The sequence below is a fragment of the Mesorhizobium sp. CA6 genome (genome assembly GCF_020165035.1).
In the GTDB taxonomy this organism is placed as follows: Bacteria; Pseudomonadota; Alphaproteobacteria; order Rhizobiales; family Rhizobiaceae; genus Mesorhizobium.
This window is the reverse complement of the sequence record NZ_JAIUHI010000013.1, coordinates 166,117-215,276: the sequence shown is the minus strand read 5'-3', so window position 1 is coordinate 215,276 and position 49,160 is coordinate 166,117. Positions and strand designations below refer to the sequence as shown.

43 protein-coding genes and 1 tRNA gene (1 of these 44 running past the window's edge) are annotated in these 49,160 nt (G+C 63.7%); 23 read left to right on the top strand and 21 right to left on the bottom strand.

The features are described from left to right. Positions 1–43: 43 nt before the first annotated feature. From LB526_RS20790 to LB526_RS20780, 3 genes are all read right to left on the bottom strand, one after another. Positions 44–1,480 carry a glutamine synthetase family protein gene (locus LB526_RS20790; RefSeq protein ID WP_411965913.1) on the bottom strand — a complete coding sequence of 479 codons (1,437 nt, stop codon included), beginning with the start codon at positions 1,478–1,480 and terminating at the stop codon, positions 44–46. A gap of 77 nt (positions 1,481–1,557) precedes the next feature. Continuing rightward, complete coding sequence (locus tag LB526_RS20785) at positions 1,558–2,544, bottom strand: ATP-grasp fold amidoligase family protein (RefSeq protein ID WP_224629559.1); 987 nt, start codon at positions 2,542–2,544, stop codon at positions 1,558–1,560. Then, positions 2,544–3,320, bottom strand: a complete 777-nt coding sequence (locus LB526_RS20780) for a class I SAM-dependent methyltransferase (RefSeq protein WP_224629558.1) — start codon at positions 3,318–3,320, stop codon at positions 2,544–2,546. The genes LB526_RS20785 and LB526_RS20780 overlap by 1 nt, the downstream gene beginning before the upstream one ends. Before the next feature lie 123 nt (positions 3,321–3,443). Here LB526_RS20780 and LB526_RS20775 point away from each other — a divergent pair, with 123 nt between their 5' ends. After that, a complete protein-coding gene (locus LB526_RS20775; RefSeq protein WP_224629568.1) occupies positions 3,444–4,151 on the top strand; it encodes an HAD family hydrolase in 708 nt (235 codons plus the stop codon). A gap of 10 nt (positions 4,152–4,161) precedes the next feature. Here LB526_RS20775 and LB526_RS20770 read toward each other — a convergent pair whose 3' ends face one another. The 3 genes from LB526_RS20770 to aceA form a co-directional block, all read right to left on the bottom strand. Next, entirely contained in the window at positions 4,162–4,608 is a 447-nt protein-coding gene (locus LB526_RS20770; RefSeq protein WP_224629567.1) for a response regulator, read from the bottom strand. A 225-nt stretch (positions 4,609–4,833) separates the two neighbouring features. Then, positions 4,834–5,076: a hypothetical protein gene (locus LB526_RS20765; protein WP_027168360.1), complete on the bottom strand. Its 243-nt coding sequence runs from the start codon at positions 5,074–5,076 to the stop codon at positions 4,834–4,836. Positions 5,077–5,130: 54 nt separating this feature from the next. Beyond that, a complete protein-coding gene (gene aceA / locus LB526_RS20760) occupies positions 5,131–6,420 on the bottom strand; it encodes an isocitrate lyase (protein WP_224629556.1) in 1,290 nt (429 codons plus the stop codon). A 253-nt stretch (positions 6,421–6,673) separates the two neighbouring features. On the opposite strand from aceA, the gene LB526_RS20755 reads away from it, so the two are divergent. The 6 genes from LB526_RS20755 to LB526_RS20730 all read left to right on the top strand — a co-directional run bounded on the left by LB526_RS20755 (position 6,674) and on the right by LB526_RS20730 (position 13,794). Further along, positions 6,674–8,116, top strand: a complete 1,443-nt coding sequence (locus tag LB526_RS20755) for a short-chain fatty acyl-CoA regulator family protein (protein ID WP_224629552.1) — start codon at positions 6,674–6,676, stop codon at positions 8,114–8,116. A 167-nt stretch (positions 8,117–8,283) separates the two neighbouring features. Continuing rightward, complete coding sequence (locus tag LB526_RS20750) at positions 8,284–9,246, top strand: DMT family transporter (protein ID WP_224629551.1); 963 nt, start codon at positions 8,284–8,286, stop codon at positions 9,244–9,246. A gap of 441 nt (positions 9,247–9,687) precedes the next feature. Then, positions 9,688–10,785 (top strand): polyamine ABC transporter substrate-binding protein, encoded by a 1,098-nt coding sequence (locus tag LB526_RS20745; protein WP_140839470.1) that lies wholly within the window; start codon positions 9,688–9,690, stop codon positions 10,783–10,785. Between the two features lie 82 nt (positions 10,786–10,867). Next, a complete protein-coding gene (locus LB526_RS20740) occupies positions 10,868–12,007 on the top strand; it encodes an ABC transporter ATP-binding protein (protein WP_224629550.1) in 1,140 nt (379 codons plus the stop codon). A 9-nt stretch (positions 12,008–12,016) separates the two neighbouring features. Continuing rightward, complete coding sequence (locus LB526_RS20735) at positions 12,017–12,979, top strand: ABC transporter permease subunit (protein WP_224629549.1); 963 nt, start codon at positions 12,017–12,019, stop codon at positions 12,977–12,979. After that, complete coding sequence (locus LB526_RS20730; RefSeq protein WP_140543466.1) at positions 12,976–13,794, top strand: ABC transporter permease; 819 nt, start codon at positions 12,976–12,978, stop codon at positions 13,792–13,794. The genes LB526_RS20735 and LB526_RS20730 overlap by 4 nt, the downstream gene beginning before the upstream one ends. A gap of 37 nt (positions 13,795–13,831) precedes the next feature. On the opposite strand, the gene LB526_RS20725 is transcribed toward LB526_RS20730, so the two are convergent. Then, a complete protein-coding gene (locus LB526_RS20725) occupies positions 13,832–15,712 on the bottom strand; it encodes an AsmA-like C-terminal region-containing protein (RefSeq protein WP_224629548.1) in 1,881 nt (626 codons plus the stop codon). A gap of 264 nt (positions 15,713–15,976) precedes the next feature. Between LB526_RS20725 and LB526_RS20720 the strand changes: the two genes are divergently transcribed. Beyond that, on the top strand, positions 15,977–17,935 hold the full coding sequence (locus LB526_RS20720; RefSeq protein WP_224629547.1) for an acetoacetate--CoA ligase: 1,959 nt from the start codon (positions 15,977–15,979) through the stop codon (positions 17,933–17,935). Positions 17,936–18,184: 249 nt separating this feature from the next. On the opposite strand, the gene LB526_RS20715 is transcribed toward LB526_RS20720, so the two are convergent. Further along, entirely contained in the window at positions 18,185–22,207 is a 4,023-nt protein-coding gene (locus tag LB526_RS20715; protein WP_224629546.1) for a PAS domain S-box protein, read from the bottom strand. 262 nt (positions 22,208–22,469) lie between these two features. Between LB526_RS20715 and LB526_RS20710 the strand changes: the two genes are divergently transcribed. The 3 genes from LB526_RS20710 (at position 22,470) to LB526_RS20700 (ending at position 23,824) form a co-directional block, all read left to right on the top strand. Beyond that, a complete protein-coding gene (locus LB526_RS20710) occupies positions 22,470–22,934 on the top strand; it encodes a phasin (protein WP_224532455.1) in 465 nt (154 codons plus the stop codon). A 342-nt stretch (positions 22,935–23,276) separates the two neighbouring features. Continuing rightward, positions 23,277–23,353 (top strand) — tRNA-His (locus tag LB526_RS20705). Positions 23,354–23,572: 219 nt separating this feature from the next. Beyond that, on the top strand, positions 23,573–23,824 hold the full coding sequence (locus LB526_RS20700; RefSeq protein ID WP_095769952.1) for a DUF768 domain-containing protein: 252 nt from the start codon (positions 23,573–23,575) through the stop codon (positions 23,822–23,824). A gap of 34 nt (positions 23,825–23,858) precedes the next feature. Here LB526_RS20700 and LB526_RS20695 read toward each other — a convergent pair whose 3' ends face one another. Then, positions 23,859–24,977 (bottom strand): P1 family peptidase, encoded by a 1,119-nt coding sequence (locus LB526_RS20695; protein ID WP_224629545.1) that lies wholly within the window; start codon positions 24,975–24,977, stop codon positions 23,859–23,861. Positions 24,978–24,984: 7 nt separating this feature from the next. Beyond that, on the bottom strand, positions 24,985–26,550 hold the full coding sequence (gene xseA / locus LB526_RS20690) for an exodeoxyribonuclease VII large subunit (protein WP_224629544.1): 1,566 nt from the start codon (positions 26,548–26,550) through the stop codon (positions 24,985–24,987). Between the two features lie 119 nt (positions 26,551–26,669). On the opposite strand from xseA, the gene LB526_RS20685 reads away from it, so the two are divergent. After that, entirely contained in the window at positions 26,670–28,880 is a 2,211-nt protein-coding gene (locus tag LB526_RS20685) for an EAL domain-containing protein (protein WP_224629542.1), read from the top strand. 2 nt (positions 28,881–28,882) lie between these two features. On the opposite strand, the gene LB526_RS20680 is transcribed toward LB526_RS20685, so the two are convergent. Beyond that, complete coding sequence (locus tag LB526_RS20680) at positions 28,883–29,839, bottom strand: LysR substrate-binding domain-containing protein (protein WP_224605857.1); 957 nt, start codon at positions 29,837–29,839, stop codon at positions 28,883–28,885. 182 nt (positions 29,840–30,021) lie between these two features. Between LB526_RS20680 and LB526_RS20675 the strand changes: the two genes are divergently transcribed. Further along, positions 30,022–30,312, top strand: coding sequence for a DUF1127 domain-containing protein (locus LB526_RS20675; protein ID WP_224629540.1), 291 nt, complete (start codon positions 30,022–30,024; stop codon positions 30,310–30,312). A gap of 185 nt (positions 30,313–30,497) precedes the next feature. Here the strand turns inward: LB526_RS20675 and LB526_RS20670 are convergent, their stop codons facing one another. The 5 genes from LB526_RS20670 to LB526_RS20650 form a co-directional block, all read right to left on the bottom strand. Further along, positions 30,498–30,722, bottom strand: coding sequence for a type II toxin-antitoxin system HicB family antitoxin (locus tag LB526_RS20670; RefSeq protein WP_224629539.1), 225 nt, complete (start codon positions 30,720–30,722; stop codon positions 30,498–30,500). A gap of 261 nt (positions 30,723–30,983) precedes the next feature. Continuing rightward, entirely contained in the window at positions 30,984–32,000 is a 1,017-nt protein-coding gene (locus LB526_RS20665) for a DUF937 domain-containing protein (RefSeq protein ID WP_224629538.1), read from the bottom strand. A gap of 102 nt (positions 32,001–32,102) precedes the next feature. Beyond that, entirely contained in the window at positions 32,103–33,476 is a 1,374-nt protein-coding gene (locus tag LB526_RS20660) for a glutamate--cysteine ligase (protein ID WP_224629536.1), read from the bottom strand. A 240-nt stretch (positions 33,477–33,716) separates the two neighbouring features. Then, positions 33,717–34,451: a 16S rRNA (uracil(1498)-N(3))-methyltransferase gene (locus LB526_RS20655; RefSeq protein ID WP_224629535.1), complete on the bottom strand. Its 735-nt coding sequence runs from the start codon at positions 34,449–34,451 to the stop codon at positions 33,717–33,719. A 133-nt stretch (positions 34,452–34,584) separates the two neighbouring features. Further along, positions 34,585–35,232: a hypothetical protein gene (locus tag LB526_RS20650; protein ID WP_224629533.1), complete on the bottom strand. Its 648-nt coding sequence runs from the start codon at positions 35,230–35,232 to the stop codon at positions 34,585–34,587. A gap of 85 nt (positions 35,233–35,317) precedes the next feature. Between LB526_RS20650 and LB526_RS20645 the strand changes: the two genes are divergently transcribed. Further along, complete coding sequence (locus LB526_RS20645) at positions 35,318–36,016, top strand: type 1 glutamine amidotransferase (RefSeq protein WP_140839440.1); 699 nt, start codon at positions 35,318–35,320, stop codon at positions 36,014–36,016. Positions 36,017–36,308: 292 nt separating this feature from the next. Then, on the top strand, positions 36,309–36,440 hold the full coding sequence (locus LB526_RS29650; protein ID WP_263481599.1) for a hypothetical protein: 132 nt from the start codon (positions 36,309–36,311) through the stop codon (positions 36,438–36,440). A 42-nt stretch (positions 36,441–36,482) separates the two neighbouring features. On the opposite strand, the gene LB526_RS20640 is transcribed toward LB526_RS29650, so the two are convergent. From LB526_RS20640 to LB526_RS20630, 3 genes are read right to left on the bottom strand one after another with little or no spacing between them, the layout of a single operon-like run. Further along, a complete protein-coding gene (locus LB526_RS20640) occupies positions 36,483–37,250 on the bottom strand; it encodes a metallophosphoesterase (protein ID WP_224629532.1) in 768 nt (255 codons plus the stop codon). Positions 37,251–37,310: 60 nt separating this feature from the next. Further along, positions 37,311–38,447 carry an alpha-hydroxy acid oxidase gene (locus LB526_RS20635; RefSeq protein WP_224629530.1) on the bottom strand — a complete coding sequence of 379 codons (1,137 nt, stop codon included), beginning with the start codon at positions 38,445–38,447 and terminating at the stop codon, positions 37,311–37,313. 15 nt (positions 38,448–38,462) lie between these two features. Next, positions 38,463–39,266: an FCD domain-containing protein gene (locus LB526_RS20630; protein WP_095769968.1), complete on the bottom strand. Its 804-nt coding sequence runs from the start codon at positions 39,264–39,266 to the stop codon at positions 38,463–38,465. Positions 39,267–39,476: 210 nt separating this feature from the next. Here LB526_RS20630 and LB526_RS20625 point away from each other — a divergent pair, with 210 nt between their 5' ends. The 6 genes from LB526_RS20625 to LB526_RS20600 all read left to right on the top strand — a co-directional run bounded on the left by LB526_RS20625 (position 39,477) and on the right by LB526_RS20600 (position 46,799). Next, entirely contained in the window at positions 39,477–40,799 is a 1,323-nt protein-coding gene (locus LB526_RS20625) for a DUF3422 family protein (protein WP_224629529.1), read from the top strand. Positions 40,800–40,960: 161 nt separating this feature from the next. Continuing rightward, positions 40,961–42,457, top strand: coding sequence for an FAD-linked oxidase C-terminal domain-containing protein (locus tag LB526_RS20620; RefSeq protein ID WP_224629527.1), 1,497 nt, complete (start codon positions 40,961–40,963; stop codon positions 42,455–42,457). Continuing rightward, positions 42,457–42,969 (top strand): endonuclease domain-containing protein, encoded by a 513-nt coding sequence (locus tag LB526_RS20615; RefSeq protein ID WP_224544229.1) that lies wholly within the window; start codon positions 42,457–42,459, stop codon positions 42,967–42,969. The genes LB526_RS20620 and LB526_RS20615 overlap by 1 nt, the downstream gene beginning before the upstream one ends. Before the next feature lie 214 nt (positions 42,970–43,183). Beyond that, complete coding sequence (locus tag LB526_RS20610; protein WP_224629526.1) at positions 43,184–44,401, top strand: FAD-binding protein; 1,218 nt, start codon at positions 43,184–43,186, stop codon at positions 44,399–44,401. A 63-nt stretch (positions 44,402–44,464) separates the two neighbouring features. Continuing rightward, the gene (gene glcF / locus LB526_RS20605) at positions 44,465–45,763 is read left to right on the top strand and encodes a glycolate oxidase subunit GlcF (protein WP_224629524.1); all 1,299 of its coding nucleotides are present in this window, start codon (positions 44,465–44,467) and stop codon (positions 45,761–45,763) included. A gap of 31 nt (positions 45,764–45,794) precedes the next feature. Then, positions 45,795–46,799 carry a hypothetical protein gene (locus tag LB526_RS20600; RefSeq protein ID WP_224544232.1) on the top strand — a complete coding sequence of 335 codons (1,005 nt, stop codon included), beginning with the start codon at positions 45,795–45,797 and terminating at the stop codon, positions 46,797–46,799. A gap of 10 nt (positions 46,800–46,809) precedes the next feature. On the opposite strand, the gene LB526_RS20595 is transcribed toward LB526_RS20600, so the two are convergent. After that, positions 46,810–47,730: a bifunctional 5,10-methylenetetrahydrofolate dehydrogenase/5,10-methenyltetrahydrofolate cyclohydrolase gene (locus LB526_RS20595; RefSeq protein ID WP_140839426.1), complete on the bottom strand. Its 921-nt coding sequence runs from the start codon at positions 47,728–47,730 to the stop codon at positions 46,810–46,812. Positions 47,731–48,087: 357 nt separating this feature from the next. Further along, positions 48,088–48,828 (bottom strand): L,D-transpeptidase, encoded by a 741-nt coding sequence (locus LB526_RS20590; protein WP_224544233.1) that lies wholly within the window; start codon positions 48,826–48,828, stop codon positions 48,088–48,090. Between the two features lie 11 nt (positions 48,829–48,839). Here LB526_RS20590 and LB526_RS20585 point away from each other — a divergent pair, with 11 nt between their 5' ends. Both LB526_RS20585 and LB526_RS20580 read left to right on the top strand, forming a co-directional pair. Continuing rightward, a complete protein-coding gene (locus tag LB526_RS20585; protein WP_224544234.1) occupies positions 48,840–49,001 on the top strand; it encodes a hypothetical protein in 162 nt (53 codons plus the stop codon). Between the two features lie 40 nt (positions 49,002–49,041). Then, positions 49,042–49,160 carry the start of a DNA-3-methyladenine glycosylase I gene (locus LB526_RS20580; RefSeq protein ID WP_224544235.1) on the top strand. It continues 520 nt past the right edge of the window, so 119 of the gene's 639 nt are visible here — the first part of the coding sequence; its start codon is at positions 49,042–49,044; the stop codon falls past the right edge of the window.

Below are 49,160 nucleotides of genomic sequence, written 5' to 3'. Positions count from 1 at the left end.
ACCGCGCTCCCCTACTCCCCTACTGCCTTACTCCCCTACTCCCCTAAACATTCAGCAACAAATACTCCCGCTCCCACGGGCTGATCACTTCCATGAAGGTTTCGAACTCGGCCCGCTTGATCGCTGCGTAAGTGGCGGCGAAGGATGTGCCGAGGATAATGCCGAGCTCCTTGTCGGCCTCGAACAAATCGACCGCTTCCAGCAAGCTGCGCGGCAGGTCGATCTCGTCGGCATTGGCCGTGGTCAGAACCGGCGGTTCAGCTTTGATCTTTCTGGTCATGCCGATCAGCCCGCAGGCAAGCGACGCGGCAAGCGCCAGATAAGGGTTGGCGTCGGAAGACGGGATCCGGTTTTCGACGCGCCGTGCTGCCGGATCGGAGCGCGGCACGCGGAAGGCGGTGGTTCGGTTATCGTAGCCCCATTTGTTGTTGACCGGAGCCGAGGCCTGCTGCGTCAGCCGGCGGTAGGAATTGACGTAGGGCGCGAACATCACCAGCGCGTTCGGCACGTGCTTCTGCATGCCGCCGATGAAATGGAAGAAGGCGTCCGTCTCGGAGCCGTCCTCGGCCGAGAAGATGTTCTTGCCGGTCTTCTTGTCGATGACCGACTGGTGGATATGCATGGCCGAGCCCGGCTGCCCCTGGATCGGCTTGGCCATGAAGGTGGCGTAGATCTCATGCTTCAGCGCCGCCTCGCGAATGGTGCGCTTGAACATGAAAACCTGGTCGGCGAGCTCGATCGGATTGCCGTGTCGCAGATTGATCTCGAGCTGGCCGGCGCCTTCCTCATGGATCAGCGTGTCGATCTCCAGGCCCTGACGTTCCGAGAAATGGTAGATGTCGTCGATCAGTTCGTCGAACTCGTTGACGCCGGCGATCGAATAGCCGGCGCCGCCGCCGATCGGCCGGCCCGAGCGCCCGACCGGCGGCGTCAGCGGATAGTCCGGGTCGGGATTCTTGCGCACCAGATAGAATTCGATCTCGGGCGCCACCACCGGCTTCAGGCCGCGCTCGTCATAGGCGGCAAGCACGCGCTTCAGCACGTTGCGCGGCGTGAACTCGACCGAGCGGCCGTCCTGGTGGACGAGGTCGCAAATCACTGCCGCCGTCGGATCCTCTTCCCACGGCACAGCCGTCAGCGTTGAGAGATCGGGCAAAAGCTTCAGGTCGCCATCGTCCTCGGGATAGTGGAAGCCGTTGCCGTCCTCGGGATAGCCGCCCGAGATCGTCGTCATGAACACGGCCGAAGGCAGCGCCAGCGAGGTGTTGGAGGTGAATTTCTTCGACGGCATCATCTTGCCGCGGGCGACGCCCGCCTGGTCGGGCGTGATGCACTCGATATCCTCGATGCCGCGCCATTCGAGCCAGGCGCTGGCTTCCTTCCAGTTCTTCACGCCGCGTTCGTTTTTCAGGAATGCAGGCGTGCGGGCGCGTCCCCCCCGGCTTGACGGACGGACTTCCTTTTTTTCAGGCGGCATCATTCACCAGATTGTGTTGCGGATTTCGAACTATAGCCGGGCGCAAAGGGGAAAGGGAAGGGGAGGCGCCGGGCGCACGCTCACGGAGCCGCTCTTTGCGAACCGGCCTGCAGCTTTTGCCGGTCGTTTGCGTCGAGCCATCGCAACAGCGCCGCCGCATAGACTTTGCGCCAACCTCGCTGGGGCGTCGATAGGAACCAGGCCTGGCGTATGTCCCAGCTATCGCCGGCCAGATCGCGCAGCTTGGTGTTGATGATGCCTTTTCCTGACAGCGGGTAGACCGAGAACTCGGAAAAATAGATTTCGCCATCGATCTCGTAGAAGTCGCAGCGCATATGATCGAACGGTGCCGTCAGCCGCTCCGCTATCTCGCGCATCCGCAGAAACGATGGCGGCAGATCGATCTTCACCCATTGGCTGCCGCTACCCGGCGGCACGGGTGCGTGATTGCCGTCGCGGTCGAAATGACTTTTCAGCTCGTTGCCCCATCTGTCCCGCCGTGCGGCGTAGACGTAAGCCGTCCTCCCGTTCGAGATATGAAATTTATACTCCAGCGGGACCGGCACATCGTCCTCGAGAAGCATCTCCTCAACGAAGATGAGCCGTCTCGCGCCCTTGTAGGCCCATTCACCGAATTTCCTGCCGTAGCGATTGCGCATCCAGCGCGCCGTTCGCCGCCGCAGCTTCGCCCTGTCCACCTCGCCGTTGCGGATCATCATGTTCCAGCGGCAGCCATGATTGGCCTTCACCACGACATTTCCGGCAAGCAGCGCCGGTGGGATCTGCGTGGCGTCGCGGCCGCTCCACAACACTTTCGCGGTTTTGAGTTCCGGGCATGTTGACAGGGCGTAGTCCTTGGACGCCAGCTTGTCGCATGCCGTGGCATAGACGGGATTATGGTCGAAAATCTTCCGCCACAAGAACTTGTCGACGTAAGACCTCGGCCTGGCCGGGTCGGGAAAGACGCCGCTGTGATCATAGGTTCTTTTCCAGATCAGCGGATGGCGAAGCAGGCACCATGCCAAGGTTGCGGCCAGGACCGCGCGATCGGCCATGCCCGCTGCCATCAGCCTGCGCTTCCGCGCCCGGCGGCGCCAGGCCGGAAGCGGACGAACACATCGCGGGTCATGTTGCGCGATACGCGGGTGCGGCCGACCACTTCCAGCCGCGGGTCGAGCGTCTCTTCCGCGCGCTCCGACCACAAGCGGGCCAACGAATACGGTTCCCATAGAACGAGCTGGAGATCGGGTGGGGCCGTGTCTGCGACGCGCGACACGACAGCTGCTTTGGGCGAGACCATGCTGGCGACATAGACAAGCTGGGCGCCGCGATAGTCATAGTCGCGCCCGTTGCGGAATTCGGCGCGCATTCGGATGTAGCCGAGTTTGGCTGCCAGAATATTCGCTGTCTCGACCGCTTCCGGCACAATATCCAGCCCGACGATCTCGGGAACCGGTGTCTGATCGCAGATACGGAACATGGTGAACGGGCGGCCGCCGCAGCCGACCATCACGGCGCGCGTGCATCGGCTGAAGTCGACATGCTCGAAGACCTCATCCAAGCGCTTGTAGGCGTCTTTCGAGGACATGACGCCGATGGTCGTTTCCTCCGCCGCTATCTGCCCGAACGAGGTTGGATGCTTCAGCTCCAGCATCTGCCTTATTTCGGCGACGTCTTGCGCATGAACCATTTCGATGAAGGCTCGCGTAAGCATGGGCCGGTAGGCAAACAGTTCCGGGTGGCTGTCGAGCAGCGCTTCGCCGGTCTCATGGCCCATGGCGACGCCAATATCGCGGATTCCGTTGATCAGTTCCGTTGGCGTGCGCTCACGAGCGCTCGCCATGAAGCCTTCCAGCTCGTCTTTCCACGAATTCAGCATGCACCCCCGCTTTGCCGATTTCCGGCTAGAGCTAGCAGTGCCCGGCGAACGCGTCTACACGGCGTTCCGAAGGAGGATGACGTGACAATATCCGCTCTTACCACGATCGGTTTCGATGCCGACGACACGTTGTGGCAGAACGAGCAGTTCTTCCGCATGACTGAGAAGCGCTTTGCCGCAATGCTGGCGGAGTACGGAGACCACGACCAAATCGCGGCAAGACTGCTCGAGGCGGAAAGGCGCAATCTCGCCCTCTACGGCTTCGGCATCAAGGGCTTTACCTTGTCGATGATCGAGACAGCGGTCGAGGTCACCGGCGGGGAGGTGCCTGGTTCGATCATCGGCGAGATACTGGCTGCCGGCCGCGAGATGCTCAGCCACCCGATCGAGCCGCTGCCGCACGCGCGCGAGACGATCGAGAAGCTGGCGGGTTCCTACCATCTGGTGCTGATCACCAAGGGCGACCTCTTCGATCAGGAGCGCAAGCTTGCGCAGTCGGGAATGGGTGACCTCTTCGACGCAGTTGAGATCGTCAGCGACAAGAGCACCGCCACCTATGCCCGCATCTTCAGCCGCCATGGCCGTGGTCCGCAGAACAGCATGATGGTTGGCAATTCCCTCAAGTCCGACGTGATTCCCGCCATCGAGGCCGGCAGTTGGGGCATCCATGTGCCGCACGAATTGACCTGGGCGATCGAACAGGCCGAGGCCCCTGTCGCGGCGCCGCGTTTCCGTCAGATTGCAGATCTTGGCGAGTTGCCGAGGCTTGTCGAGGCGATCGCAAAGGCCGAGTGAACGCTCGAGCCTAGCCGCGCCCCACCAGGCGATCGACCACCGGTTGCAGCCGCTCGGGCGTGATCGGCTTGGCAACCACCGCATCGATCACGCTTGACAGGCCGAGGCTTTCCGGTGTGCCATTCTTGGTTGAAAGCAGGATCACCGCGGGCAGCGGCTTGCCGGAGGCGCGCCGCAGCGCGTCGATGGCCGACATCAGCCGGTCGCAATCCATGTTGTCCGGTCCGCCGTCCAAAATGACGGCGCCGGGCAGTTGACCGGTCAGTGTCTTCTCGGCGATCTCGGGCGGCTCCGAAATCGGCTTCAATCCCGATTTCTCGACGATTTTCGACACTACAACCCGGTTGATCGAAGATTTTCCGACGACGAGCACCTTTGAAAAGTCAGCCGTGATCGCGCCGGTCCGGGCCGCCGACTTCAGGTGCTTTTCGGAGTCGTCACGATTGGCGGGACACATCGGCGGGCTGGGCACTCTGGTTCAATGCAGGGTTGAAACCTGAGGCACAATTGGGTGAGATCGCGGCCGCTGTCAAGCTGAAACAGTCGAGATCGGAAATATAGCAAGAAATTCTGGAATTCAGCGCAAGTCCTACGCCCGGCGCCGAAGGCAAATCGAAAAAATGCGATAGTCTCCCGAACGTATAGCGCGCGGAAGACTATCGACGAGACTGTTGACGTTACGTCAAGTATGACTCTGCTGGGTAACGATCACCGGGATCAAAAGGTCTCCCCAGTTCCCGTCGCCGCCATGGTGCCTGGCCGAACGCACCAGCTCCACCGAGACGCCGGCCTCGACTGCCTTCATGACCGACTGGTTTAGCCTGTGCAGATCGTTGGCGAGCATGCGGATCGTCGCCTGCTGGTCGACGCTCATCGCGCTCGATTGCTCTTCTGCCCTTTCCTTGACGCGGCTTATCGATGCCATCGCTCTTCTCCTCGATGTAGATGCCCTGCGGGCGTTTCCTCTGGTTGTTATCCGTTACTCGGCCGCCGGCCTGAATTGGGCGTGCTCGGTCGATTCATGCATCGCGGTGGTCGACGACTGGCCGCCGGTGATCGCCATCGACACGGCGTCGAAATAGCCGGTACCGACCTCGCGCTGGTGCTTGGTCGCCGTATAGCCGTGGGCCTCGGCCGCGAACTCGGCCTCCTGCAGTTCCGAATAGGCGGCCATCTGGCGATCCTTGTAGCCGCGCGCCAGCTCGAACATACCGAAGTTCAACTGGTGGAAGCCGGCGAGCGTGATGAACTGGAACTTGTAGCCCATCGCGCCGAGTTCCTTCTGGAACTTCGCGATCGTCGCGTCGTCGAGGTTCTTCTTCCAGTTGAAGGACGGCGAACAATTGTAGGCGAGCAGCTTGCCCGGGTGGTGCCTATGCACGCCCTCGGCGAATTTCCTGGCCTGCGCCAGATCTGGCTTCGAGGTCTCGCACCAGATCAGGTCGGCATGCGGCGCATAGGCCACGGCGCGCGCGATGCAAGGCTCGATGCCGTTCCGCACGTTGTAGAAGCCCTCGACCGTGCGGCCCGCGTCGTAGTCGACGAAGGGCCGGTCGCGCTCGTCGATATCGGAGGTCAACAGCTTCGCCGCCTCGGCATCCGTGCGCGCCACGACCAGCGTCGGCGTACCCATCACGTCGGCCGCAAGGCGCGCCGCGTTGAGGTTGCGGATATGCGCCGCCGTCGGAATCAGCACCTTGCCGCCGAGATGGCCGCACTTCTTTTCCGACGCCAGCTGGTCCTCATAGTGGACGCCGGCGGCGCCGGCCTCGATGAAGGCCTTCATGATCTCGAAGGCGTTGAGCGGACCGCCAAAGCCGGCTTCGGCATCTGCCACGATCGGCGCGAACCAGGTCTCGACCGACAGCCCGCCGCCTTCCGATGTCTCGATCTGGTCAGCGCGCTGCAAGGTGCGATTGATGCGCTTGACGAGTTCCGGTGCGGCATTGGCCGGGTAAAGCGACTGGTCCGGATACATCGCCGAGGCGGTGTTGGCATCCGCGGCGACCTGCCAGCCGGAGAGATAGATCGCCTTCAGGCCGGCCCGAACCTGCTGCATGGCCTGGTTGCCCGACATCGCGCCCAGCGCATTGACGAAATCCTCCTCGTGGATGAGCTTCCACAACCGGTTCGCACCCATCTCGGCCAGCGTCTGGCGAATCTGCACGGAGCCGCGCAACCGCTTCACATCCTCCGGCGAGTAGGGGCGCTCGATGCCGTCGAAACGGCCTTCCGGCGCGGAAGGGACGAGGTTGTAAAAATCGGTCATTGGTCACTCCGGGTCGTTTTGGGAACTGCGTCAGCGCTGCATCGCAAAGGCATATTCTGCGACGTCTTGCGTATGACATCGTTTACATTGCAGCGCGAAAGGCACCTAGAAAAACCGCAAGATGCCTCGGAAAATAAAGGAAAAGCTGTGTTGCCATTGACAAGTCGGCTCTGTAAATTTGTCACGATTGTAAAAGTGGTGAAGCGAGCGCCGGACTCGATGTTAATGTAAATTCTTGTCAAGGATGGCAGGGATGGCCGACCAGAAGATCTTCGCCGGGCCGCGGCTGCGCCGGCTGCGCAACGCCAGGAGCCTGACCCAGACGGCGATGGCCGAAGGGCTGGGCATCTCGCCTTCCTATCTCAACCTGATCGAGCGCAACCAGCGACCGCTGACGGTGCAGCTCATCCTCAAGCTTGCCTCCGTCTACAAGGTCGATCCGCATGAATTGCAGGGAGAGACAAAAGGCTCGATCGCGGCCTTGCGCGAGGCCTTCAGCGATCCGCTTCTTGCCGGCGAACTGCCCGGCGATCAGGAACTGATCGACCTCGCCGAAACAGCGCCGAACGCTTCGGCGGCGATGGTGAAACTCTTTCGCGCCTATCGCGAGCAGGCCGAGCGCCTGTCCGACCTCAACCAGCTTCTGGCGAAGGAGGGCAGGGCAACCGCGCTGTCCGGCACCCGCATGCCTTCCGACGAAGTCCATGACGTGTTTGAGCGCCGGCCGAACCACTTCGCTTCGCTGGAAGAGGAAGCGGAGGCTTTCACATCGGTCCTCGATCCTGGTGATGATCTGTTCGGCGCGCTCAAAGCCTGGCTGAGGCGCGAGCACGGCATCGTCGTCAAGGTGCTGCCGGTCGCCACCATGCCCAACTGGCGCCGCCGCTACGATCGCCATTCGCAGCGTCTCTTCCTGTCCGAGCGGCTGTCGCCTTTCGACCAATTGCGGGAAGTCGCGATGGAGGCGAGCCTCATACGCATGTCGGTAGCCATCGCGGCTGAGATCCAGGCGCTGAAGCTCGGTACCGACGAGGCCCGCCGGCTCGCTCGCTTCGAGCTCGGCCGCTATGCCGCGCATGCGCTAATGATGCCCTATCAGGCTTTCCATGCCGCCGCCGTTCGCGGCCGTTACGACATCGACGTCCTGCGTTCCCGTTTCGGCGTCTCCTTCGAGCAGGCGGCCAATCGACTGACCATGCTGCAGCGGCCGGGCGCGGCGGGCGTGCCGTTCTTCATGCTGGAAGTCGACAATGCCGGCAACCGCTTCCGCAAGGCCGGCAGCCAAGGCTATCCGCAGAGCCGCTTCGGGGGCGGCTGTCCCAAGCTTCCCATCCATGCGGCGTTCTCGCAGCCCGGCCAGATCCTCGTCGAAGCGGTCGAGATGCCGGACGGCGCCGAATTCCTCTGCATTGCCCGCACGCTGGAAGGTCCGCAGGGCGCCTTCTCCGAACGGCCGCGCCGCACCGCGCTCCTGCTCGGCTGCGATATCGGCTTTCGCGACGATATCGTCTATGGCGCGGCGCTGCCGGCCGCAGCCGCCGGCAAGCCCGGTCAAGGCTTCGCTACGCCGGTAGGCCCCGCCTGCAGGCTTTGCGAGCGCGTCGGCTGCCTGGCGCGCGCCGAGCCGCCAGTGACGCGCCCGCTCGGCCTCGACGAGATGGTGACGGGCCTCAGCGCCTTCGATTTTCAAGGATGACATCGGCGGATGTGTCCTAAGTCTCGCCGGGTGCTGGATCACGCCGGGCCGGCGTCTTTGCGCTACGCGATTGAGGCATAGTTCTTTCTGGGGCACAGTTCTGTCGTCTAAGACACAAGTCTTGGTGTCCTTGCTGCATCGAACGCAACCCGCTGACAGTCATTTCCATGACAGATACCGCCTCACCCGGCGCCCCGTCCTCCACTGCCTTGCCGGCCGTCTCGCCGCGCGAGGAGCGGGTCGGCATGCTCCTGGTCTTCCTTTCGGCGCTTATGTGGAGCTTCGGTGGGGCCATCGCCCGTTTCATCCATGTCGGCGACAGCTGGACCGTGGTGTTCTGGCGTTCGCTGTGGGCCGTGGTCTTTCTTATCGCATTCATGCTTTGGCGCGACGGTTGGCGCGGCACTTTGAACCTCTTTCGGCACATGGGCCTGCCCGGCCTTGGCGTCGCCTTCTGCTTCGCCACCGCCTCGACCAGCTTCGTGGTGGCGCTTGCCTACACCACGGTCGCCAACATCCTCCTGATGCAGGCCGGCGTGCCGCTGCTGGCGGCGCTCCTTGCCTGGCTGCTGTTTCGCGAACGGGTCGCTCCGGCCACCTGGATCGCCATCGCCGCCGTCATCGCCGGCGTCGCCATCATGGTTTCCGAATCCCTGGGCGGCGCCGTCTCGCCGATCGGCGACGGCCTGGCGCTGCTGATCGCGGTGATGTTTTCGCTCGCGACCGTGATCACCCGGCGCTTTGCCCATGTGCGCATGGTGCCGGCCACCTGTCTCGGCGCGCTGCTTGCCGGTGCGTTCGCCGCTTCCCAGGCCTCGGCATTCGCGGTGTCGGGGCGCGACATGGGCTTCCTCTTTGCCTTTGGCGTCATCAACCTTGGCGCCGGCCTCGCCTTTTTCGCCATGGGCGCGCGGCTGGTGCCAGCGGCGATCGCGGCGCTGCTCGGCACCTTCGAGCCGATCCTTGGGCCGATCTGGGTCTGGCTTGTCCATTCCGAAGTGCCGTCGGTGCGCACCATCATCGGCGGTGCGGTCGTCGTCACGGCACTGCTCGTCCACATCGGTCTGGAGTTCAAGCGACAGGCGCGGCCTGCACGTCCCGGCGTAACCGGCCTGCCGTCGCCCAATTGACGTTAATGCATGTCGCCCAAAAGTGCGCAGCGGTTTTGGGAGAGCGACATGCATCAAAACAAAGACTTAAAGCGCTTCGCCTAAATCCCTTTCAGCGTGACGCGCTTTAGGCAGCCTCCCCCATTGACAACCCAGTTGCCGGGCGGGCAGGCTGCAACTACGGCAACAACAAGACAGGCGTATCTTGCCAAGTGTCTCCGCCGGCCCGCTCAGGACCGGACTGCATCGTCATAGCTCTCAATACGCCACGGTGAATGCCGTTGACGCCGCCCGGGTGCCTCGCCGGGGAGGCCAAAATGTCTCGAACCCTGATGCCGTTACCGAGCCTTGCGTGGAGAGTTCACGCTTGTCGCTCTCCGGAAAGCTCAATACTCTCAAACCAAAGCCGCCCCGCCATATCGCGACGAGCCGGCAAGGGAACACCCACCAAAGGAGAACACCATGATCCGCAAAGCGCTTTGGCTTTCGGCGACGTCGGCATTTCTGACGCTTTTCACAATAAGCGGCCACGCCGAAGACCGCGTCGTCAACGTCTACAACTGGTCGGACTATATCGACAGCTCGATCATCGACGATTTCACCAAGAAGACCGGCATCAAGGTCGTTTATGACACCTTCGATTCCAACGAGATCCTGGAGACGAAACTGCTTGCCGGCGGCAGTGGTTATGACGTCGTCGTGCCGAGCGCCAACTTCCTGGCGCGCCAGATCCAGGCAGGCGTGTTCCAGAAGCTCGATAAGTCGAAGCTGCCCAACATCTCCAACATGTGGGATGTCATTTCCGAGCGTACCGCCAAATACGATCCGGGCAACGAATATTCGGTCAACTACATGTGGGGCACGGTCGGCCTCGGCTATAACGTCAAGAAGGTGCAGGCCGCGCTCGGCACCGACAAGATCGACAGCTGGGACGTCTTCTTCAATCCCGACAAGCTGGCCAAGCTGAAGGATTGCGGCGTCTATGTGCTGGACTCTCCCACCGACGTCATTCCCGCGGCGCTTAAATATCTCGGCCTCGATCCCAACAGCACCTCTCCCGATGACATCTCCAAGGCCGAGGAGGCGTTGCTGAAGGTGCGGCCCTATGTCCGCAAGTTCCATTCGTCCGAATACATCAACGCCTTGGCCAATGGCGACATCTGCCTGGCGATCGGCTGGTCGGGCGACGTCTTCCAGGCGCGCAACCGCGCCGTGGAAGCCAAGCAGGGCGTCGAGATCGGCTATTCGGTGCCCAAGGAAGGCGCCGAGATGTGGTTCGACCAGATGGCGATCCCCGCGGACGCTCCGCATGTCGCCGACGCGCTCGAATTCATCAACTATATGATGACGCCCGAAGTCATCGCCAAATCGTCGAATTACGTGCTCTACGCCAACGGCAACAAAGCCTCGCAGCAATTCGTCGATAAGGCGATCCTGGAAGATCCTTCGGTCTATCCGGACGAAGAGACGATGAAAAAGCTGTATACTATTGCGCCATACGATCCCAAGACACAGCGCATCATCACGCGCACCTGGACCAAGATAGTCACTGGCCAGTGAGAATTGCGACGCGGCCCCGGCAGCCAACTGCCGGGGTCGCTTTCTTTTGGGGATTTTTTAAGAAAGTAACGGAGTGGAGATCATGAAATCGCTTGGCAGCATCCGCAGGGATTTCGCGCCATGGAACGACCCGAATGCCAAGCCATATATCCAGTTCGACAAGGTCACCAAGAAGTTCGGTGATTTCATCGCCGTCAACAATCTGTCGCTGACCATCTTCGAGCGCGAGTTCTTCGCCCTGCTCGGCGCTTCGGGCTGCGGCAAGTCGACCCTGCTCAGGATGCTCGCCGGCTTCGAGGAGCCGTCCGCGGGCCGCATCCTGCTCGACGGGCAGGATTTGCGCGGCATTCCGCCCTACAAGCGGCCGGTCAACATGATGTTCCAATCCTACGCGCTGTTCCCGCATATGACGGTGGAAAAGAACATCGCCTTCGGCCTCAAGCAGGAGGGCATGCCTGGACCCGATATCGAAAAGCGCGTGGCCGAGATGCTGAAGCTCGTCAAGCTCGAGCAGTTCGCCAAGCGCAAGCCGCACCAGCTCTCGGGCGGCCAGCGCCAGCGCGTGGCGCTTGCCCGCTCGGTCGCCAAGCGGCCGAAGGTTCTGCTCCTCGACGAGCCGCTCGGCGCTTTGGACAAGAAGCTGCGCGAGGAAACGCAGTTCGAGCTGATGGACCTGCAGCAGGAGCTCGGCCTCACCTTCGTCGTCGTCACCCACGACCAGGAAGAGGCCATGACCATGGCCGACCGCATCGCCATCATGGACAAGGGCGAGGTGATGCAGGTCGCGACGCCTGCCGAGATTTACGAGGCGCCGGCCTCGCGCTTCGTGGCGCATTTCGTTGGCAATGTGAACATGTTTGAAGGCAAAGTTGCCGAGCGCACGGCAAGCACAACCCGCATCACCGGCGCGACCGGAGCGCAGATCGTCGTCGACAATAGCGGCGCCGCCGCTGCCGGCTCCGACATCGTCTTTGCGATCCGGCCGGAGAAGATCAAGGTCTCCTCAAAAAAGCCGGCCGATGCCGTCAACGCGCTCGAAGGCGAGGTCTACGACGTCGCCTATCTCGGCGACATGACCGTCTATCATATCAAGCTTGACGACGGCCAGATGGTGCGGGCAAGCGCGTTGAACGCTTCGCGTATCACCGAGGATCCGCTCACCTGGAACGATCGCGCCTGGGTCTCCTTCCGGCCCGATGCCGGCGTCGTGTTGACCAGGTAGGAGGCTGAGATGACGGACATCGCAGCGACCGCCGCCCCATCGACCGAAACCGCAACACTGCCGGCGAGGCTGGCGACAGGCTTCATCAACCGCCTGGTCATCATCGTCCCCTATCTCTGGCTGCTGTTCTTCTTCCTTGTACCCTTCGTCATCGTGTTCAAGATCTCGCTGTCTCAAACGGCGATTTCAATGCCCCCTTATACGCCGGTGCTCGGCTTCAAGGACGGCTTTTCGGGATTTTTCGCCGCCGTCCGCGAACTCAACTTCGATAACTACACCTGGCTCACTCAGGACGCGCTCTATTTCAACGCCTATGTGACGAGCCTGGTCATCGCGGGAATCTCGACGATACTCACCCTGATCGTCGGCTATCCGATCGCTTATGGCATGGCGCGGGCGCCGGCCACGATCCGCCCGACCTTGCTGATGCTGGTGATCCTGCCCTTCTGGACCTCATTCCTGATCCGCGTCTATGCCTGGATCGGCATCCTGAAACCCGAGGGCCTGCTCAATCAGGTTCTGCTCGCCACCGGCCTGATCAGCCAGCCGCTGGTGATCCTCAACACCTACACCGCCATCTTCATCGGCATCGTCTATTCCTACCTGCCCTTCATGGTGCTGCCGCTCTATTCCTCGCTGGAGAAGATGGACTATTCGCTGATCGAGGCCGCGCAGGACCTCGGCTGTCCACCGACCGGCGCCTTCTGGAAGATCACCTTCCCGCTGTCGCTGCCAGGCGTTGTCGCCGGCTGCCTGCTGGTGTTCATCCCGGCCGTCGGCGAGTTCGTCATCCCCGATCTTCTCGGCGGCTCGCAGACGCTGATGATCGGCAAGACGCTCTGGAACGAGTTCTTCTCCAACCGCGACTGGCCGGTCTCGTCGGCGGTGGCCGTCATCCTGCTGCTGGTGCTGACCATCCCGATCATGTTCTTCCAGCAGGCTCAGGCCAAGGCACAGGAGCAGGGCAGATGAACTCCACCTGGAGCCGCTTCAACATCACCTCGATCGTGCTGGGCTTTGCGTTCCTCTATCTGCCGATCGTGCTTCTGATCGTCTTTTCCTTCAACGAATCCAAGCTCGTCACCGTCTGGGGCGGCTTTTCGACCAAATGGTACGTGTCGCTGTTCCACAACCAGGGCCTGATGGACGCCACCTGGGTGACGGCGCGCGTCGGCGTCATCTCCGCGACCGTCGCGACCGTGCTGGGCACGCTCGCCGCCATCACTCTCACGCGCTACACGCGCTTCAAGGGACGGGTGCTCTTCTCGGGCATGGTGTTCGCGCCGCTGGTCATGCCGGAAGTCATAACCGGCCTCTCGCTGCTCTTGCTGTTCGTCGCCGTCGGACTCGACCGCGGTTTCGTCACGGTGACGCTCGCCCACATCACCTTCACCATGTGCTTCGTCGCCGTCGTCGTGCAGTCGCGGCTGGTCACGTTCGACCGTTCGCTGGAGGAGGCAGCGATGGATCTCGGCGCGCCGCCGGTGAAGACCTTCTTCCAGATCACCTTGCCGGTCATCCTGCCGGCGATCATCTCCGGCTGGATGCTGGCGTTCACGCTCTCGCTGGACGATCTGGTCATCGCGAGCTTCACCTCGGGTCCCGGCGCCACCACGCTGCCGATGAAGATCTACAGCCAGGTGCGCCTCGGCGTGACGCCCGAGATCAACGCCGCCTGCACCATCCTGATCGCGGTGGTGGCGGTCGGCGTCATCATCGCCTCGATCGCCAACAAGCGGCGCGAGATCCAGCGCCAGCTCGACGAGCAGGCCGCGCAGCGCGGTTGAGCGTGACGAGAAGCGGGGACGCTTGCGTCCCTCGCATTTACTGGCCTGAAACGCCGGGAGCGATCGGCGATATGAACGGCGCGCTCCAGTTGCCGCCGACGAAGAACAGCGGCTGGCTCGGCGGCGCGGGAGCCGGGCTGGCCGCCTGACTGTTGGCCTGCTGGGGCTGCTGCGCGGGCTGTCCGTTGGGCACCACTCCGCCCGAGAGCGCCAGCCCGCGGCCGACATAGGAGGCGATGCCGGACAGCCAGATCTTGTATTTCTGCGAATTGATCTCGGCCTTGTCCAGACGCGCCACGCCCTTCGAAATGCTTGCCTTGATCTCGGCGCCGTCGATCGGCAGCGATCCATTGGCGACGTCGTCGAGCGCGAAGAAGCCGCCTTGCTGGTTGCGCTTGAGGAAGGCCGGCAGGTCGAGCCCGTTGATAGTGCCCGGACCGAACGTCGCCGAGAACGATCCGTCGGCATTCTCGAAGATGGAATTCCAGGCCTTGCCCGGTCCCTTGAGGATGACCGATACGGTCCCGGTGCTGGCCGGCACCAGCCGCGTCATTCCCGCCGCCGTGGCAAAGGCTCCCGTATCCACATCCGATGCCAGGAGCCGCATCTCGACCTGCGTGCCTTCCGGCTTGCGGTCGAAGCGCAGGCTGCTCTGGATATTGCCGTTGAAGGCAGACGCGTCGGATATGTCGAAGACGGCAAGACCGTTCTTGACCTGCGCTGTCGCCGCGACGTCGGCGAGTTGGACCGGTCCCGCCATGGCATGGGCCGCCGACAGCCTGAGGTCAAGATTGATGCGGTCGGCGAAACTGGTGTCGATATCGCCGGGGCCGGCCTCGCCGGTCGGCGCGATAGGCGTGAAAGCCGACAGGAAAGATCTGAGATCCAGCGTGTCGAAGGCGAGCGTGCCGGCAATCACCGGGCTCCCCTCGGCGACGGAGAAATCCAGCGCGCCCATGCCTGGGTTGTTGTTGAACGTGACCGTGGTGTTCTCGAATTTCGCGCGCCCCGCCGAGGCGTTCACCTTGCTGGCGATCGAGACCGCGCCGATCGCAGCACCCGGCGCGATGCCTGCCTGCGACCACTCCAGCACGCGCCGCAGCGACGGCGCGGCGAACTTCGCCTGGCCGTCCAGATAGGCGTTGTCGGACATCGAGGCCGTTCCGTCGAAGGAGAATGTCGCGGGCGCGGCCTTGAAGGAGAGGGTGACGGGCGCCGCCCCTCCGCCAAACAGCACCAGCGGTTTCGCCGAGGAGAAATCGAGCTGCATGCTTTCGCCGCGCCAGATTCCGCTCGCGGTCAGCGACGCCTCGCTGTTCATCGCTTCCCAGTTCACCTGGCCGCTCAGGCTGCTCAGGATTTCGATGTCCTTGCCGTCAACCGAAGTCACCACGCGGCCATCGCGGAATTCGACGGTGCCGAACGGATCGGACGGCAATTTGCCGAGATCCGGCTTCTGCGGGTTGGCGGTGACTACGCGGCGCGCGGTGTCGATCGAGCGCGTGATGCGTCCGCCGGTCGGAAGCGGCGGCAGATAGAAGCCGCTGGCGGTGCGCTGCACCCTGATCGTCGGGCGCACCAGCCTGGCGGTCGAGAAGGCGACGTTGCCCTGCAAGGCCGCCATGGCGGAGAGATCGACTTCCACGCGATCGGCCTCGACCACCGGCGGCGCTTCGGTCTCGGTCCATTGCGACAGCGTCACGTCGCTGAGGATGGCCCGGAATTTCGGCCACACCTCGATACGCGGCGAGCCGTCGATCGTGACTCTGAAGCCGCTCCAGGCACTCAATTCCCAGGCGATGCGGTCGCGCACGATGCGGGTCGAGGCAATCAGCGGCAGCGCCGCGACCGCGAGCGCGATGACGAGCACGGCAACGCCGATCGCCCACACCCCGCGCCGGATCAGAGATGATCGCATTTCGCCCCGTATGCTTTCATTGCCAACAAAATCGCCCGACGGGTGTAACCGAGCGCCGACGCTTTTCAAGTCTTTATGGCCTTGCGATGGCATTTGCACAGCGGCCGCCATGGGTCGCCCGAACAAAATCTTGCTCTGCTGCGCCGCAATATGCATAAGCGGTCTGCACGATCCCGATCCGCAATCGCACGCCGTTTCTGGGACGATGGCATATGCGACGTTGGGCTTAACTGGCTCGAACGCGACGCTTTGGGAGGAGCGATCATGGCCGCCGACACACCTTTGTGGACCCCGACGCAGGAGCGGATCGACGCAGCGCCGATGACCGCGTTCATGAAGGCCGCGGAGGCAAAGACAGCGCGTTCTTTCTCCGGCTATGCCGAACTGCATCGCTGGTCGGTCGACGACCGCGAAGCCTTCTGGGACCTGGTCTGGGATTTCTGCGCGCTTGTCGGCGACAAGGGCGAACGGCGCCTCGTCGACGGCGAGAGGATGCCCGGCGCAGCTTTCTTTCCCGACGCCAGGCTCAATTTCGCCGAGAACCTTTTGCAGAAAACCGGCGCCGGCGAGGCGATCGTCTTTCGCGGCGAGGACAAGGTCGAGCGGCGGCTCTCCTGGAACGAGCTCCACGCGCTGACCTCGCGCCTGCAGCAGCTCTTCCTGTCGCTCGGCGTCAAGGCCGGCGACCGCGTCGCCGCCATGATGCCGAATATGCCCGAAACCATCGCCGCGATGCTGGCGGCAAGCTCGATCGGCGCGGTCTGGTCGTCGTGCTCTCCCGATTTCGGCGAGCAGGGCGTGCTCGACCGCTTCGGCCAGATCGAGCCGGTCGTCTTCATCGTGCCCGACGGCTATTGGTACAATGGCAAGGCGATCGAGGTGGCCGACAAGGTCCGCGCGGTCGCGGCGAAGCTGGCAAGCCTGGGCAAGGTGCTGATCGTCGACTATCTCGGCACCTCGAGCGACGTCGCCGCCACCATCGACAAGGCGACCGCGCTCGAAGACGCGCTCTCGCCTTTTGCCGCAAAGCCCGTGAGCTTCGAGCGGCTGCCCTTCGCGCATCCACTCTACATCCTGTTTTCCTCGGGCACGACCGGCATCCCGAAATGCATCGTGCATTCGGCCGGCGGCACGCTGATCCAGCACGTCAAGGAGCACCGGCTGCATGCCGGCCTGCTCGACGGCGATCGCCTGTTCTATTTCACCACCTGCGGCTGGATGATGTGGAACTGGCTGGTCTCGGGCCTCGCCTCCGGCGCGACGCTGCTGCTCTATGACGGCTCGCCTTTCTACCCGGACGGCAATGCGCTGTTCGATTTCGCCGATGCCGAGAAGATGACCTATTTCGGCACCTCGGCCAAATTCATCGATTCGGTTCGCAAGGCCGGCCTGAAGCTGATCGCGAGCCACGATCTGTCGAGCGTGCGCACCATCTCCTCCACCGGCTCGCCGCTGTCGCCGGAGGATTTCCGCTTCGTCTATGACGGCATCAAGAAGGACGTGCACCTGGCCTCGATCTCGGGCGGCACCGACATCGTCTCGTGCTTCGTGCTCGGCGTGCCGACCGAGCCGGTCTGGACCGGCGAGATCCAAGGCCCCGGCCTCGGCCTGGCGGTCGACGTCTGGGACGACGACGGCAAGCCTGTGAGGCAGGAGAAGGGCGAGCTTGTCTGCACCAAGGCCTTCCCGTCGATGCCGATCGGCTTCTGGAACGACCTCGAAGGCAAGAAATATCACGCCGCCTATTTCGAGCGCTTCGACAATGTCTGGTGCCATGGCGACTTCGCCGAATGGACGGAACATGGCGGCATGATCATCCACGGCCGCTCCGATGCCACGCTCAATCCGGGCGGGGTCCGGATCGGCACGGCCGAGATCTACAACCAGGTCGAGCAAATGCCGGAAATCCTCGAGGCGCTCTGCATTGGCCAGGATTTCGACAATGATGTCCGTGTCGTGCTGTTCGTGCGGCTCGCCCCCGGCGTGACCCTGGACGAGGATCTGGAAAAGCGCATTCGCGCCAGGATCCGCACCGGCGCCAGCCCGCGCCACGTGCCGGCCAGGATCGTCGCCGTCGCCGACATCCCGCGCACCAAGTCCGGCAAGATCACCGAGCTCGCCGTACGCGACGTGGTCCACGGCCGTGCCGTGAAGAACAAGGAAGCGCTCGCCAATCCCGAGGCGCTGGAGCTGTTCCGCGACCTGCCGCAGCTGGCAAGCTGACCGATGTGGTTAACGAAATCTGTCCGGCGAATTTACCTAGATTTCACGGGTGGTACACATTCGTAAATTTTTTCGCGGCCAGGTAAGGACTTGTTAAGAGACGACGCTGATAGTCGCGTGTAACTTGAGGGAGAAATCCCGTTCCTCGTCCCCTGAGGTTCTGCTCAAGCCCCCGTTGTGACAGCATCCCATTTCTCAAGGCGTCCTCTTGGACGCCTTTTTCTTTGGCCGTCGCAGTCCTATGCAACGTTATTCGGCGAGCACGCGCGTGGAGGGGAAGCCGACCTCGACTAGGGTTCCTTCGCCTGGCGTCGAGGTGATGGCGAAGCGGGCGCGGTTCGCCTCCACCATGGCCTTGGTGAGGGGCAGGCCGAGGCCGGTGCCGTCGCCGCGTCCGCGCTTCAGCGCATTGATCTGCTTGAACGGTTTCAGCGCCTGCTCGATCTCGGCCTGGGTCATGCCGATGCCGGTGTCGCGCACGCGCATGACGACGTCGCCCGAGGCTTCGTAGGCGGTCGAGACGATCACCTGGCCGCCGGCCTGGGTGTAGCGAATGGCGTTGGACAGGATGTTGAGGGCGATCTGGCGTACGCTTCTCAGATCCGCCACCACTTCCGGCAGCCGCGAGGCGAAGCTGGAGCGGATGATGACCCGTTCGCGATTGGCCTGCGGCTGCATCATCGCCACCGTCTCGGCCAGCGTGTCGTTGAGCGACACCGCCTCGTAATCCATCTCCTGCTGGCCTGCCTCGATCTTGGAGATGTCGAGCAGGTCGTTGACGAGGTCGAGCACATGGTTGCCCGAGCGGTTGATGTCGCGCAGGTAGTCGCGATAGCGGTCGTTGGTGATCGGACCGAATTTCTCGTCTACCATCAGTTCGGAAAAGCCGATGATGGCATTGAGCGGAGTGCGGATCTCGTGGCTGATGCGGGCCAGGAAATCCGTCTTCTGCGAGGAGGCGCGCTCGGCCACTGCGCGTGCCTGCGTCAGGTCTTCCTCGGCCCGCTTCCATTGCGTGATGTCGCGCACGACGGCGCAGAAGCCGCTGTCGTTGGGCAGCCTGCCGATGGTCATGAACAGCGGGATGAAACGCCCCTGCGCCTCGCGGCCGATGACCTCGCGGCCGTCATTCAAGACGCTCGCGACACCCGGCTCCGAAAGCCCGGCCAGATAGTCGCGCGCCGCGCGCTGGCTTTCTATGGCAAACAGCGAGGCAAAGGGCTTGCCCGCGACCTCGTCGCTGTCGAAACCGAACAGCGCTTCCGCCGGCCGGCTGATCGAGCGGATGTTGCCGTCGCGGCCGATCAGCACGACGCCGTCCGTAGCGGTATCGATGATGGTGCGCATCTCCGCAATGCGCGATTTCAGTTCCGGCACGTCCGGCTGCAGCGCCGGCTCGTCATTCGCGGCGGTGAAGTGCGCCGCATCGTCCTCGCCGGAGCGCCGCACCACCAGCATCAGCGCCTTGCCGCCACGCCACGGCACCGAGCGCAGCAGCGCGTCGATTGGGAATTCTTGGCCCTGGCGGGTCTTGAGCTTCAGCGAGTGGTCGCTTTCGTCCGTCGCGGGGTCCTCGGCGTAAGGATCGGCGAAGAGCGCGCCCAGGCCGCCTGCATCCGCGAGGTCGTCCAGCGCATCATAGCCGGTGAGTTCGAGGAAGGCGTCATTGGCATAATGCAGCATGTCGCCCGAATGGATGAGCAGCGGCACAGGCAGCCTGGCCAGGATGGACGTGTCGGGGGCCTTGGCTTCCTCTCCGGTCGAAAACGCGGACGGCACAAAACCGGAAAGTTTAAGCGGCGGCACGTCGAGGCGTTGCCGCGTCGCGGCTGTCGCGTCCAGTTCTTCCGGCTGTTCTTCCGCGGCCTTGGCGGCATCTGTATCGGAGCCTGCCCAGTCCTCATTGTCCTGCGCATCGCGGAAGTCGTCGGCGGTCATGCTATCGTCCGCCGTCGCATCGGAGGCGGGCTGCCCGGCCGCGACCGGCAGCGCCGCAGGCTCTTCGACGGGCCGCTGCGGCTTCGCGGCAGCAGGTTCGGCGGCCTCCCGGGCGCCCTCTGCTTGCTCGTTCTGGGAAACCGGCGCGACGCCGGCGTCTTCCGTGGGTTTCCCGCCATCGGCAAAGTTGAGCAGCGAGCCGGAAACAGCCGAGGTCTCGGCCAGGCCGGCGTCGTTGATCTCGGCGGCGCCATCGATGCCGTCGAGCCGCGCCAGATCGTCCTGGTCTTCCGCCTCGGTCTCCGCTTCCGCGGCCTTCACGTCGTCGGCTTCCGAGGGCGTGGACAAGGTCGCGCCCTGGGCGGAATCGTCGTGCTCCGCCGCATCGGGTGGAAGCGGCTGGCTTGCGTCGGCCCTTGTTTCGCTGGCCGCTTCCTTCACCTTTGCCGCGTCCTCGCCGGCAACAGCGGCATCGGGCCGCTTGTCGGCTTCGGGGGCGCGTTCCTCGGCAGGGGCGGAACTGTCCTTGCGCAGCCGCTCGCCGATCTCGCGGAAGGCGCTGCGCTCGAGGATCGACAGGCCCTTGTGATTTGCCGGCGTGTCGCTTCCCGGTTGCTTGTCGTTGGCCGGTTGGCGATGCTCGGCCAGCCTTATCACCTTGTCGGCAAAGCGTCGCTCCGGCTTCGGCACGATGGTCAGCGCCGGCACTTCGCCCCGGAAGGGGTCTTCGGGCCTTGGCTTTTCCAGAGGCGTCTGCTCTGCCGGCTGATCGCCCGACGCGTCGGGCCCGCCGGGGGTGGCCCCGGCAGGAGCGGCATTCGGCACCAGAGCCATGCCAAGCGCTTCCGGATCGACCACGGCGTCGGCGCTGCGCGCGACGCCAAAGCCGCGAAAACCCTCGAAGGCGCGGCTGCGGCCATAGACGGGCAGGGCCGCCAGATCGACGGGGATCTTCAGACCCGTTCCGGCCACCGGCCACAGCACCGAGCGGCCGGACCAGGTATCGCGCCGGTCGAGCAGGCCGGCGATCTCGCCCGAGGCGTCGAGGCCGAAAGTGGCGGCGACATCCTTGAAGCGGCGGCCGATCACATCGGCGGCAGGCTGGCCGACGATGTCGGCGAATTCGGGCGACAGCGCGCTGAACCGACCTTCGGCGTCGGTGCGCCAGACGAAGCGCAATGGGGGCGCCGACCGGTCGATGTCGCGCGGGGGGCCGGGCTGGGCTGATTTGGTAGTTTCGCGTGCAGCGGCTTCGCCATCATCTTGGCCTTCGGCTGCGGCGGCACCTTCCGGCTCGTCCTTCGCCGGCGCTGCCGGTTGAGCATGCCCGGCGCCATCGTCGCCGGCGTTGAAATACCAATGGTCGTGCTGGCCGGCGCCGGCGGCATCGGCCTGATGGTCTGTCCGGGTAGGCCGCTGGCCGGCCAAGGTCCGGCTCTCCGCGTCGGGCTGTGCGTCGCCGTCGGGAGCCTCTGGCGCCGGCTCGTCCTCTTTGCCAGCCGCCACGGTAGGCACTGGGTTGTCCTGGGCAGGCTGAGACTCGGGCTCGATTGCCGCGCTTTCACCTTGCGGCGGGGCGCTGACCGCCTCTGGCGCCGCAACTCCCTGATCGCCGGTCCGATCGTCTTGGCCGGCGGTCGCCCGATCGTCCTGGCCGCTATCGGAGTCCTCGAGCTGCGCCTCGTCGATCACCACCAGCAGATGCCGCGTATCGGTGAGCCGCGCAAAACCGGCCGGGTAGGCGGTGTCGGTGCCCGGCACGAGGCGTTTGACGATGCGGTCGCCGCTGCTCGCCACATCCGCAACCAGGGCAGCCAACGTCCGCGGCTCGATGCCGAGCGCCGCAAAGCCGTCCGAGGCTGCCTCGACCTCGCCTTTCGCGTCGACAAAGGCAATGAAATGCCCGGCCTCGGTAAAGCCACCGATGGCGCGGCTGGCGATCTCGCCGGCGCTGCGCGAAGTGGTCTGCGCCGCCGGCACCGCCAGCATGATTGCCGCCTCGCCGTCCGGCATCGTCACTGCGCTGGCCAGAAAGCCGACGGCGCGGCTTTCCATGCCGGTGGCCAGCCTCACCGTGACGGCGCGGTCGCTGCCGATGTCGGGAAAACCGCTGGTCGCCATGATCTGCCGGCGGGCGATCAGCGGCAGCCGCGCCGAGGCGCCGATGATGGCCTCGATATCCGGATAGCCGAAGGCCGACGCCCCCGGACCGTTCGCCCAGATCACCTGTTCGAGGTCGACCGACAAAATGGCCAAAGCATCGCCCGCGGCAAAGCGTTGGCGCACCGCGTCGAGCACGGCAACGTCGAGGAAGGAGTAGTTTTCAGGCGGCATGCGCTGGCCAACCCTCCGGAGCGGGCATTTTCAGTTAACGCTTTGTTAATAAAAGCCCGCGGCCCGGAGGTCCACAAGCCTAAGCTTGCATCGGTCGAAATCTCTGGGCTCTTGGTTAACGGCTCTCGTGGCTGACGCAGGGGAAAGATTTTATGGTGCGGTGCAGCAAAGATATTGCAATGCACAAAAAAGTCCTTTATATTGCCATCATACATGAACGAGACGGCTTTCTGTCAAAGCCGCTGCCGCGAAAGGTTGGAAAATGTCCAAGACCACTGCCAAATCCGCCGAGACCATCGAAAACGTCGAATTCCCGAGCTTTGATGCTTCCAAGGCCACCGACCAGATCCGCGCCTTCGCCGAGAAGGGCGTCGAGCAGTCGAAGGAAGCCTATGCCAAGCTGAAGACCGGCGCCGAGGAGACCCAGAAGGTTCTGGAGTCGACCTACGAGACCGCCAAGACCGTTTCCAGCGACGTTTCGCTGAAGACCATCGCCGCGCTGCGCGCCAATGCCGAGGTCAGCTTCTCGCACCTCGAAGCCCTGGTCGGCGCGAAGACCCTTTCGGAAGTCGTCGAGCTGCAGACCTCCTTCCTGCGCAAGCGCGTCGAAATGGCCGTTGAGCAGGCCAAGGAGTTCCAGACCGTTGCCACCAAGGCGGTCGAGGACGTCTCCAAGCCGGTCAAGAGCGCCTTCGAGAAGGCGATGAAGGACGTCAAGGCCGCCTGATTTCAGCGCACAACCTTGCGGTGCATCAAAACGTCGCATTTCGTCAGACAAATAGTCGTGCGATAGGTTGAGCAATCAGATACCCGGAAATGGAACCTCCTCCCTCCGTTTCCGGGGTGACCAGCCAGCACCTCCTCCCGCTGGCTCGTAACAGGAAAAGGCCGGCACCTCCTCCCGCCGGCCTTTTCTTTTGCCTTGACGAAAGGCGAATGAGGAAACCAATCGTTTACCTTATCAAGGCCCTTGAATTAGAATCCGATAGCCCGTATTTGACGCATCGCCGAACGACAGAGCGGATCACGGAGAATGAAGCTTTCACCTCGATCCAGCTCAGGCAGGCAGGCCGTTGTAGCTCAGCTGGTTAGAGCGCCGGATTGTGGATCCGGAGGTCGCTGGTTCGATCCCAGCCAACGGTACCATCACTCTCGATGATCTGAACGTGCATCTTGAACCCTTCCATTCCTTCGGCTCCGCGGACCATGGGCAAGCTCTCTTGTCTCTAGGGCGAGATATATTGTCCCATGGACAAGGTGTCTTGCCGGTCGAGGCCGACTCGGCTCGAATGGAGCATGCATCCTTTGCAGGGATGCGGACGTTCATGACGACCAACCGGCTTTGCCGCTAGGGAAAAAAGCAGTATGAGTGAACATGCGATCGAGTTCTTGCGCGGATGGATTGGCGAGAAAGTCCAATGCCAGCATTTGCCGATCAAGATCGACAAGCAGGCCGAGACCCTTGCGAAGGAATGCTGCGCCAAGGCCGCCGAGGCAGGCATTCTGCTGGAGGACATCCAGGAAGAGGTCGGCGACATCCAGGAATTGATCGCGTCGCGCCTCGAGGAAGCCGTTGAAGAGGGCAGCAGCGAAGTCAACCCGGACAAACCGGAATAAACCCCGGCCCGCCACGGGCCGGCGGCGCCGTTTCTCAGCCGAATTTTTCCTCCAGCCATTCCTTCGGCAGCGCCGGCACGAAATTGCCGTCGCGCCCCGTCATATCCGCATTGGCAACCAATGCGTTGAGGATCGCTTCCTCCACGCCTTGCACGACCGCGTCGAAGAACGGGTCGATGTCGACGTCCGGGATGAATTCCGCGCGGGCGATGCGGCCTGAAGGCGCCAGCGCGGCCTCGGCATTGGCGGTCGAGAAGGCGAGAAAAATATCGCCAGAACTGTGATAGCCATAACCCCCGGTCACGGCAATGCCGAGCGGCACGCGCCGGGCGAGCCGCTTCATCTGATGCGGCAGCAACGGCGCGTCGGTGGCGATGACGGCAATGATGGAACCCTTTTCGGCGCGCGGCGCGCCCTCGCGGATGGCCGGCTGGGCCAATTCCGGGCCGACACGCCGGCCGCGAATGGTGAAATTGTGCCTTTTGCCGAAATTCGCCTGCACGAAGACACCAAGCGTGTAGCGCCGGTCCCGCCATCCGACGATGCGCGAAGCGGTGCCGGATCCGGCCTTGAAGCCGAAGCTTATCATGCCGGTTCCGCCACCGACGCTGCCTTCCTCGATGGCGCCGCCGCTGGCGCTGTCGAGTGCCGCGGTCACATGGTCGACGCTCACATGATGGCCGTTGATGTCGTTGAGGAAGCCGTCATAGGTCTCTGCCGCCACTGGCAGGCCCCAGCCGCTATCGAGCGCAGCCGGCAAGACGCGATGCATCCAGCGCAAGGTGGCATCGCGGGTCACGCCGCAGGAATGCGTGTTGGTGATGGTGACCGGGAAATTGAAGGCGCCGGTTTCCTCGATGATATGCGTTCCGGTCAGCTCGCCATTGCCGTTCTGGCTGAACACGCCGGCGAACACCGGCGTCGCGAGTTCCCGAACCGGCCTTGGCAGGATCGCGGTCACGCCGGTGCGCACTGGACCGTTTCCGACCTGCAGCGGGCCGTCGCCTGAAATCAGCGTCGTGTAGCCCACCGACACGCCCGGCACGTCGGTGATGGCGTTGAAAGGGCCCGGCGTGCCATCGAGCGCGATACCGAACGAGCGCAGGCGCGGCTTGCCAGATGGCGTGCGAAAAGGCGGGTCGTGGTCGCGCATGGAAACCTCAGAACAACGAACCCTGATTGCCCGGCTCCTTGGCCTTGGCGGGCGATTTTCCGGCCAGCTTCGGTCGCGCCCCGCCGGAGGTTGCGATGGCCTCGGCAGTGCCGTCCGCGAATTCAAGCTGCAGCGCCGCGCCCGGCGCCAGCTCCGCGACCCCTTTGATGACGGCGCCTTCGGCGTCCTTGACCAGCGCGAAGCCGCGCGCCAGCACGGCCTTGTGAGACAGCGTCGACAAGAGCCGGTCGGCCTGGGTCAGCGCCGCGCGCAGCCGATCGAGACGCCGCGCCAATGCCTGGTCCCGTCTGCGACCCAGCCCGGTCAGCGTATCGGCCTGCAGCTTCTGCCGCCGGACGATCGGCGCCGGCGACAGCCTTGCCGCCGTGCGTTTGAATCGCGCGCGCCTTTCGCGCACGATGGCGAAGAACGCGGCTCGCGCCCGGGCAATATCGCGACCCGTCAGCGTGCGCGCTTCATTGAGGCGCCGCGACAGGGTTGCCGGCGTCAGCCTTTGCCGCTCCAGCGTCGCCCGCTTGCGCTCGATGTTCACCGTCAGCCCGCGGCCGAGGCGGCTGGTAGCATCGTCGAAACGGCGGCGCGGCAGCGCCAGCAACTGGTCGGGCGAGGGGAGCGCACGCGCCGCCGCACGCACCGCCTGGCGCTTGCGTTCCAGATGCCGCGAGGCGCAGGCATTGAGCCGCGCGGCAAGGCTGGCCAGGGTAGCCTCCAAATCCGCCCTGACCGGCACGGCGATCTCGGCCGCGCCCGTCGGCGTCGGCGCGCGCATATCGGCAACAAAGTCGATCAGTGTCGTATCGGTCTCATGGCCGACGGCCGAGATCACCGGGATGGCGGACGCCGCCACCGCCCGCGCCAGCCCTTCGTCGTTGAAGCCCCAGAGGTCCTCGAGGCTGCCGCCGCCGCGTGCCACGATCAACAGATCGGGTTGGCGGATGGGTCCGTCCCATGTCAGCGCACTGAAGCCGTTGACGGCCGCGGTCACCTCCCTGGCCGTCGTCTCGCCCTGGACCCTCACCGGCCACACCAGCACATGAAGCGGAAACCGGTCCTTGATGCGGTGGATGATGTCGCGGATCACCGAGCCCGTCGGCGATGTGACGACGCCGATGACCTGAGGCATGAAGGGCAGCCGCCGCTTGCGGCCGGCATCGAACAGGCCCTCGGCCTGCAGCCGGCGCTTGCGCTCTTCGAGCAGCGCCATCAGCGCGCCGGCGCCCGCCGGCTCCAGATTGTCGATGACGATCTGGTAGTTGGATTTGCCGGGATAGGTGGTTAGCTTGCCGCTGGCGATCACCTCCATGCCTTCCTCTGGGCGGAACTTCAGCCGCGCCATGGTGGTCTTCCAGACCACAGCATCGATCCGCGCGCGGTCGTCCTTCAACGCGAAGTAAGCATGGCCGGACGAATGCGGGCCGCGATAGCCGGAAATCTCGCCACGCACCCGCACATTGCCGAAGGCGTCCTCGACAGTGCGCTTCAGCGCGCCGGAAATCTCGCTCACCGTATATTCGGTGGCGTTGCTGCGTGATTCGGTTGCTGTTTCACTCATTGCGCGATTGGGGAACGCTTATCGGCCCGCGTCAAGCGCGGCGAAACCGCGCTAATATCATAACGCGATCTTAAGCCCGATTTGCTTTGACAGGCCCAGAAGAGCCGGCCGGGGACCTGATGAGCGCACGCCAAAACAGCAGCCCGTTGACCCGTCAGGTCACGCTGACCGTGCTGACGCTCGCCACTTTCGCTTTAGCCATTGTCGTGGGCTTCGGCTTCTACGCGGCCAGCCAGGCCGATGATGCCTCGCTCGTACGACAAAAGATGTTCATCGCCGATGGTTTGAAGGACCAGATTGCGTCTGTTCAGCGGGAGCAGGAAAGCGTTTCGGTCTGGGATGACGCGATCATCAATGTGAGGGCAGGCAACCAGACCTGGATCGAAGAGAATCTCAGTGTCTGGATGTACACCTATTATGGTCACAACCGGGTCTATATTCTCGACGCCGCCAATCATGCGATCCACGCCATGCGCGAGGGCAAGGTGGTCGACGCTTCCGCCTATGGCGAGGACCAGCCCACGCTTCTTCCAATCATCGAAAAACTGCGTCGCATGCTGGCTGGGCCGCCGCAGACCGATGCGTACGGCCAACCTCCGAAGATGGTGGCCGAGGATCTGGTGTCCCTCGATGGCGCGCCAGCGATCGTCAGCGTCGCGCCGCTCCTGCCGAGCTCGGACAGGATCAGCCAGGCGCAGGGCACGGAATATCTGCATGTGTCGGTCGAATTCATCAATGACGCGGTGATCGGCAAGATCGCCGGAAAGTACCTGCTTGATGGCGCGCGGCTGGTGCCTTTGTCACAGCCGGCTGGCCGAGCCGCCGTGCCGCTGGTTGATTCGCGCGGCGTCATCCTCGGCTATATCGGCTGGGACCAGCTGCGGCCCGGCCTTGCCTTGGTGCGCGAGATCGCTCCTGCCTTGGCGATCGCGCTGCTGTTGGCGGGCGGCGTGCTGGTGTTCCTGTTGAGCAGCTTGCGTCGCGCCTCGACCGCGCTGCAGACCAGCCAGGACCAGGCGCAATATCTCGCCTTCCACGACACGCTCACCGGCCTGCCCAACCGGGCGCTGTTCGAGGACCGCTTGCGGCGCACGCTGCTGTTCGCCAGCAGGGACAAGACGCGCGTCGCGCTGCTTTACCTCGACCTCGACCGCTTCAAGCATATCAACGACACGCTCGGCCATCCGGCCGGTGACGAGCTCGTGCGCCAGACGGCGGCGCGGCTCAAGCATACGATCCGCGAAGTCGATACCGTCGCGCGGCTCGGCGGTGACGAATTCGCCGTCATCCTGCTTGACGTTCCCGACGTCGGAAGCGCCGAGGACATCGCCGAAAGGCTGCTCTTGAAGCTGCGTGAACCGTTCCGGCTGATCGACGACCAGGTCTTCGTCAGCGCGAGCGTCGGCATCGCGCTGTCGTCTGGATCGGACATCGACGCGGACGAGCTGTTGCGCAAGGCCGACATCGCGCTTTACGAGGCCAAGAAGAACGGTCGTGGCCGTTACGAGCTGTTTGCCGGCGGCATGGACGATCTCTTGCTGCGCAAGCGCAAGGTCGAATCGGAACTCCGCAAGGCGCTGGAGGGCGAAGGTGGCATCAAGCTCGCCTATCAGCCGGTTTTCTCGGCCGACGGCCGCGCGATACTGGGGGCCGAAGCGCTGATCCGCTGGGGCCATGAAGTGCACGGCGCTTTGCCGGCGGCGCAATTCATCGCCATCGCCGAAGAGCGCGGCCTCATCGGCGATTTGGGCAAATGGGCGCTGGGCGAAGCCTGCCGCTTTGCCGCCGGGACGGAATTGCCCTGGATCGCGGTCAACATCTCCCCGATGCAACTGCGTGACATCGGCTTTGCCGGGCAGGTCGCCGATATCCTGAGCGAAACCGGGCTCGATCCCTGTCGCCTGCAGCTTGAGACCACCGAAAGCGTGCTGCTCGAGCACAATGATACGATCGGCACGGTGATTGCCGCGCTGCGCCAATCCGGCATCTGCATCGTGCTCGACGATTTCGGCACCGGCTATTCCTCGCTGAGCTATCTTCGCCGCCAGGCGATCGACAAGTTGAAGATCGACCGCTCCTTCGTGCATCTGCTCGACGAGGACGAAAGCGCGCGCGCAATCGTCAAGACACTGATCGAGCTGGCGCAGGCGCTCAAGGTCGAGGTGACCGCCGAAGGCGTCGAGACCGATGCACAAAAGGCCTTGCTGGTCGGCATGGGCTGCCGCCAGTTGCAGGGCTATCTGCTGTCGCCGCCGCTGGAGTCCGGCCAATTGCTTGCGCTGCCGGGTGTTTCACCTGCCGACCGGGAACGTTCCGCCGCTCGCGGCTGACTCTACCAGCCAGGCATGATCTGGTTCGCCTTGACCCGCTTCATCTTGGCGAAGGCGAGGGCGGCGAAGTCGAAGCTACCCGCCTCCTCGCCGAGCGGCATGGAAATGTTGTCGAGGCTTTCGGCGATGTGGCGGGCCAAAGCGTCGACGATCTCCGGTTGCGAGGTCTGGCCGCGCATGATGCCGATGCGGCAGTCCGGCAACTGGCCGAAGCCGTCGGCCTCGCCGAGCACGCGCATGCCGGGCCGAAGCGCGCATTCCGGCAGCACCGAGACCGCCAGGCCGGAAAGCACGGCCGCGGTGATCACCGTGGCCGAGAAGCTGGAGAACAGCACGCGGTACTCGCGGTTCTGCCGGTCGAGCACGTCGACCGCCGCGCGCCGCCAGATGCAGTTCGGCCGGCCGAACGCCATCGGCAGGGTTTCCTGTTCGTGAGTGGCATGGTTGGCGGACGTCACCCACAAAAGCGGCTCGCGCCGCACCACTTCCGACTGGCCGCGCGTATCGTTATGCGTCACCAGCGCCAGGTCGAGATTGCCGCGCTTGATGTGCTCGACCAGCCCTGGCGTCGGCTCGCAGACGACCGTCAGTTCGACGCGCGGGTTGGAGCGCGAGAAGCGCGCCATGATCTCGGGCAGGAAGCGGTCGGCATAATCGTCCGGCGTGCCGATGCGGATCGTGCCTTCCAGCCGCTGGTCGTCGAAGGCGGCCAAAGTCTCGCGGTTGAGATGGATCAGCCGCCGCGCGTAGGCAAGCAGCCTCTCGCCCTCCTCGGTCAGCTTGTTGGTGCGGCCGTCCTTTTCGAACAACGGCTTGCCGATCCGCTCCTCCAGCCGCCGCATCTGCATCGACACTGCCGACTGTGTCCGGTGCACCTCCTCGGCTGCGCGGGTGAAGCTGCCGGTGTCGGCAATCGAGATGAAGGTCTGCAACTGATCGAGGTCGAGCGGCGCTTTCATCGGTCCAACCTATCATTGATGTTGATGTTAGAGATTAAAAACATTCGTTGGATTAATCAATCGCGCGATGGCAAATTGGCATTGTCCACATGACAGCATGTGAATGGAAACCGGAACGGCGCTTCTCCCAAGGCGCCGATCGCCTGGTTTCGTCCGCTCGACTCTTGGAAGGAGAGACTGACATGACCACGATTGAATTCGCTTCCGAGACCCCGCGCATCACCACGCGTCCGGCCGTTGCGACGCGCGTGCTCAATGCTCTCGCCAACGCCTATGTCGCCTGGAAAAACCGCCGCGCCTTCTATCGCCTGGGCGACATGTCGGACGCCGAGCTTGCCGATATCGGCCTGACCCGCGCCGACCTCCATGTCGCCGTCGCCGTGCCCTTCGGCCGCGATCCGACGGTGAAGCTGCGCGCCATCGCCAGCGAGCGCGCCGACACGATCGAGGATCTTGCTCGTCGGGTGGCCTGAACGGCCGCATCGCCTGAATTTCCGGTCGCGTTGAACCTTTTCATGGCTCGGCGCGACCAAGCTTCATGCAGGCTCCCACACTCCCTGCCGGTTCCCCGCCGGCCAGCCTGCACATTGCCCGGTTCCTCCTCCAGGACCGGGCATTTTTTTGACCGCGCCTCTTTTCTGGAAGGCGTCTCAGGGGATCAGGCGAAAGCCAATTTTCTCGACGGTCTTGGCACTGATCGGCCAAGTTCATGCGCAGCTTCTATCCAAGCCGCGATGGCATCCTGAACATTCGCGATGGCCTCTTCGGAGGTTTCGCCATCGCTCATGCAGCCGGGAAGATCCGGGACATAAGCGGAGAACCCGCCACCGTCCTCAATCGAGAGTGGTGCGATGACGACAGGATATTCAAGCTTGTCCGTCATGCTTTTTTGCCTCGTCGATAAAGGACACGAGTTTTCGAATATATACGGGCTTGATCGGGCGTTTAAAGGCACCGTCAAAATGTCAGTCATTGCCGTGTGGTAGATTTTGTAATGCGAACCGCCCGATCTCGGCGGCACGCATTGAATGCCGGCCTCGTCGCAAACTGCCTTAACATCTCGCATCGACCAGTCGCCGCGGGGATGCGGCGCATTTGTTCGAGTCTCTTGCTCACGAAAGTCGTTCCGGGGGCGTTCGATAACTCACCGCCGGTCCATGTCGCGCTTGAACTGATCGAAAATCGTCCCGACGCTCTTCTCATATTCGTCGCGCTGCTGGGCACCGGTCTCGAACATCTTACCGAAGATATCGTCGAACGGGTTTCGCGGCCGGCCGCTCGGATTGGTTTGCGGCTGTTGCGGCGCGCTCTGCTGCGGCTGCGGCGCCGGTTGTGCCCCAGGCATGCCGAAACCGCCGCCGCCCTGGCGCAGCATCTCCTCGAAGATCTTGCCGAGCGGGTTATCGCCATAGGGGCTTTGCGTCTGCTGTGGTTGAGTCTGCTGCGGCTGCTGTGTCGCGCCGCCGCCGAACATATCCTGCAGCACCTTGCCGAGCGGGTTTTCGCCGTACGGACTGGGGGCCTGCTGGGGCTGACTTTGCGACTGCTGCGTGCCGCCGCCGAACATGTCCTGCAGCATTTTGCCGAGCGGGTTCTCGCCATAGGGCGGCGGCTGCGGCGCCTGGTTTGTCTGCGGCGCCGGCGCGAGGCCGCCTTGGCGCATCATCTGCTCGATGATCTCGCCGAGCGGATTGCCGCTGCCGCCGAAGCCGGCGGCCTGCATCTGCCCCCCACTCAATTGATTGTTGGTCTGCTTGAACAGCCCGCCCATCATCATCGAGGCCATGGCCGGCAGCATCTGCTGCAGCACCTGCTGGCTCAAACCCGTCGCCTGCGCGGCTTGGGCTGCCACGGCGCGCGACAAATCCTTCGAGCCGAACAGATGGCCGAGTATGCCATTGCCCTCATCGATGCCTTGCGGCGAAAAGGCCCTCGTGGCGTCCTCGAAATATTTGGCGTGCTGGCCGCTCGCCATAGCCGTCATGAACGCGCCCATCCCGTAGGGATCGGCGGTGTTGCGCTGCAGCCCTTGCGAAAATGCCGGCAGCAGCGCCTGCACCGCGGCCTGCGTCTGCTGCATCGAAAGCCCGTATTGCTGTGCCAGCGCCTGTATGCCGGCGCCGTTCTGGGCCTGGGCGAAAATGTCGAACAGGGAAGGCATTTGGGTTCTCCTCCGAGAATATCCTCATCGGAGAGCCTAGTTCGTTTCCATCACCGATTGAAGCGGCTTTTGGCGCCCAACCGCTCGGCGCATGCCGGACGGTTAATACGCATATTCCATGAACACCGGCTCGATCGAGCCGCCCCAGCGCGTGTGGTAGGCCGACAGCATCTCCTCGGCGCTGGTGGTGCCGCGCGCGACCACTTCGTCGAGCGTGTTGAGAAACGACGTCTCGTCATAGCCGTCGCGGTTCTTCTTGGCCCGGTTCTTCAGGCCCATACGCGAGATGGCGAGCACGTCGCGGGCGACGTCGCGCAAGGTGGCGTTGCGGAACGGCGCCGCGATGCCTTGCTCCGGCACGGCGTTGCGCATCGCCAGCGCTTCTTCATAGGTCCAGCTCGAAGTCAGCGCTTCGGCGGCGTCAAGCGCCTGCTCGTCGTAAAGCAGCCCGACCCAGAAAGCGGGCAGGGCGCAGATGCGCCGCCACGGTCCACCGTCGGCGCCGCGCATTTCGAGGAAACGCTTCAGGCGCACGTCGGGGAACAGGGTCGAGAGATGATTTGCCCAGTCGCCCATCGTCGGCAGGCCGTCAGGGAGTTCATTGCGGGCGGCGCCCGCCATGAACTGTCGGAACGTATAGCGCGTCATGTCGTGATAGTGGCCGTCGCGGATGACGAAATACATCGGCACGTCGAGTGCCCATTCGACATAGTCGGCGAAGCCGAAATCGGGCGAGAAGCAGAATTCGAGCATGCCGGAGCGCTGGTTGTCGGTGTCGCGCCAGATGTCGCCGCGCCAGCTCTGCAGGCCGTTCGGCCTGCTCTCGGTGAAGGGCGAGTTGGCAAACAGCGCCGTCGACAGCGGCTGCAGCTTCAGCGACACCTGCATCTTGCGGCGCATGTCGGCTTCGCTCTCGAAGTCGAGATTCACCTGGATCGTGCAGGTGCGGTACATCATGTCGAGGCCCTTGGTGCCGACCTTCGGCATGTAGCGCGTCATGATCTCGTAGCGCGACTTCGGCATTTTCGGCGTATCGGCCAGCGACCATTTCGGGCTGCCGCCGAGGCCGAGGAAGCGGATGCCGAGCGGCTCGGCGATCTCGCGCACCTGCGCCAGATGCGCATTGCCCTCGCGGCAGGTCTGGTGGATCGATTCCAGCGGCGCACCGGAAAGCTCGAACTGGCCGCCGGGCTCCAGCGAGATCGCGCCCTGGCCGGTCGGCTCGACCAGGCCGATGATGCGGCCGGCATCCATGATCGGATCCCAGCCGAGTTTTTCGCGCATTCCCTCGAGGATGGCGCGGATGCCGCGCTCGCCGCCATAAGGCACCGGCGCGTTGCCGTCGACATAGAAGGGGAACTTCTCATGCTCGGTGCCGATGCGCCATTTGTCGCGCGGCTTGTTGCCGTCGGCCAGATAGCCGACAAGTTCGTCGACGCCTTCGATGAGCTGGGTATCGGTTGTGTCGCGCGCCATTAGAAAGCCCTCCGCAGCCATCAGCTGGCCGCCGGGCGCTAGATGGACGAAATGTCAGTAGCCGATCAAGCGAAAAATCCTGAGCCACAGCTCAACTGGATTTGATCTGCATGGCTCGCCTTCCCTTTCCCCTCGAGGATAATCCGAACCCCCTCGCGCAAAACGCGCAAAACTGTTCGCGATGTCCTCGCACACCTGTTCGCGATATCCCCGGTCCAAACAAAGGGAGAAGGCAAGGTCCTACCAGTCGCCGATCGTCGCCTGGATCACAGCCAATGCGGCCACCGCCGCGGTGTCGGCGCGCAGGATGCGCGGCCCGAGCGGGATGGCGGTGACGAAAGGCAGGGCCCTCAGCATCTTGCGCTCGTCCTCGGAAAATCCGCCCTCAGGTCCGACCAGAAGCGCAAGTTTCTTCTCGTTTACCGCCTGCAGGGCCGGCAGCGGATTGTTGGTCGAGGCATCCTCGTCGCAGAAGATCAGCCGCCGCTCCTGGTCCCAACTGGCGAGCAGCCGTTCCAGCTTCTCCGCTTCGCGCACCTCAGGCACTGCCAGGATGCCGCATTGCTCGGCCGCCTCGACGACATTGGCGCGCAGCCGTTCGATGCCGGGCTTCGCCACCTGCGTGTGCTGGGTAATCACCGGCTGCAGCAAGCCTGCGCCCATCTCGACGGCTTTTTGCACCAGGTAATCGAGCCGGCCCTGCTTGAGCGGCGCGAAGCAATAGACGAGATCGGGCAGCGGTGGCTGCGGCCGCTGCAATTCGAGCACTTTCAGCCGGACCGCCTTCTTGGACTTCGCGGCGATCGAAGCCGACCATTCGCCGTCGCGGCCGTTGAAAAGCAGGACCTCGGCGCCTTCGCCGAGCCGCAGCACATGGGCGAGATAGTGACTCTGCTGCTGTCCGGCATCGAATTCGAGGCCGGGCCCAAGGTCGTCCGGCACGAACAGCCGCTGCATTTTGTAATTGGCGCGCATGGCCCAGGCAGGTTCCGCAAAAGTGTCCCGCGGTTTTGCGATCAGAACCAGCGAAAAACAAGGGAATCTAAGCAGATATTCGTGGGATGTCCCACGAATATCTGCTTAGCAATGGGCGAGGCGACGGGCTGCGTCAAGTATCGGCGCTGGGATGCCAGGCCGGCGTGAAACCATGCTTCAATACGGTAATGCTGGTCGTCGGCGTCAGCAGGCGCAGCGGTCGGTCGGCGAGGCGATCGAGAGCAATTGGACTGGCATAGCCCGCGAACGACCATTTGAGTGCCTTGCCGGCACGCAGCGCATAGGCATTGTCGCCGTCCGCGATCATCGTTCCATCGGGCAAGTCGCCAAGCTCCGGCGCGGTCACGGCGGGAGGCCGTCCGCCGGAAGCCAGCCGTTCCTTGTGCAGCCGCTTGTCGACCATCGGCGCGCGCGGCTCATCGATGCCGAGCGCCTCGCCGAAGCGGCCGACGAAATCGGTTGCCCGCTCGCGCCGGCAGAAGAAGCAGGGCCGATGGCCGGCGGCCAAGGCGGTCACCTCGTCGAGGAAGAACAGCTCCGTCCAACCGGCCTTGCCGCCCGGCCTGTTGCGGCCCATCGGCTCGCGCCGCACGTTGCGGAACGCGCAGACGCAGATGATCCAGGCCGGCAAGGCCCAGCGCTTCTTCAAAAGCGTCCTGGTCTCCGGATCATGGATGATGCCGCGATTGCCGGTGAACAGGCCGCGTTGCGGCACGGCATGGATGGCGCCGAAAGGGTCGACCCGGTTCTGCAGTGGCATAGCTTTCTCTCCGGCACCCATCTTGGCTGAAACACGGGCCGCATGATATCGCTCGCCCCAGCGTTTTCATGTCAGCAGGTTTTCGATGCGGGTTTTGGTCGTCCAGAATTTCGACAATGAGGGCCTTGGCCAGATTGGCGCTGCCCTTGTGGAAGCCGGCGCCGATATCGACCTGCGCAAGCCCTATCGCGGCGATAAGCTGCCCGGCGACAGCACCGGGCACGATGCCATCGTGGTGCTTGGCGGCGCCCAGAACGCGCTCGACGACGAGATCTGTCCCTATTTCCCCGCATTGCTCGACCTAGCACGCGATTTCGCCGACAAGGATCGCTCGGTTCTCGGCATCTGCCTCGGCGGTCAGCTTCTGGCGCGGGCTTTCGGCGGCACCAACCAGATCGGCGGGGCCACCGAGTTCGGCTGGCATAAGGTGTCGCTGACGCCGGCCGCCAAATCGGATCCGGTCATGGCGGCGCTGCCCGAGAAATTCCCGATCTTCGAATGGCATGACGACACGTTCGGCCTGCCGGAAAACGCCGTGCGGCTCGCCGGCAGCGCGGTCGCCGAAAACCAGGCCTTCCGCCTCGGCCGCGCCGTCTATGGCTTCCAGTTCCACTTCGAGGCGGATACGCCGATGGTGCGCGACTGGAGCACCTCCTTCGCCGCTATGATCGCCGAGCGTCATCCCGACTGGAACGATCGTCTCGACGACGAACTGGCCCGCAATGGCGCCGACGCCGATAGCGCCGGTCTGGCGATAGCCCGCGCCTGGGTTGCGACGATCTGAACATCCACCCCGATCGGGCGAAGCGTGGCATAATTGGCACGCCTCAGCGCTTCCGTCTGGGGACAACATTCTTCTTTCTTGGTTTGTGTCCGGCCGCTCTTCTAAGAGGGCGCGCTTTGTATCGTCGATGCAACCGCCATGAACCTTTTGTGTGATCCAGCCGACACACCGGCGAAACAGAATCTGCTTAGAAGCGCGAAATCGTCGAAACATTGAGACGCATTTTATCGTTTCAACGCATTGGTAACCGCCTCGTGCCCAGATGCAGAAAGCTTAACCAGAGATGACGTCCGTGAAAGCAGCTCTCCTGTCTTTTGTCATGCTGTCTGCCATCGTGCTCTGCGGCCTGGGCATTTATGCCGCCGACGCAGCGACCAACCACCGCGCCGTCGACGGCTATGGCGTCACCGCCTCGCTGAACTAGGCCACAATCAAAATCGCAAGCAGGCCTGCGCCGGGATCGCGCCTAAAACGCTTTCCCCTGCATGGCGAGGATGCGTTTGTCGCCGCCATTGACGGCCAGCGCGCTTAGCGTTCCGGATTTCCAGGCGAGCGTGTCGACATTGACGCGGTTGGCCTTCACCTCGGCTTCCGGGACGGGCGTGTGCCCGTGCACGATCACCTTGGAAAAAAGCCCTGGATGGTCATGGAAGGCGTCACGGATCCAGATCAGGTCCTGCTGGTTCTGACGGTCGAGCGGCACACCCGGTCTTATCCCGGCGTGGCAGAAGAAGAAGTCGCCGAAGGTCGCCGAAAACGTCAGCGATTGCAGGAAATCGATATGGCTGTGCGGCACCGCTTTCACCAGGGCCATATGTCCCCGGGCGATCGCTTGCGCCTTGCCGTACCAGTGGCCGTCGCGAAGAAGATCGACGCCATAGGACTGCGCCGTCTGCACGCCGCCGTAATTCACGAACAGGCCGTCCGGCTCTGCCTCGGCTAGGAATTCGAGCATGCCGATATCGTGGTTGCCGGCGAGCATGATGTTGCGCGGATCGCGCTTGCGCGTCTCGATCAGGAAATCGATGACGCTTCTGGAATCCGGTCCGCGGTCGACATAGTCGCCGAGATGGATGATGCGCCAGTCCGACCCGGGCGCATGTTCCAGTTCGCTCTCGATGCGCCGATGCATGGCGGCGAGCAGGTCGTGGCGTCCGTGCACGTCGCCGATCGCGTAAAGCCGCATGCCGTCCGGCCCGCGCGCGTCGAGATAATGGATGCCAGGTTCGGTCAAGGCGTACGTCTTTCCCGTGAGGTTCACCGCGGGAAACTAGGGCGGATCGGTGAATAAGGCCTAGCGCCGCAGCTGGTCCTTGCCCATGTCGGTTACCAAACGCTTACCGCACAGCGCCAGCGTGATGTCCATTTCCTTGCGGATGATTTCGAGCGCCTTGGTGACGCCGTCTTTGCCCATCGCACCGAGGCCGTAGAGGAAGGGTCGGCCGATATAGGTGCCCTTGGCGCCGAGGCAGAGCGCCTTGAGCACGTCTTGGCCGGAGCGGATGCCGCCATCCATATGGACTTCGATCCTGTCGCCGACCGCATCGGCGATTTCTTCCAGCACCGAGATCGAGGACGGCGCGCCGTCGAGCTGCCGTCCGCCGTGATTGGAGACCACGATCGCATCGGCGCCAGTCTCAGCCGCCATCAGCGCGTCCTCCTTGTCGAGGATGCCTTTCAGGATGAGCTTGCCGCCCCAACAGTCCTTGATCCAGGCGACGTCCTTCCACGACAGATGCGGATCGAACTGCTCGTTCGTCCAGGACGACAGCGAAGAGACGTCGCCGACACCCTTGGCGTGGCCGACGATGTTGCGGAAGGTGCGGCGCTTGGTACCCGCGATCCCCAGGCACCAGCGCGGCTTCAGCGCAAGGTCGACGATGTTGGCGAGCGTCATCTTGGGTGGCGCCGAGAGACCGTTGCGCACATCCTTGTGGCGCTGACCCAGGACCTGCAGATCGAGCGTCAGCACCAGCGCCGAGCATTTCGCCGCCTTGGCCCTGTCGATCAGATTAAGCACGAAGTCCTTGTCCCGCAGCACATAGAGCTGGAACCAGAACGGCTTTTTGGTCACCGAGGCGACATCTTCGATCGAGCAGATGCTCATGGTGGACAGGGTGAACGGCACGCCGAACGCTTCTGCCGCCTGCGCCGCCAGCATCTCGCCGTCGGCATGCTGCATGCCGGTAAGCCCGGTCGGCGCGAGCGCCACCGGCATCGCTACCTTCTCGCCGACCATGGTCGATTCCAGCGAACGGTTGCTCATGTCGACCAGCACGCGCTGGCGGAACTTTATCTTGCCGAAATCCTCTTCGTTGGCCCGGTAGGTGCTTTCCGTCCAGGCGCCGGAATCGGCATAGTCGAAGAACATCTTCGGCACCTTGCGGCGTGCCAGGTCCTTGAGGTCGGCGATGGTGAGGATTTCGCTCATGGTTGTCCCCGCTGCTTAGGAGCGTTTTCGTGTGGGTTCGATGTCGCCGGCGTCCGAGCGCTGTCTGAGGCGCAGCCTGGACACGCGCTGCCAGTCGCCACTGCGCTCGGCTTCAGCCATCGAGCGCTCGACATAGGTGATGTGGTCCATCGCAGCCTTGCGCGCCGCGATTGGGTCTGCCGCTTTGATCGCGGCATGGATCGCCCTGTGCTGCTCAAGCAGCGCCTCGCGCGCGCCGGGCACGCCGAACACCAGAAGCCTGTTCTGGAACACGCCTTCCGACAGCAGCCGGTAGCAGGAACGCAGCGTGTGCAAAAGGATGATGTTGTGCGCGCATTCGCAGACGGCGTGGTGGAACTCGACGTCGATTTCCGCCTCATCGTCGAAATCGCCGGTCCGGTGCGCCTCGTCCATGCGTGCCATGATGCGGTCGAGCAGGGCGAGGTCCTCTGGCGTGGCGCGGCGCGCCGCGTATTCGGCCGCCACAGCCTCGATCTCGCGCCGGTATTCCAGATAGTCGGTCACCGCCTTGCGGTGCGTGGAAATGAGATCGGTCACCGGCTTGGTGAAGAGCTGGCCGATGACGTCGGCGACATGCGTGCCGCCGCCGGCCTTGGTCGTCAGCAGCCCGCGGCCTTCCAGCGCCTTCAGCGCGTCGCGCAGGATCGGCCGCGACACGTCGAACTGGCGCGCCAGCTCGCGCTCGCCGGGCAACCGGTCGCCGGTGCGCAGCACGCCTTCGAGGATCAGGCTCTCGATCTGCTGCACCACCTCGTCGGCGGTGCGCGAATGCTCGATCCTGGAGAAGATGTCGCTCAACGGAAGGGTGCCTGGGAAGCGGGACGGATGTGGCGCAGATTAAAGCCTCTGTCGCCAACTGGTCAAATTATTTATCCAATTCGTCCAGCCCGTCGCATTGCCGGCCGCGTGCTAACCGGCCGGGACGCAGATATTTTGCTGTTTACGCGTCCCGCCGATTGCCGCAAGACGGCAGGGTTTGCACGAAGGTCGAAACCAGGGGGACCAACCGTGTCCGACGAGATGTCCAGTCTCGAATTCCAACCGCGCGCCCAAGGCAGCGTGATGGGCTTTCCGGCGCATGAGGGACGACCCGGCGCGCTGGGCGAGGTCCATGCCCGCCCGCATCCGCTGATCGAGAAACCGCGCGTGCTGGTCCAGCTCTCCTTCATGACCGAGGGCGGCACCGCGGTCGATCATGCCGTGCTGTCGGAACTGTCGCGGCGGCTGGGCATCGCCGCGCCCGAGCGCAATGCCCGCCATCATGCGATGAAATGGGGCAAGGGCACGCTGCGCTGGGAGCGCCATACGGAATTCTCGACCTATCTCTGGGAAGGGCCGCTGGCCGAAAACGGCCGGGGGCAAGAGGATTCGCCCTTCGGCAATGGCTTCTCGCCGCCCGGCACCGTGATTTCCGGCATCCGTCTGGAAATCCGCAAATGGACGCAGGCGAGCGAAAGGCTGATCGCCGGCTTCGACCCGACCAGCCTGTGCTATTCGCTGGTCGAGCGGGGCGCTGCCGCCATCGTCACCGATTTCCGCCAGGACGGCGACGGCCTGACCCGCATGCTGGTGCTCGATCGCGGCCTGACGCCGGCCAGCACCGGCGCCCTGTCGCAGCGGCTGATCGACATCGAGACCTATCGGACGCTGGCCATGCTTGGCCTGCCAATGGCATTGACGCTGTCAGGCCGCGCCCGTCGCATCGAGGACCGCCTGGCGCAGACCACGCTGGAAATGAAGGCGGCCGAGACCCGCGACAGCCAGACCTTGCTCGCCGACCTCACCGAACTCGCCGCCGAGCTCGAGGCCGACGCCGCGTCCAGCCTCTATCGCTTCGGCGCCAGCCGCGCCTATGACGGCATCGTCACCGCGAGGCTGGAAGCGCTGGATGAAGAGCCGGTGCAAGGCTACGACACCTGGGCGGGCTTTCTCTTGCGACGCATGGCGCCCGCCATGCGCACCTGCCGCTCGGTCGAGGAGCGCCAGGCCAACCTGTCGCGAAAACTCACCCGCGCCACGACGCTGCTGCGCACCTGGGTCGATGTCGATGTGGAGAAGCAGAACCGCGACCTGCTGGCCTCGATGAACAACCGCGCCCGGCTGCAACTGCGTCTGCAGCAGACCGTCGAAGGCCTGTCGGTCGCCGCCGTGTCCTATTATGTCGTCGGCCTCATCGGCTATGTCGCCAAGGGCGCCTCGGTCTTCGGTCACGCTTTCGCGCCCGAAGTGGTCACCGCGGCCTCCGTGCCGGTCGCCATCCTGCTCGTCTGGTGGGGCGTGCGCCGCGTGCGGAAGATGCATTCCGAGCCGGCAAAGCATCCGGGCGAGTAGCGGACAACCATCTTCATGCGCGGGTCTGTCCGCAGCGGCAGATTGCCGCTGCGGAAGCTTGGCGTCACGCTCGCCGCCGAATGCAAGCGAAGCAGCATTTACAACAAAACCGTCGGGCTGGTAAAAGATTTTGACCAGTCAAGAGCGGATGAGGCTGCCCGATGTCCGGCTTAGCCATGCCCAAGCCAGATGCCGAAACGATGCGCCGGCGCGCCGAGATCGTCGCCGACATGCGCATCATCGTGCCGGGCGAGGGCGTCGTCGACGCGGCCAATGAAATGCGCGCCTTCGAGAGCGACGGCCTCACCGCCTATCGGCAGTTGCCGCTGGTCGTGGTGCTGCCGGAAACGGTGGCCCAGGTCTCGCGCGTGCTGAAATACTGCAACGAGCGCAACATCCGCGTCGTGCCGCGCGGCTCAGGCACTTCGCTGTCCGGCGGCGCGCTGCCGCTCGAGGATGCGGTGCTGCTGGTTATGAGCCGCTTCAACCGCATTCTTCAAATCGACTATCCCGATCGCGTCGTCGTGGCCCAACCGGGCGTCACCAATCTCGGCATCACCACCGCCGTCGAGCAGGAGGGCTTTTATTACGCCCCCGATCCATCCTCTCAGATCGCCTGCTCGATCGGCGGCAATGTCGCCGAGAATTCCGGCGGTGTGCACTGCCTGAAATACGGGCTCACCGCCAACAATGTGCTGGGCATCGAGATGGTGCTGATGAACGGCGAGGTGGTGCGGCTCGGCGGCAGCCATCTCGATCAGGAAGGCTACGATCTGCTCGGCGTGATGACCGGCTCGGAAGGCCTCCTCGGCGTCGTCACCGAGGTGACGGTGCGCATCCTGAAGAAGCCGGAGACGGCGCGCGCTCTCTTGATCGGCTTTCCGACCAGCGAACAGGGCGGTCAATGCGTCGCCGACATCATCGGCGCCGGCATCATCCCCGGCGGCATGGAGATGATGGACCGCCCGGCGATCCACGCGGCCGAGGATTTCGTCCATGCCGGCTATCCGCTCGACGTCGAGGCGCTGCTCATCGTCGAGCTCGACGGACCGAGTGTCGAGGTCGACCACCTGATCGGCCTCGTCGAGGCGATCGCCTACAAGAACGGCTCGACCACCTGCCGCATCTCGCAGTCCGAGCAGGAGCGGTTGAGCTTCTGGGCCGGCCGAAAGGCGGCCTTCCCGGCGGTCGGCCGCATCTCGCCGGATTATTACTGCATGGACGGCACCATCCCGCGCAAGGAACTGCCCCGCGTGCTCGCCGGCATGCGTGATCTCTCCGAGAAATACGGCCTCGGCGTCGCCAATGTCTTCCACGCCGGCGACGGCAATCTGCACCCGCTTATCCTCTATGACGCCAACGTGCCGGGCGAGCTCGACAAGGCCGAAAGCTTCGGCGCCGACATTTTGCGCCTTTGCGTCCAGGTCGGCGGCGTCTTGACCGGCGAGCATGGCGTCGGCGTCGAGAAGCGCGACCTGATGCCGGAAATGTTCAACCAGGTCGACCTCGACCAGCAGATGCGGGTGAAATGCGCCTTCGACCCCAACCACCTGCTCAACCCCGGCAAGGTGTTTCCGCAGCTGCGCCGCTGCGCGGAGCTTGGGAGGATGCATGTGCATCGGGGGCAGGTCGCGTTTCCGGATATTCCGAGGTTTTGATGAAGACTCAGGATCAAAGTTCCTCGCCCCCGCAAAGCGGGGGAGAGGTGGCTCGGGCAAAGCCCGAGACGGAGAGGGGGGCGGCCTATCAGCCAAGCCGCCGCTCGCCCGAGAAAATTGCCCGCGCCCGCGCGCTTCGTAGCGGCGACAACCATGCGGAAGCGATCCTCTGGAACGAACTGAAGGCAAGAAGGCTAGGCGGATACAAATTCGTTCGCCAGATGCCCATCGGTCCGTATTTCGCGGATTTTGCGTGCAGGAGCGAAAAGCTGATTGTGGAACTGGATGGCAGCCAGCACGCGGACAGTTCGTACGACAGGCGGCGGGATGAATTCATGCGGGGCGAGGGCTTCTCGGTTTTGCGGTTTTGGAGCTTCGATGTCTTGAAGAACAAGAGGAGCGTTTGCGAGACGATCTTTGCGGCGTTGGAAGGACGGCTTGCCGAAGACGTAGTTGCTGCCGACCTCAGGTTTGTTTTCGCAACCAGGAAGACGGGAGATAGCGCTCTATGATGGCCCCCTCTCCGTCTCGGGCTGCGCCCGAGCCACCTCTCCCCCGCGTTGCGGGGGCGAGGAACCCAAGCTTTCCAAGGTCGCAACGTCGGCGGTCGGTGTTTCCTCGCCTCCATGAAATGGGCGAGAGGTGTGCGCGTAGCGGACAGAGAGGGGGCAGCGCTGCCATATGCGATTGCCCTGGCCTCGCTGGGGCGAGGAAAGGCGCCCCCTCGTGACCACCTTCACCCCATCTTCTTCCGCCGAAACCCTCTCCACCATCCAATGGGCAGCCGCCGAGGAAACGCCGCTCGAAATCCTCGGCCATGGCTCGAAGCGCGGCATCGGCCGCCCATTGCAGACCGAACACACACTCGACTTGTCGCACCTCATCGGCGTAACCCTCTACGAACCGGCCGAGCTCGTGCTGTCGGCCCGTGCCGGCACGCCGCTCGCCGAGATCGAAAAATTGCTTGCCGAAAACGGCCAGCAATTCGCGTTCGAGCCGATGGACTACGGCCCGTTGCTCGGCGGCGAGCCGGGCCAAGGGGACAAGAACGGCACGATCGGCGGCGTGCTGGCTTCGAACCTGTCCGGCCCGCGCCGCCTCAAGGCAGGTGCAGCGCGCGACCACATTCTTGGCGTCGCCGCCGTCTCCGGACGCGGCGAAGCCTTCAAGTCCGGCGGGCGCGTGGTCAAGAACGTCACCGGCTACGATCTCTCCAAGCTGATGGCGAACAGCTGGGGCACGCTCGCCGTCTTGACCGACGTCACCTTCAAGGTCCTGCCGGCCGCGGAAACGGAAGTGACCTTGGCCATACGCGGCCTGCTCGACGATGCCGCCGTGGCCGCAATGGCGCTGGCGCTCGGCTCCAGCGCCGAGATTTCGAGCGCCGCGCACCTGCCGGAGCGCATCGCCGCGAAGGTTGCCGGCGGCAAGCATGGCAGCGATGCTGCCACGCTGTTGCGGGTCGAGGGATTTGGCCCGTCGGTCGTCTATCGCATCGAGGCGCTGAAGCGGCTGCTTGGCAAGGCCGGGCCGCTCGAGGAGATCGCCGGCGAGGCCTCGAAGGTGATCTGGCGCGACATCCGCGATTGCCGGCCCTTCGCCGATGGCGGCGCGCGGCCGGTCTGGCGCGTCTCGATGGCGCCATCCGCGGCGCATCACGTGGTGATGGCGCTGCGCATGCAGGCGGCGGTCGATGCCTTCTATGACTGGCAGGGCGGTCTGGTGTGGCTGTCGATGCGCGAGGACGATCCGGAGGCCGATCTGTTGCGCGGACTGATCCGCAAATATGGCGGCGGCCACGCGACGCTGGTGCGCGCATCCGCGCCGCATCGGGCGGCGCTGCCGGTGTTCGAGCCGCAGCCGCCGCATCTCGCGGCGTTATCGGCGCGGCTCAAGGCCGAGTTCGACCCGAAGCAGATTCTCAACCCCGGCCGCATGGCCTAAAGCAATTCCAGGAAAGTGTGAAACGGTTTTCCGTCCGGAATTGCGTCTAACAGAGACGGCGATATGCAGACCAATTTCTCCGCCGCGCAGCTTGCCGACCCGCATGTCGCGGAATCGGAAAAGATCCTGCGCAAATGCGTGCATTGCGGCTTCTGCACCGCCACCTGCCCGACCTATGTGACGCTGGGCAACGAGCTCGATTCGCCGCGCGGCCGCATCTACCTCATCAAGGATATGCTGGAGAACGGCCGGCCCGCCGATAAGGAAATCGTCACCCATATCGACCGCTGCCTCTCCTGCCTCGCCTGCATGACGACATGCCCCTCGGGCGTGAACTACATGCATCTGGTCGACCATGCCCGCGCTCATATCCAGGAGACCTATAAGCGCCCGCTGCATGACCGGATGACGCGCGCCATGCTGGCCTTCCTGCTGCCTCACCCGAACCGCTTCCGCGCCGCGCTGAAGCTCGCCGGGCTTGGCCGGCCGTTCATCGGCCTGTTCGAAAGACTGCCGGCACTGAAGCCGGTGGCGGCCATGCTGAAGCTGGCGCCCGCGTCGATCCCGCCGGCATCGCCGCTGGCCTTGCCCGGCACGCATGCCGGGAAAGGCGCAAGGCGCGGCCGTGTCGCGATCCTCACCGGCTGCGCGCAGTCCGTGCTCGATCCGGCGATCAACGAGACGACCATCTCTTTGCTGACAAGATTGGGCGTCGAAGTCGTGGTGCCGGAGGGCGAGGGCTGCTGCGGCGCGCTCGTCCATCACATGGGCCGTGAGGATCAGGCCCTTGCCTCGGCCAGGCAGAATGTCGACGCCTGGACGCGCGCCATCGAGCAGGGCGGGCTCGACGCCATCATCATCACCGCGTCCGGCTGCGGCACGACGATCAAGGATTATGGCTTCATGCTGCGCCTCGATCCGGCTTATGCCGAAAAGGCGGCGCGCGTCTCGGCTCTCGCCGAGGACGTCACCGAATATCTCGCCGCTCTCGATCTGCCCGAGCCGGTGCGCAAGCCGGGTACGGTCGTCGCCTACCACTCGGCCTGTTCGATGCAGCATGGCCAGAAGATTACGCGTCAGCCGAAGGAGCTTCTCGCCAAGGCGGGCTTCGTCGTGCGCGAGCCGCGCGAGGGACATCTGTGCTGCGGCTCGGCCGGCACCTACAACATCCTGCAGCCCGAAATCTCCGCCAAGTTGCGCGACCGCAAGGTGAAGAACATCGAGGCGACCGGGGCCGAAATCGTCGCTACCGGCAATATCGGCTGCATCACGCAGATTGCGTCCGCAGCGAAACTGCCGGTGGTGCATACGATAAAACTGCTCGACTGGGCCTATGGCGGCGAACCACCCCAAATGAGTTGATCGCAAGACGCTTGCTCGTAACAATAGCGGGATGACCGATTTGGAAATCCTGGAAATCGAAACTGTAGTTCGGCTGCTCTCGAAGACGCCGCGCCTGACCCTTCAGGCGCGCTATGAAGATTGCACGGCAATCACCGCGCGGCATCTCAAGGACGGATCCGAATTCCTTTTTGCACTGATCAAGGCAGCGATCGAATCCGGCGTTCACCAGGCCACTTTGATCGAGGATGCTGTTTCGTTTCTAGACGATGCTCATCTGATCCGCCTCGCATTTTTTCTGCAAGGGGAGGTGAAACGCGGGATCGATGTAGAACATCTCTTATCCCAGGTTATGCTGCAGGCACCAGAATTGTTCCCTGACAGCGCACTGGCCACCAGCTACGATTTTGCGGATTGGCAGACCCATGCCGATCCCCGCTCACCTCCAGCATGTCACCATTTTATCTTTGAAGGAGGCGCCCCGGACGGCCCGTCTTTTCCAACACGCCTCAATCATCCTACCTGGCATTTGCCGACGGCGGGGCAGCCATTCACGATCGGTGGTGCAGGAGCAGATCAGTGTCCTGCCTGCGGCGGAACGCTGGTGCATCTGATCACCTTGGACGACTTCTGCGTCCCGAATTTATCCCTTCCTCGGCTATGCATTGAGACGTGCCAAGGCTCGCTGGAGCCGACCTATTATGCGCACGATGCAGAGGGCAGGCCGACCCCGATTGCGCCGTTTCATTCCGATAATGATTTCACGCCCGAGCCGATGACAAGGAAGAGCATCGTCCGTCTGGCGCCCACGCCGCCGCGCTGGCTCAGACAGTCCTGGGGGACCAGCAATTCGCGGCAGAATCTGTTCCGGCTCGGCGGGCTGCCGTCATGGGTTCAGGGACCGCAGTCCCCACTGGTCCCTGGAACCGATCGGGAAATGAAATTCCTGCTGCAGTTCGATTCGCTCGCCGGCTTCTTCTGGGGCAGCGGTGGCATGCTCTACGTCTTCTGGGATGAAGAAAGCCGCATCACCTGCCACGTGCCGCAATACACCTGACGGCTATCGCCTACTCCGCCGCGAGTTGATCCGGCACGCCATAAGTCGCGCGATAGAGCGCGCGCTGGCGGTTCAGCGCCACCATCGTGTTGCGCAACAGGATCGCCACGGTGAGTGGGCCGACGCCGCCCGGCACCGGCGTGATCCAGGAGGCCACGTCCTTGACGCTGTCCGTGTCGACGTCGCCGACGATGCGGGTTTCGCCGTCGGATCCGACCTCGGAATTGATGCCGATGTCGATGACGGCAGCGCCCGGCTTCACCATGTCGGCCTTGATCAGCCTGGGCTTGCCGACGGCGACGAACAGCGCGTCCGCGCGCCGCGCATGCGCCGCCACCGATCGCGTCATGTGATGGCAGACCGTCACCGTCGCGCCTTCGCTCATCAGCAGGAAGGCAATCGGTTTGCCGACGATCTCGGAATGGCCGACGACGACCACTTCGAGCCCCTGGAGCTCGAGGCCGGTTTCCTTGAGCAGCTCAACCGAGGCAGCCGCGGTGCAGGGCGCCAGGTCGAGCTGGTTGTAGACGATGTTGCCGATCGAGGCCGGATGCATGCCCTCGACGTCCTTCAGCGGATGCACCGCCGCCTGCAGCGTCTTGATCGGGATATGCGCCGGCACCGGCCGCTGGATGATGATTCCGGTGACGCGCGGGTCGGCGTTGAGGCCGTGGATCGCAGCTTCAAGTTCGCCGGCGGTGATGTCGGCGGCAAAGCGCCGCTCCTCGAAGGAGATGCCGGCAAGGGCTGCCTTGGCGCGCTGGTTGCGCACATAGACATCGACCGCTGCGGTATCGCCGACGGTGATCGAGACAAGCTTCGGCGGGAAACCTTCGGCCGTGGCGATCGCTGCGTCCTCGCGCACCGAAGCGATGATGCGCTGGGCGACCGGGCCGCCTTTCAGGTAGCGGCTGTCGTCGGTCCGGGTCATGGCTGGCACCTCTGCCTTCTGAGGCAATTCAAGGAAAGGCGCACTGCCCTCCGGAATTGCGTGACTATCAAGATTTGTGCACTGCAATAGCAGAGGAGCGCCGGGAAATCAGCCCCGGAAACGAAATGCCCTGCTTTCGGGGCGACTTGCCACCTCATGCATGGAAAAAACAAAAAACGAAAAAGGCAGCGCGGTTTCCCTGCGCTGCCTTTTCGCGACTGGCCGTATCCCCACACGGCCCGTCCCCCATAAACCCCTTCGCTGGTTAAAGCACATCCCGCAGGATGGCACTATGACTTGGCTGCAACAGCATCAGACAAAAAGTGCTGCGCCGTCTAACCAGCTGATTCGCTGCGATTATATCACCTCGACCGTGGTCCCGACATTCACGCGCTCGTAGAGGTCGACGACATCTTCGTTGCGCATGCGGATGCAGCCGGAAGAAACCGCGCCGCCGATCGTCCAGGGCTGGTTGGTGCCGTGGATGCGGTATTCGGTGGTGCCGAGATAGAGCGCGCGCGCGCCGAGCGGGTTCTCGATGCCGCCGGCAAGATAGGTCGGCAGGTAACGGCCCTTGGCCGCCTCTCGCTTGATCATCTCCGCGGGCGGGCGCCAGTCCGGCCAGACCTTCTTGTCGGTGATCTTGTGGGTGCCCGACCATTCGAAGCCGGGCTTGCCGGTGCCAACGCCGTAGCGCCGCGCCTTGCCGTTCTTCTCGATCAGGAAGAGGAAGTTCTGGTGCGTATCGATGACGATGGTGCCGGGCTTCGCCGGCCCGTCATAGGCGACTTCCTGAGGCAGGTAGATCGGATTGATCTGCGGCCGCATCACTACGCGCTTGGCCGGCTGCTGCACGGCCGCCGTGCGCTGCTGGTCGGGCTGCGCCTGGAAGAGGCGCCTCAGCGGCTGCTGCGTTGCCTGCCGCGTCGGGCGCACGATGCCCGGCGCGTGGCCAAGCTGCAGCACCCAGGGAGCCGAAAGGTCGGGGCTTACCATCACCGGCGGCACATCGGCATAGCGGTCATTGGCAAGGGAAGTCGTGGCGCCGGCGGCAAGAATGGCCACCGCGCCGAGCAGGGAACAAAACGCTGTCTTCATGGGAACGCACCTTGATCGAACTCATCCGGGGCGGCGAGGGCGCCGTCGGTTTCGCGATCCTTGGCGCGGAGCGGCAAGCAAAACATGAATCGGAATGCGTAAAATGCCGCTTTGTCAGTAAACCTTTTGGTGTGGTTACCGGCCGGTTCAGGAATCTGGTAAAGCCGCGGTAAAAGTGGCGCTGAAGCGCATTAACGAATGGATCTGCTGACGATGGCGATTGAAAATACCGGCATTCTCGATGGCCCGGACGGCAGGGCGCGCTGCTTCTGGCACGGCAATTTGCCGGACTATCTTCATTACCACGATCACGAATGGGGCCGGCCAGTGAC

Coding starts and splice junctions, on each gene's coding strand:
- LB526_RS20755 (WP_224629552.1), top strand. CDS start 6,674: ATGGCCGACCAGAAGATCTTCGCCGGGCCGCGGCTGCGCCGGCTGCGC.
- LB526_RS20645 (WP_140839440.1), top strand. CDS start 35,318: ATGCGGGTTTTGGTCGTCCAGAATTTCGACAATGAGGGCCTTGGCCAG.
- LB526_RS20785 (WP_224629559.1), bottom strand. CDS start 2,544: ATGGCAGCGGGCATGGCCGATCGCGCGGTCCTGGCCGCAACCTTGGCA.
- LB526_RS20655 (WP_224629535.1), bottom strand. CDS start 34,451: ATGCGCGCCAATTACAAAATGCAGCGGCTGTTCGTGCCGGACGACCTT.
- LB526_RS20700 (WP_095769952.1), top strand. CDS start 23,573: ATGAGTGAACATGCGATCGAGTTCTTGCGCGGATGGATTGGCGAGAAA.
- LB526_RS20720 (WP_224629547.1), top strand. CDS start 15,977: ATGGCCGCCGACACACCTTTGTGGACCCCGACGCAGGAGCGGATCGAC.
- LB526_RS20620 (WP_224629527.1), top strand. CDS start 40,961: ATGTCCGGCTTAGCCATGCCCAAGCCAGATGCCGAAACGATGCGCCGG.
- LB526_RS20735 (WP_224629549.1), top strand. CDS start 12,017: ATGACGGACATCGCAGCGACCGCCGCCCCATCGACCGAAACCGCAACA.
- LB526_RS20780 (WP_224629558.1), bottom strand. CDS start 3,320: ATGGCGAGCGCTCGTGAGCGCACGCCAACGGAACTGATCAACGGAATC.
- glcF (WP_224629524.1), top strand. CDS start 44,465: ATGCAGACCAATTTCTCCGCCGCGCAGCTTGCCGACCCGCATGTCGCG.
- LB526_RS20650 (WP_224629533.1), bottom strand. CDS start 35,232: ATGCCACTGCAGAACCGGGTCGACCCTTTCGGCGCCATCCATGCCGTG.
- LB526_RS20750 (WP_224629551.1), top strand. CDS start 8,284: ATGACAGATACCGCCTCACCCGGCGCCCCGTCCTCCACTGCCTTGCCG.
- LB526_RS20595 (WP_140839426.1), bottom strand. CDS start 47,730: ATGACCCGGACCGACGACAGCCGCTACCTGAAAGGCGGCCCGGTCGCC.
- LB526_RS20680 (WP_224605857.1), bottom strand. CDS start 29,839: ATGAAAGCGCCGCTCGACCTCGATCAGTTGCAGACCTTCATCTCGATT.
- LB526_RS20770 (WP_224629567.1), bottom strand. CDS start 4,608: ATGTGTCCCGCCAATCGTGACGACTCCGAAAAGCACCTGAAGTCGGCG.
- LB526_RS20615 (WP_224544229.1), top strand. CDS start 42,457: ATGAAGACTCAGGATCAAAGTTCCTCGCCCCCGCAAAGCGGGGGAGAG.
- LB526_RS20730 (WP_140543466.1), top strand. CDS start 12,976: ATGAACTCCACCTGGAGCCGCTTCAACATCACCTCGATCGTGCTGGGC.
- LB526_RS20665 (WP_224629538.1), bottom strand. CDS start 32,000: ATGCCTTCCCTGTTCGACATTTTCGCCCAGGCCCAGAACGGCGCCGGC.
- LB526_RS20695 (WP_224629545.1), bottom strand. CDS start 24,977: ATGCGCGACCACGACCCGCCTTTTCGCACGCCATCTGGCAAGCCGCGC.
- LB526_RS20725 (WP_224629548.1), bottom strand. CDS start 15,712: ATGCGATCATCTCTGATCCGGCGCGGGGTGTGGGCGATCGGCGTTGCC.
- LB526_RS20790 (WP_411965913.1), bottom strand. CDS start 1,480: ATGATGCCGCCTGAAAAAAAGGAAGTCCGTCCGTCAAGCCGGGGGGGA.
- LB526_RS20685 (WP_224629542.1), top strand. CDS start 26,670: ATGAGCGCACGCCAAAACAGCAGCCCGTTGACCCGTCAGGTCACGCTG.
- xseA (WP_224629544.1), bottom strand. CDS start 26,550: ATGAGTGAAACAGCAACCGAATCACGCAGCAACGCCACCGAATATACG.
- LB526_RS20590 (WP_224544233.1), bottom strand. CDS start 48,828: ATGAAGACAGCGTTTTGTTCCCTGCTCGGCGCGGTGGCCATTCTTGCC.
- LB526_RS20740 (WP_224629550.1), top strand. CDS start 10,868: ATGAAATCGCTTGGCAGCATCCGCAGGGATTTCGCGCCATGGAACGAC.
- aceA (WP_224629556.1), bottom strand. CDS start 6,420: ATGACCGATTTTTACAACCTCGTCCCTTCCGCGCCGGAAGGCCGTTTC.
- LB526_RS20670 (WP_224629539.1), bottom strand. CDS start 30,722: ATGACGGACAAGCTTGAATATCCTGTCGTCATCGCACCACTCTCGATT.
- LB526_RS20600 (WP_224544232.1), top strand. CDS start 45,795: ATGACCGATTTGGAAATCCTGGAAATCGAAACTGTAGTTCGGCTGCTC.
- LB526_RS20745 (WP_140839470.1), top strand. CDS start 9,688: ATGATCCGCAAAGCGCTTTGGCTTTCGGCGACGTCGGCATTTCTGACG.
- LB526_RS20715 (WP_224629546.1), bottom strand. CDS start 22,207: ATGCCGCCTGAAAACTACTCCTTCCTCGACGTTGCCGTGCTCGACGCG.
- LB526_RS20675 (WP_224629540.1), top strand. CDS start 30,022: ATGACCACGATTGAATTCGCTTCCGAGACCCCGCGCATCACCACGCGT.
- LB526_RS20635 (WP_224629530.1), bottom strand. CDS start 38,447: ATGAGCGAAATCCTCACCATCGCCGACCTCAAGGACCTGGCACGCCGC.
- LB526_RS20660 (WP_224629536.1), bottom strand. CDS start 33,476: ATGGCGCGCGACACAACCGATACCCAGCTCATCGAAGGCGTCGACGAA.
- LB526_RS20765 (WP_027168360.1), bottom strand. CDS start 5,076: ATGGCATCGATAAGCCGCGTCAAGGAAAGGGCAGAAGAGCAATCGAGC.
- LB526_RS20710 (WP_224532455.1), top strand. CDS start 22,470: ATGTCCAAGACCACTGCCAAATCCGCCGAGACCATCGAAAACGTCGAA.